This is a genomic window from Photorhabdus tasmaniensis, from assembly GCF_011189505.1.
GTDB lineage: Bacteria > Pseudomonadota > Gammaproteobacteria > Enterobacterales > Enterobacteriaceae > Photorhabdus > Photorhabdus tasmaniensis.
Window position 1 is genome coordinate 115,344 of record NZ_PUJU01000004.1, and the last position, 41,778, is coordinate 157,121.

Here is a 41,778-nt window from a genome sequence, read left to right on the forward strand (position 1 = left end):
TCACAAATAGAAAGAACGTAAGTAAAAACTTTCTCTTTATGCTCCTTAGCAATAATTCTTACCGGATCAACAGGATCAAGCCGTTCACCAGATGTATTGATAAACGCACATCCTCTGAAATCATCACTTTCAAACCATGTTTGTAATACCAGAAAAATATTCAGCAATTTCTCTTCTGGCGTCTTATATTCAGCTATTGATGAAGTAAACCATCCCATCCATCGTTCATCCCGCCGGCGAAGAACTTCTTCAACCAACCCATCTTTGGTACCGAAATAACGATAAATCGTCTTACGTGAAGAACCGGTTGTACGCGTTATCAGATCGATACCTGTCGCCGCAATCCCCCTAGTGTAAATTAATTCATCTACAGCATCCAACATGTTTTCCCTGATGTTTGCCGCTTTCTCACCTTCCATGTTTTTCATGGTAGAACGATCGTTCTCCATAGTCAACCTCTTAACTAAAAAAACAGAATAAATTTGTTATCTTTATGATTTAAAAAATAATTTTAATAATAATCACATTTATCATAAAGAGACCCATTTTCACAAAAGAACTATCTTAAATAGTCTACAGTGCATTATGATACCAAAATTATGATGTAAAAGAATTTACGAAACGGAATTTACGAAACAAATAAGATGTTTTTAGCTATATCTTTAATTATTTTATCAGTAAAATAAAAAAACAATATAATAAATTATTTTATATATTATCTCTTCGGCAAATAAAAAATATTTACAAATAATAATCTTATTTGTAATTTTCATTGCTCATTCATTGCTGTATAAACATAAAATAGAGAAAGAAAAGAATATACTAATAATAGTATTACAGGTGATTTACGTTAAGAGATAATATAAATAAAGGGCGAATATCCGCCCTTTTATCAGCCACCAGCCAATTTAACTGTCATACCTTTGGCTTCAAGCAATTGTTTCAATAAATCCCTTTTATCGCCCTGAATTTCTATTTCGCCATCTTTTACTGAACCACCGCAGCCACATTTTCTCTTCAATTCAGCCGCCAACTTGACCAGTGTCTGATCATCAGCGTCAATTCCGGTAATAACGCAAACGCCCTTTCCTTTACGACCACTGCTTTGGCGCTGGATACGAACAATACCATCCCCTTTCGGACGCTGAGGTTTAGCGGTTTCTTCCTGAATACGGCCCCCATCGGTGGAATAGACCAGACGCGAATTATTATCTTGCATTAATAACTCCTGCAATAGATTGGTTAATCTGACGCAATGCCGCCGCCGGATCTACTGCACGGGTAATCGGACGCCCGATAACCATATAATCCACACCAGCCTGTACCGCCTGTTCCGGCGTCATAATACGACGCTGATCACCGGCTTCACTGCCTGCCGGACGGATCCCCGGCGTTACCAGTCGGAAATCCTGACCACAAGCGTTTTTCAGTTGTATAGCTTCATGCGCAGAACAAACCACACCATCCAATCCACATTCCTGCGTGAGTTTTGCCAACCTTTCCGCCTGTTGCGCTGGCGTAATATCAATACCGATACCTTGCAGATCCGATTGTTCCATGCTAGTTAATACCGTGACAGCAATTAACAACGGCGCAGCATGACCATAAGGCAACAGCGCTTCTTTCGCCGCCGCCATCATTCTGGCACCACCACTAGCATGAACGTTTACCATCCAAACCCCCATCTCAGCCGCAGCCGCTACCGCTCTGGCGGTGGTATTGGGAATATCATGGAATTTCAAATCCAGGAATACGTCAAAGCCACGCTGGTGCAACGACTTAACAAACTGAGGGCCATTAAGGGTAAACATCTCTTTACCCACTTTCAGGCGGCAATCCTGTGGATCAATTTTGTCAGCAAAAGCCAAGGCAGCATCCTGATTGTCGTAATCTAAAGCAACAATTACAGGCGAGCTAATCTGTTTACCGAATGATGTTAAGGTATGCGATGTCATTTTTTAACCTTTTTGACCAACAAAGAAATATTACTGTGATATTGTCACTGACCATCCAACCCACGGATAGGTTTAATCGAATCCCATGAACGACATGATGGACAGTGCCAATAAAGTGAATGAGAAGTAAAGCCGCATTTATGGCAGCGATAATTAGGTTTAGTACGAATTTGTTCACCTACCATGTCCCGCAGCAAAATAATACTTTCTTTCGCCCGGCCTTCTTCCGCTTCTGCCAAATGGTAATCCATCAGGCGATAAAACAAACGCATCGTCGGATGACGTTCTAATTGATGATTGATATAGATTTGCGCGACTTCATGGCCCTGTTTCTGCTCGATAATATCAGCCAGTAAAAGTTCGGCAGTTGCCCCACTATTTTCTTCGACACAACGTTTGAGGAAATTTTCCCATTCATCAATCTGATTCAGATGCTGGTAACATTCCTGGAGAATAGGTAACACCTCACTGACCAACTCTTTATCTTGCTCAAGCACAGATTTCAAAGAACCCGCTGCTTTAGTGTATTCCTGTTGGACCATAAACAGACGTCCCAACATGATAGAAACCCTGGCGCAATTTTTATCTGCCTGGACAGCTTTATTGAGATAGCCAATAGCTTCATCAAGATCATCACCGCTCATTTCCTGCAAAGCCAGTTCGCAATAAAAATGCGCAATTTTTCCCCGTATATCGTGTTTACCGGATTTAACTAATTTTTCAGCGATATCAATGGCTTTTTTCCAATCACTGGTTGCCTGGTAAAGCGTAAGCAGGGATTGAAAGGCATTTTGCCGAAAATCTTTTTCATCCACCAGCTGAACAAACATATTTTCGGCGCGATCATATAAACCCGCAGACATATAATCGCGGCCTAATTGTTGCGTCGCCAGTAAGCGCTGCTCAAATGTCAAAGAAGCGCTTTCCATGAGAGATTGGTGAATACGGATAGCCCGTTCCACTTCTCCCCTGGAACGGAACAGATTCCCCAAAGTCAGATGAGCTTCAAAAGCGGAACTGTCCTCTTTAAGCATCTCAAGAAACAGATCCACCGCTTTATCTTGCTGGTTCGAAAGGAGAAAGTTAACCCCAGCAACATATTCCCGTGACAAGCGATCAGCATTTTGTTGTTTATCCTGTTGAGCACTTCTGCGCCCCATATACCAGCCATAAGCAGCGGCCACAGGAAGCAACAGAAACAACAGCTCTAACATGGGGATTTATTCCTTGCTAAATACAGGCGATGAATGAGTAACCGGAGGTTCAGCCGGTTGCTCCAGTTGTGCTTCGAGTCGCTTAATCTTGCGTTCAGCTCTTCCCAATGACAAACGAGTACGAAGATAGAATAATCCACAGATAACCCAGCCTAACACGAAACCGCTGGCGAACAAGATAGCCAAAAGTGTAGATACGGAATAATTCCCTTTAGCAATCAGATAGTTAAAAGTAACAATTTGATCGTTATTTGCGCCAAGGGTCACAGAGATGACAAAGATCACCAACACCAGTAATAAAATCAGAAAATATTTCACATTTTTTCCTGTTATCTATTGTTGCTTGGATATTATGCCAAATAACAGACATAACGGCCTATTAAATTAGCATTTCCAGTCTGGGCAAAGGAAGCAATTTATCATGATAAATGCTTCTTTCCGCTTTTTTGCGATATCTTCCGACTAACCAAGTGTAAATAAGAAGCAATTACCTATCTAAACCCACCAACTAAAAGCAGCGACCAATATTATCCCCTGCCAGACTGGTATACATTTTAAAAACCCGTCCACAGCTTAACATATTGATGTTATGCCAATTACTTATATACGATTATTTGAGGATTTTTCACAGATAATTGGCTGTAAATATGGCAGAATAGATGCACGTTATAATCAGAGAAAATTTCTTGTACAGTTTCAGCTGATTTCCCAGACCGGTATTATTTTCTTAAATCTATTCTTGTAACGAGTCTGAATCGACATATGAACAATAAGATGCAATTAAAACAGGTGGCTGAGGCTAAATTACCTACTCCATGGGGCGATTTTTTAATGATTGGCTTTGAAGAAATCGCCACAGGTCAAGATCATGTCGCATTGGTATATGGCACTATTTCTGATAATGAACCGGTTCTCTCCAGGATCCATTCAGAATGTCTGACGGGTGATGCCTTGTTCAGTCTACGTTGTGACTGCGGCTTTCAACTTGAAGCGGCTCTGACTCAAATAGCCAAGGAAGGACGGGGGATATTACTTTACCACCGGCAGGAAGGTCGTAATATCGGCCTGCTAAACAAAATTCGTGCTTATTCATTACAGGATAAGGGCGCTGACACGGTAGAAGCTAATCATCAGTTGGGTTTTGCCGCCGATGAACGTGATTTCACCTTATGTGCAGACATGTATAAATTGCTGGGCGTTCATGCTATTCGTCTACTGACAAACAATCCTAAAAAAGTAGAAATTATGACCGAAGCAGGTATTAATATTGTGGAGCGGGTTCCGTTAATTACCGGTCGCAATGCTAAAAATGCTCATTATCTGGATACCAAGGCCAGAAAAATGGGACATTTTCTACCTGATGAGCTTTAATTTCTACTTATTTTAGCTGGCAAAGACGGCACCGATATTGGTGCCATCTTTATGTGATGTAAAAATTATTTCAACATATGACGGATGACATAATGCAAAATACCGCCGTGGTAGAAATAATCCAGTTCAGTTCCAGTATCAATACGACACCGAGCCTCAATGACCACCTTACGCCCATCAGCATAAGTCATTTTTACCGGTACAATCTGACCAGGCTTGAGGTTATTCATCCCGGCAATATCAATCGTTTCATCACCTTTCAGATTGAGCGTTTTACGGTTTACGCCCTGAGGGAATTCCAGTGGTAATACCCCCATACCAATCAGGTTAGAACGGTGAATACGTTCAAATGATTCCGCAATCACCACCCGAACCCCCAATAACCGGGTTCCTTTCGCTGCCCAATCGCGGCTTGAACCAGAACCATATTCTTTGCCGGCAATGACAGCCAATGGTGTTTTTTCTTCCTGATAACGCATGGCCGCATCATAAATCGCTAATGGTGTTTGAGATGGAATATGGCGGGTATATCCGCCTTCTACACCCGCAATCATCTCATTACGAATACGAATATTGGCGAACGTTCCACGCATCATCACTTCATGGTTACCACGCCTTGAGCCATAGGAGTTAAAATCTTTAGGATCAACGCCATGCTCTTGAAGATAACGCCCTGCCGGACTGTCAGCTTTGATATTCCCCGCCGGGGAAATGTGATCTGTGGTGACAGAATCACCCAGAATCGCCAGGATATTCGCACCATGAATATCCGTGATAGCCTCCGGCTCTGCTGTCATCTCACTAAAGAATGGCGGGTGACGGATGTAAGTAGAATCAGGCTGAAAATCATAAGTTGCAGAACTGATGACGTCCAGCGACTGCCAGGTCTCATCACCATCAAAGACTTCGGCGTACTCTTTGTGAAACATGCCAACTTTAACTTTATCAACCGCTTCCGCAATTTCTTTGCGGTCAGGCCATATGTCTTTCAGATAGACATCATTACCTTGCTGATCCTGACCAATAGGATCGTTAGTCAGATCCTTTTTCATGCTGCCGGATAAAGCATATGCCACAACCAATGGGGGTGATGCCAGCCAGTTGGTCTTTATCAAAGGATGGATCCGGCCTTCAAAGTTCCGGTTACCAGACAGGACCGCACCGACGGTAAGATCGGCTTGCTTAATCGCAGTTTCAATAGGTTCAGGCAATGGCCCGGAGTTACCAATGCAAGTTGTGCAGCCGTAACCCACCAGATTGAAGCCAAGTTTCTCCAGATAGGGCATAAAGCCAGCAAGTTTAAGGTAATCCGTCACCACTTTCGAGCCGGGTGCCAGTGAGGTTTTTACCCATGACTGGCATTTAAGCCCTTTCTCAACCGCTTTTTTCGCCAGTAAACCCGCAGCCATCATCACACTGGGGTTGGATGTGTTGGTACAGGAAGTTATCGCAGCAATAACCACCGCCCCCTCTTCTAACTCATAGTTCTTGTTATTCAGATTAACGGAGGCGGAGGCGACTTTTCCTTGTGCTTTATTCATCTCCAGATCAATGGCTGACTGAAATGCCTGCGGTACCCGCTCTAAAGCAACCCGGTCTTGGGGACGTTTCGGCCCGGCGATACTGGCTTCCACCGTAGACATATCCAGTTCCAGACTGTTGGTAAATACCGGCTCATCACCCGGATTTCGCCATAATCCCTGGATCTTACAATAGGTTTCAACCAGAGCAATCTGCTGTTCTGTGCGCCCGGTTAACCGCATATAACTCAGCGTAATCTCATCCACCGGGAAGAAACCACACGTTGCACCATATTCCGGTGACATATTGGCAATGGTTGCCCTGTCTGCCAGCGGCAAGTCAGCTAACCCATTACCATAAAATTCAACAAATTTCCCAACCACACCCTGTTTACGCAGCATCTGTGTCACTGTCAGCACAAGATCTGTCGCAGTAATTCCTTCGCGTAACTTTCCGCTGAGTTTAAAACCCACCACATCAGGGATAAGCATGGAAACAGGTTGTCCCAACATAGCCGCTTCCGCTTCGATACCACCAACTCCCCATCCCAGAACACCAAGGCCATTGATCATCGTGGTGTGAGAATCAGTACCAACCAGGGTATCAGGATAAGCTAACTCTCGCCCGTTATGCGTTTCATGCCAAACCGTTTTACCCAGGTATTCCAGGTTTACCTGATGGCAAATCCCGGTTCCTGGCGGTACAACACGAAAACGGTTAAATGCTTGTTGTCCCCAACGCAAAAACAGGTAACGTTCATAGTTACGTTCCATTTCTAATTGAACATTTTGTTCAAAAGCGTTTTCCGTGCCAAATTTATCCACCATAACGGAATGGTCAATAACCAAATCAACCGGAGACAATGGATTAACCTGTTCAACATTGCCGCCAAGGCGCTGAACGGCGTCCCTCATCGCCGCTAAATCAACAACGGCAGGCACACCCGTAAAATCCTGCATCAATACACGTGCTGGCCGGTAAGCAATTTCCCGATCTGCATGACCGGTATTTTGCCAATCAATAATCGCTTTTAAATCGTCATCAACAACAGAGTTGCCATCAATATTGCGCAGAAGATTTTCCAGAAGAACTTTCATTGATTTGGGCAAGCGGGAAATATCACCTAAATGTTTAGCAACCAGTGGCAAGCTGTAATAATCATACTCTTTACTTGCAGCGGAAAGTGTTGAAACACAAACCTTTTTTAAATCAAACGACATAACTCCTCCTTCTTATTATGCTGGCATCATTCAAAGCCATCTTATGAGCATGACACAAGTTAAACATAACATATAAGCAAATAATTGTTTTTTATTACCACACAATTTGTCAATTCAAAGTATCCATCAGAATTTAAGTAATAAATTTTGATGATTTAGTTGGGTAAACAATCGAATGACAATCAGATAGAATTCGTTTTCCAACAGATCAATTGGATTCGAATTATCAATTAAAAGAATAAGGACAAAATTATGGATATAAGAAACTCAATTATAAATCACCAGGAACATATCGAGAAAATCAATGAAGCCAATAAGTTCTTCCACATTGATGGAGCTTATTTTAATATAGAAAATACAAATACATACAAAGAAAAAGATGGTTTAGTTCAATTCATTATAGCAACACAATTATCTGATCAAAAAGATGTTCAGGAAAAAACGAATAGTTTAAGTCAAACATTAATTGCACTTTCCTCCATCGCGACTAATTATGTCAATAAACATGCAGAAAAGCATGGAGAGAAATACAAGACAGATATGGCATTCTGGACTCAAGTGGTCAACAAACTCCCTTTAATGGGGACCAGCAAAGTTGAATCCAAAAGCTACACAGACTCATTAACGGGTCTAAGTATCTCAAAAAGTTTTCTTCATTTTATCATGAATGTTGTTGTATTCGAAAATACAGATATGCTGGCAAATTTCGCTGACTTTCTTACCAAACAAGGAGAAACGATTCGTTTAGGCATACGGAAAAATAAAGGTTTTTATTCTACTGTCACACTGACAGTTGCCATAGATACCTTGGTTGTCGGAGAAAAGACGGTATATATTCCAAAACTGAAACTCTATCGAATTAATTTCGATAGTAATAATTCAAACTTTTTATCAAGTTGTGCTTCTAATGAGAATGTTAATATTGATTTTGAATACTCATCCTTAATATCGGTCTTAGACTACGAAGCGCTCGAACATCCTGATCTTAAGGCCAGTTTTGATAATTTCATTAATAAACACAGAAAAATGTCAATAGAAGATTCCGATGATTTTTTCAGTGGTGAGTTTGATCCAACCTGATAAATAAAATCCGGGAGATAATGGAAGTCATTATCTCCCTTACTATTTTATTATATGATTGGCAATTTGATATCTTTGAACATGATTTCGATATCTTCATTTGAGCGCAAAGCAACCGCCTGATCAATAACATCACGCGTCAGGTGAGGTGCGAAACGCCACATAAAATCATACATATAGCTGCGCAAGAAACTACTGCGCCGAAAACCTATCTTAGTTGTGCTGTAGCTGAATTTATCTCGCATATCAATGCAAATAAGGTCTTTATCCTGCACCGGATCAACCGCCATGCTGGCAATAACCCCAACCCCCAAACCCAACCGGACATAAGTTTTAATGACATCAGCATCAGTAGCAGTGAACACAATTTTAGGTTTTAGGCCCACTTTATCAAATGCAACATCTAATTCAGAACGACCGGTAAAACCAAAGGTATAAGTGACCAGTTGATATTCTGCCAATTCTTCAATTGAAACATTCTCTTTACCCGCCAGCGGATGATCCTGTGTCACCACTAACGTTCTGTTCCAATGGTAACAAGGCAACATTATCAGATCTTCGTATAAATGCAGCGCTTCAGTGGCAATAGCAAAATCAGCATTACCTTTACTCACCGCTTCCGCAATTTGTGTTGGCGACCCCTGGTGCATATGCAAAGAGACCTGCGGATAACGCTCAATAAATCCTTTAATCACCGGAGGTAATGCATAACGGGCCTGTGTATGGGTAGTAGCGATATATAACGAACCACGATTCGGATAAGTATGTTCACTGGCAACTGACCGGATTGCATCAATTTTAGACAATACTTCACGAGAAATTCGGACAACCTCTTCACCTGCGGGAGTAACATGCGTCAGGTGTTTACCACTGCGGGAAAAAATCTGAATACCTAATTCATCTTCAAGCATTCTGACTTGTTTACTGATCCCTGGCTGAGATGTATACAATCCTTCCGCCGTAGATGAAACATTAAGGTTGTGGTTTACCACCTCCACGATATAACGAAGTTGTTGCAATTTCATATAAGCACCATCCCAAAATAAACGCTGTGAACGATTATGACTTAAAACTTGACCTGATATTGCCGTTTGCTATTTATTATAACTAATAGAAATAATACTGTTATCGCATATAACCACTATAACACGGTTATATATTTATATAACGAATAATTAAAAAATCATAACGAAAGTTATAGCCACATTTTTATGCCGATATTTTAAAATTCTGTTGATAGATGAAAAAAGCCAACCTATAAGGTTGGCTTAATAGAAAAAAATAACTTCATTTTTGAGAAAAAGAGCGTATTGACTCTCTTAAAAATTATTACTGTTTATCTTTCTCAACCCATTTTCCATCAACATAAAACACACTCCACCCCGTTGCCTTGCCGTTTTTCTCTGAAGAAGCATATTGCTGTTTAGTTTTGCGACTAAAACGGATAACAGTTTTATGACCTTCAACATCAGCCACAGGCGCATCAGCCAGATAGCGTAGTTTTTCCGGCAGGCGGTCTTTAAAACGAGCCAGCTCTTCTACCAACGGAGCTCTGGTTTCCTTCGATTTAGGAAAAGTATTCGCGGCTAAAAAGACGCCAGCGGCACCATCACGCAATACAAAATACGCATCAGACTTTGCACAAGGCAGTTCAGGTAACGGAACCGGATCTTCTTTTGGTGGGGCAACTTCTCCGCTACGCAAGATCTTACGGGTATTTTTACAAGTTTCACTGGTACAGCCCATGTATTTACCAAAACGCCCCATTTTCAGGTGCATTTCAGCGCCACATTTATCACACTCAATGACAGGGCCATCATATCCCTTAATACGAAACTCGCCCTCTTCCACTTCATAGCCATCACAAGCAGGATTATTACCACAAACATGTAATTTACGCTGGTTATCAATAAGATAACTGTCCATCGCTGTACCACATTTTTTACAACGACGACGAGCACGTAATGCGTTTGTTTCCGCATCATCCCCTTCCAAAATATTGAGAATTTCATTTTCAGGGATAAGGTTGATCGTCTGCTTACAACGCTCTTTAGGTGATAACGCATAACCGGAACAACCCAGGAAAACGCCAGTGGTTGCCGTGCGGATACCCATAGGACGATGGCATGTCGGACACTCAATGGAGGTAATCACCATCGGATTGGGTCGCATCCCGCCATCTTCCGGGTCTTTATTGGCAATATCAAGCTGTTCACTGAAATCAGTGAAAAACTCATCTAAAACCCCTTTCCATTCAGCTTTATTACTTGCAACTTGATCGAGCTGATCTTCCATTTGCGCGGTAAAATCATAACTCATCAGCCCGTTGAAATTCTCTTCCAGCCGATCAGTGACAATTTCCCCCATTTTCTCTGAATAAAAACGACGGCTCTCCACCCGAACATAGCCACGATCCTGAATCGTGGAAATAATGGAAGCGTAGGTAGACGGGCGACCAATACTGCGTTTTTCCAGTTCTTTAACCAAGGATGCCTCGCTGTAACGTGCTGGCGGTTTGGTAAAGTGCTGGCTTGGGAGCAGTTGTTGCAAATCAAGTTCAGTACCAATGTCAACAACAGGCAAAGTGTGGTCTTCATCACCCTTGCGCAATACAGGCATCACTTTTGTCCAGCCATCAAAACGTAATGTACGGCCCTTGGCGCGCAATTCAAAATCACCCGCCTGTACCGTAAGAGTTGTGGAATCGTATTGTGCCGGTGTCATCTGGCAAGCAACAAACTGACGCCAGATAAGCTGATACAGTTTTTGCGCATCCGCATCCATGTCTTTCAGCTGTTCAGCCATGACATCAACACTGGAAGGACGAATAGCTTCATGCGCTTCCTGTGAATTCTCTTTGCTGCTGTAAGTATTCGCGGTTTTTGGCAGGTATTTATCACCAAAATTATCACCGATATAACCACGAACCATATCCAACGCATCCTGACTCAGGTTGGTTGAGTCAGTACGCATATAGGTAATATACCCAGCCTCATACAAACGCTGGGCCATCATCATGGTCTTTTTAACACCAAAACTTAAACGCGTACTGGCGGCCTGCTGCAATGTGGAGGTGATAAATGGCGCACCCGGTTTACTGGATGTTGGACGATCTTCACGATCAATAACCTTGTAACGGGCTTTTTCCAGTAACGATATAGCGGCCTGAGTTTGCTCACCATTAACCGGCTTAAACGGCTTACCCTGCTTATGAGTCACTTCCATATGCAGTGAAATTTCACCTTTCGCCAGTAAATCAGCGTGTAACTGCCAATATTCTACCGGTACAAACGCTTTAATTTCGCGCTCTCTTTCTACAACAAGGCGTACCGCCACAGATTGCACGCGACCGGCAGAAAGCCCTCTGGCAACCTTTTTCCACAGTAGCGGAGAAACCATATAACCCACAACCCGATCCATAAAACGACGGGCTTGTTGCGCATTTATCCGGTCAATATTCAATTCACCCGGATTATCAAATGCCTGTTTGATGGCATTTTTAGTAATTTCATTAAACACAACCCGGCTAAAACGATCACTGTCACCACCAATCACCTCCCGCAAGTGCCATGCAATGGCTTCTCCTTCACGGTCAAGATCCGTTGCGAGATAAACATGATCTACTTTTTCAGCCAGCGATTTGAGCTCTGCCACGACCTTCTCTTTGCCTGGCAAAATCTGATAATCAGCTTCCCAGCCGCGATATGGGTCAACCCCCATACGGCTGACTAATGCGGCTTTCTCATCTTTTTTGACCTTCTTCTTAGACTTATCGGTAGATGAGCTCGAGCTCTTTTTGCTGGCTGAACCGCTGGTCGGCAAATCACGGATATGACCCACGCTGGATTTCACCACGTAGTCACTCCCCAAATACTTATTGATTGTTTTGGCCTTTGCCGGGGACTCCACTATTACAAGAGCTTTACCCATAATTATCTTTACCTAGTTATCTTTTCAGATGGCGAAATTCACAGCGTCCATATCACGGTATTTAAAACCTCTTTTTATATTGCGATAGATTCGCAATATATCAACTTATTTTTATTCAGATGATCTGTCCGAAGCCAAAACATGTTGAATTACTTAAGGTATTTTAGATACCGCCCATGAGTTATGCAAATGGATGAAGCGAATCGTAAACAAAATCTTCCATCTACATGACGAAAAGTTCACACTTTACCTGATAAAAAATGATGCGCAACAAATTATTTTTGATAAGGGTTGAGAAATGCAAAAGGGAACGACACCGATTAAACGTGAACAATTATTAGAAAAAGCCAACCGTGTTATCCGCCCACATGAGGATTTTATTCAGGGTATGCACGTAGACGATGTAGCACAAAAAGGGAATATATTGGTATTCCGTCGTGCATTTTTTCTGGGTGAAGAAAAAACGAATAGGCAGATAAAAAATCATTTAAAACTATATCTGCCGGGTATATGAAACACTTTGTACTATAAACTTTAAATATTATTTAATCTTCAGGGGAAGATCGGAGAAAAACCCCGCCATCATGACATTAAACCTCTCCGGCACTTCCCAGAATGGCCCATGCCCAAGATTGGTTAAATTATAAACACGACCAGTCCAGAGATTTTTGTAGGTTATTCCATTGATATAGTCAATATTGACAAATAAATCTTCCGCCCCATTGACAATCGCCAGAGGAGTTGGGTTTGTTTCAACCAACAATCGTTGATCCATGACATCTGGTGAAACGGATGCTTCGGACATATATTGCCGGGCTAAACCATCAGTCCGTGCAACTGCGGCTCTAAGAAGGGGTTCACTAAGCGCGTTTTTGCCATACAGCGCCAGAGTATAATCTGTCATTTCCTCTTCAGTCAGCGAAGCCTTACCCGATATTGCCATGAACCGGCTTGGCTTAAATCCAAGGCTGACATTTTCTGCGCCTGGACTAACCGGAGGCGTGCCACAAATCATCAATCCAACAATTCCAGGGAATCGCGAGATCATTTCCAACCCGATATGACCACCCAGCGACCATCCGAAAACAGCCACTTTATTGATGCCTAATTTTTCCAGCACTTCGATAATGCAGAGAGCATAACCCGATATTGAATAAGTCCGGCGAGGATCCACTGCGTTTGATGAAGCACCATGCCCTGGCAAATCAATAGTCAAAATGCGGTATTCATCGCCAAAACATCTCACTTGATGGCGAAAAACGTCTTTACTGCTTGAATTACCATGTATAAAAAGTACAGGTAACCCGTTACCGCCAGTATCAGCAACAGAGATGACAGCATGACTGGTATGAATATCGTACTGCGAAATAGCCATAATACTTTATTTCCTTAGGAATATTATTAATAAATCGCCATTTTTTGGGATATGTATAGTGCGTTTAAATGCGCCGCAGGCGCAGTACAAAAGTGACTTATACTTACTTGGAAATCAGTCAGATAGAACACATAAACGCGAAGCCAGAGTACCAATTATCAGTGTAAAAAATCCTGACTCTCATCACACAGGTGAAGTGGTATGTAAAGCAAATTATGTAACACCTGTAATGTTTTAACAGGGACAAAATATCTGGTTTTTCAGGGGAATAGCATCTTAACGATAAATGGGAAATGAGCGAGGCACGGTTCAATCAGCGTATCCGCCGGGCTGTTAACCGACACGATTATCAAGGCGCCCCTGAGCGTTAAGAAAAAACGCCGTTTTTTGGGTACGCCAAGATTTATTCATTCAAAGCCGGGGTATTTTAATCAAAGCAAAGGCTTTTCTCCTCTCTGCCACCAGCGTAATAGCAGTTTATCAACACTTTCCATTGCGCTGCCAGTGAAACGCTCTACCATGCGTTTACGGTGGATATAACTGACACCAATAACTTCACAATGATCTACTTGAGCAATTAGCAGATCATCACTGACACCCATTTCGTCAATCAATCCCTTTTCTTTCGCCTGTGTGCCATACCAGTATTCACCTGTAGCGACGCTTTCCACATCAAGCAATGGACGATGTGTATGAATAAATTCTTTGAACAATTCGTGAGTCTGATTGAGATCTTCCTGAAATTTTTTCCGGCCCTGCTCTGTATTTTCCCCTAAAAAAGTCAAGGTGCGTTTATATTCACCAGCCGTATGCAGTTCTACATCAATATCATTTTTCTTCAATAATTTATGAATATTGGGGATCTGAGCGACCACCCCAATAGAACCAATAATGGCAAATGGCGCGGCAACAATACGATCAGCAACACAAGCCATCATATAACCACCACTGGCCGCCACTTTATCTACGACGACAGTCAGGCGGACACCTTTCTGACGCAGACGGGCAAGCTGGGAAGCGGCAAGTCCGTAACCATGAACCATTCCACCGGGGCTTTCAAGACGCAGTAAAACTTCATCTTTTGCATCTGCCACTGCCAAAACTGCGCTAATCTCTTCACGTAATGAATCCACTTCATGTGCATCCATACTGCCTTTAAAATCCAGCACATAGAGGCAAGGTTTCTGTAATCCTTTCTGCCCTGTCTTAGCTTCACTCTTCTTCTGCTTGGATTCGAGCTTTTGCTGTTTATTAAACTCTTTGTACCAGATTTTTCTTTCGGCTTCGGTCATGCGGGCCCGCTGCATTTGACGCTGTTTATCCCGGTATGACCCACCGAGATCTATCAGTTTTAGCTCGCCTTTCAGCGAAGATTTCCGCATTCCTACACCAATACCAAATATTGCCAGGCCGATAACAGCTAATACCAGCGTTATCACTTTGGCTAAAAACAACCCGTAAAGAGATAAATACTCCACAAAACCCACCTTTGTCTTCTGATAATTAATAGTTTTCATTCTAACTAAAAATCGATATTAACGCCTGTAATGTTTCACCATCTACTTCCTGAGCAGTCAGCCTTTACAAATTTGACTCAATATATCAATTTCTGTTCTGATAGCCTGAACTGCCTCCAACGGTAACAAATCGCTCTATCAATAACAGGAAATCTGCAAATGTTACATTACCAACCTAAACATGACCTCCTACAGCAACGTATTATTCTGGTTACAGGCGCTGGAGATGGGATTGGTCGTGAAGTGGCGTTGACTTATGCCCGTTATGGAGCGCAAATGATCTTACTTGGCAGAACCACACACAAACTGGAAGCCGTCAAAAAAGAGATAGAACAAGCAGGTGGCACCCCTGTAGCGATTTACACCCTGGATCTCCTCACTATCACAGCCGAAGGGTGTAAAACATTGGCTGACGATTTAACGAAACATTATCCGCATCTGGATGGTGTATTGCATAACGCCGGATTGCTGGGTGCCGTCGCACCAATGGCAGAACAACCGGTTCAGTTATGGCACGATGTTATGCAAGTCAACGTCAATGCGACCTTTATGTTAACTCAAGCATTGCTTCCGTTATTATTGAAATCACCCCACGGATCATTAATCTTTACCAGTTCAAGCGTTGGCCGTGAAGGTCGCAGCGGTTGGGGGGCTTATTCCGCCTCTAAATTTGCAACCGAAGGTATGATGCAGGTTTTAGCAGCAGAATATAAACACAGTTCTCTGCGCGTTAATTGCATCAACCCTGGTGGTACACGCACAAATATGCGTGCCAACGCATTCCCTAACGAAAATTCTGCTAAACTAAAAACACCAGCGGATATTATGCCGCTGTATCTTTATCTCATGGGCAGCGACAGTCTGCGTAAAACAGGCATCAGTTTTGATGCACAACCCGGACGCAAAGCAGGACCAGCCGAATAATGACAATCAATGATAACCAGCACCAAAAAAGGCAACAACGCCTGAAAGAAAAAGTGGATTCCCGTATTGAAGCCGCCCAGTTAGAGCGGGGAATTTTCATTGTTTTTACTGGCAATGGTAAAGGCAAAACCACGGCAGCTTTTGGCACAGTGACCCGTGCGGTAGGTCATGGGTTACGTGCCGGTGTTATCCAGTTTATAAAAGGTCAATGGGCAAACGGCGAGAAAAATCTGCTGGAACAGCATGGAGTGAATTTCCATGTTATGGCAACAGGTTTTACCTGGGAAACCCAAAGCCGGGAAACAGATACCGTAGCCTGCCATCAGGTATGGCACCACGCGTTGGAGATGCTGGCTGATCCTGATTTGGATCTGGTCGTACTGGATGAACTGACTTATATGGTAAGTTACGGCTATCTTCCTCTTGAAGATGTGATTACCGCTCTGAAACACCGGCCAGAACACCAATCCGTTATTATTACCGGCCGCGGTTGCCACCGTGAATTATTGGAAATGGCCGATACCGTTACAGAGATGCGCCCGGTAAAACATGCCTTTGATGCCGGCATTAAAGCACAAAAAGGAATCGACTGGTAAAAAAAGGCCCCGTGATGACACGAGGCCCATAAGAATAGAAATTAGCGGCCTTTTGGTGCAGTTGGACGCCCCGCATTCTGGCGGGAGCTACCCGGACGCTTTCCTGCCGATGGCCGTGATGTCCCCTGAGTATGGCGTTTAACTGCACGGCGGATTTGGTTAGCTTTAAGACGGCGTTGATCACGCTCAACCGCCACTTTGGAAACCATCTCTTCATTCAAACCTACTAATTGGCGCAAATAGTTAGTCTGCTCCAGGCCAAGTTCTGTCCAGCCACCGCGTGGTAAACCTTTTGGCAAGCTAATATCACCATAACGGACACGAATAAGACGGCTCACCTGAACACCCACCGCTTCCCAAAGACGACGAACTTCACGATTGCGTCCTTCTGTCAGCGTGACGTTATACCATTGGTTCATCCCCTCACCGCCTTTAAACGCAACAGTACAGAATGATGCCGGACCATCTTCCAGTTGAATCCCTTTGGTCAGTTGTTTCAGTTTGGCTTCATCAGCTTCGCCAAAAACCCGAACCGCATATTCGCGCTCAACTTCGCGGCTTGGATGCATCAAACGGTTAGCCAACTCACCATCCGTAGTAAACAGCAATAAACCACAGGTATTCACATCCAGACGCCCAACCGCTATCCAGCGGGAACCCAATAGCTTAGGCAGACGATCAAAAACGGTTGGCCGCCCTTCTGGATCATGGCGGGTACACAGTTCACCCTCTGGTTTGTAATAAGCCAGAACACGGCAAACCGCTTTTTCTGATTCTTTAATATTTAATATCCGGCCATCAAGGCGGATTTTTGTGGCGGGCTGAACTTCAATACGATCACCTAAAGTAGCAATCTTACCGTCAACACTGACGCGCCCCTGTTGAATATAACCTTCTACTTCGCGGCGGGAACCGTGGCCGGAACGCGCGAGAATTTTCTGTAACTTTTCAGATTTCTGTGTCTTACCGCTCATTGAGCAACCTCTGCTGTCGCCTTCACAGGCGTCGTGTTATATATCAATCAATACGTCATAATAGAAAAATATTATAACAAACTGATTTTAATAAATTTTTAACGAGAGTGTTAGAGTACAAGTCATACATTCCCGTCCGTAGCCGGGCATTCTACACTAACTTTCTTTAAGAACAATGATTCCATAAATATATCCGTAAGCCTCCCCCAAGAAAATTGAGAGGAGGTATTTGTCCTGCCTGGATTATAAAAACGGCGTCACATTCCCGGCACCTGCACGTATTACAACAGGTGTATCTTCAGTCAAATCAATTACCGTTGTCGGTTGCTGCCCTAAATAACCACCATGAATAATCAGATCAACCAGTTTACCCAAATTATCTTTAATTTCTTCCGGATCAGATTCAGCAAAATCATTCCCCGGTAAAATAAGACTGGTGGACATGAGTGGTTCACCCACTTGTTCCAGAAGCGCCAACGCAATTGGATTGGATGGAACACGTAATCCTATTGTTTTCCGCTTATCATTCATCAAACGACGAGGAACTTCTTTCGTCGCACGCAAAATAAATGTGTAGCTGCCTGGTGTATTATTCTTAATCAGACGAAAAGCCGAATTATCAACATAAGCATAGGTCGATATCTCTGATAAATCCCGGCACATTAAGGTGAAATTATGATTACTATCCAACTGGCGGATACGGCATATTCGGGTCATCGAATCTTTATCTTCCAGATGGCAACCAATCGCATAGCCGGAATCAGTTGGGTAAACCACTACCCCACCTTTTTTGAACACATCCACACTTTGCCCTATTAAGCGTGGTTGCGGATTATCAGGATGAATATAAAAAAACTGGCTCATAAATTGCCTCTTAATTTTATGCAGCCCCTACAGTGACCAGTTGCGCCATATTGGTACCACATCACCGGGTAACCACAATTTACGCCCTAACTCTATCCATGAACAAGGCTGGTGAAAATCAGAACCTAACGATGCCATCAAATCATACTCTCGTGACAATTGACCGAGATGTTTCCGCTCGTTAGGTGCCTGTCGGCACTGTGCAACCTCCATTGCATCACCACCATGTTGCTTAAACCAGATAATCAAACGTTTCAACCATTTGGCAGATAAATCATATCGCCCCGGATGCGCAATCACTGCCTGTCCGCCGGATTGATGAATAGCATCAATAGCTTGTTCAATTGTACACCATTGCGGTGGAACGTATCCGGTTTTTCCCCTTGCCAGATACTTCTTAAATACTTTCGCAATGGTCGGCTCTTTACCGATTTCTATTAAGTAACGAGCAAAATGGCTCCGCGTCACCTGACCACCACCCGCTAACTGACTTGCTCCTGCCCAAGTATCAGGAATACCTGCCTTTGCCAGCCTGCGACCTATTTCAATTCCACGCGCTTTTCTGAGTTCAGCCTGTTTACCCAGCAATTCAATCATTGCAGCTGCCTGAATATCTATATTCAGACCCACAATGTGAATCTCCATACTTTCCCACAGGGTAGATATCTCAACGCCGGGTATTAATTTCAAGGGCAGATGATGATGGCAGATATGTTCATGGGCCAGAAGAATAGCATCTGTCGTATCATGATCAGTCACTGCCAACACATTTACCCCCATGGTTACCGCCCGCTCAACCAATTCTGATGGTGAAAGAGAACCATCCGATGCTGTCGTATGGCTATGAAGATCATAAATTGTCACCAACTCAGTGGTTGAATTTGTCATTATTCCTTTTCCTGCCCGAATAGATTAGAACATACGACCGGGTAGCTTAACGGTAAATGGCTGCGTTTTACAGAAAAGAACGGTATTCAGCCCTAAAATACCGGGCTGAATATTATCATTTTAAGAGGTAAGAAATTTCACACTTTTTTCTATAAAGAATGAAAGTTAATCAGAACTTTTCTTCATTTCACCAATAGATTTCAAATAATGAGGCTTACCCGGATTATAGAGCGGTCCCATGTCGATGGTTTCATCATTAGATTTAGCAACATAGCCCATCCCTTCTCTGGCTGCATTTGCTAATAAGCCACAATCCTGATCGCCTGACCAGGAAAATATACCACCCAGTTTATTCTTGGCTGCATATTCAGCTTTCTGTTTCACCGTGCGCGGCGTATCTAATGAGATAAAGTGCCCTTCTTTTTCACTAAATAAGAAATCGGCATCGGCATTGGTATCCGTCATTAACACAAAACTATTTTTCCCGGTAGCAAGAGTATGTTCAGTATCCAGATAATTATTAACAATATCAAAGAATTCAGGTGATCCTTTTTCCATTGTTCCTAATGCATCGCCATCTTTATTATATTCGCGTGTTGCAAGATTTGCCCCTTTGCCTGCACGGCCATAGTTAGCATAACCTAAATGGATTTTCTCCAATGGTATACCAAGTTCCTGATGTAAATAATTGATAGCAACTTCTGCGGATAAATCGGATTCACTTGATGGATCAGGATCTTTCGGCGAATAAAGATTAGTATGATGCCCGATGTAAGGTGCCCATCCGGTACCGAAATAGTCATAACTCATTAAGAAAATATTATCCAAACCATTCTTAACTAATTCTGCAATATTAGAAGTGGCCAGCTTCGATTTTACGCCACTACAAGCAATGGAGATCTCTTTCCTGTCTTCTCGTCCAAATCTGCTATCCAGAGATGCACGTAGTTCTTTAATTAACAAAGCGTAATACTCTCCATCTTTCGGATCAAAAACATTACCATCTTCACCTGGGCTTCCTGGATATTCCCAGTCAATATCGACACAACTGAACATGGGAAAACGCTCAAAAAAATCAACAACGCTGTCAACAAAAACGCGACGTTTTGTCTCATCAGCCGCCATCACTGAGAAATAACCGGACATACTCCAGCCACCAATACTAAAAGCCAATTCAAGTTTATGACCCGCTAAACGCGCTATTTTCTGTAACTCGCGTAATCCACCTAATAAGCCCGATGCTTTCTTTTGTTGATAATAAGGCAAAAATGTTCCTGGACTGATATCTGTATTCGCGCTTTCTTTAGGTAATCCCACATTACGAGCAGTTCCTAAATCCCCATAGGGATCAAGAGGAACAATATGGCCTTCAGTAATTTTGACATCACTTTGGTCATTCCAACCCTGCCAAACTTCATTGATTTTGTCTTTTTTAACGCCGGTATCACCACAAATACCCAAGAAGCTAAATATTAACTTATCATAGGCAGTGACATTAATCGTGCTTAAATCAAATCCTCTTCCCCGTTCATCCGCCGTCTCATTATGACCATCCAAGCGTGCATCATATTGGCACCAGTCAGTAACATAAGCAGAAAGTTTAGGTCTGGATTTGTCACTTTCATATTCATTATACATTGGACGACAAACACGAGCCGCAGTGTAGGAAAGATTGTTACCTGAACCATCCGGCTTAAAATTAACATCTGGTCGCTGATAAGTTTCCTCTGTAATCGCATCCTGCTGTAAAACCGGTGAAGGGATCTCTTCGGTTGGATTAACACTCCCGTCAGTAGGATTGCCGTGCTGTTTTATTTCTTCTTCTGTCGCTGGACGGATATATTTCCAAGCATTGTGCGGTGTTCCATCGTTGGAAGCAGGATCGGGAATCTGCCAGCGTTCAACCCAATAAGTATTGGTATAAACACCACCATTGAAAATGACATTATAAACTTGCCCACCTGCTTGATTTTTCCATGCAGTTAACGGTTCACCAATAATATCACTGACATCGGACATGGATCTTGATGAAGTATAAGTATATTTGTTTACCATTTATAAACTCCAATGAGATTTATATTTAGCCTCTACATGGGTAGAAGAGGCTAATTTAACTATTAAAGATAACAAGTCAGAATTTTAAATTCAGATGACTGACTTATTTAATGCTCAATTCTCGCCATTATGAATCTAAACTTTCCTTGTTTAATAACGCCTTAACAGCCATACCAAATGATGCCGGCCCTTCTTGCGCGGTATATCGAATATGAAGGATAACATCTGTCAGACTGTCTAAATCCTGCGAGGTATTGGTAAATTGGAAATTCCAGCTCGATCCTACGCCTACCCCTTCAAAAGGTAAGAAACGCTCATCATCGAAATTAAGCGTGAACATTCCACTGTCATTAATACCCGTAGATAAAGCGATTTGTTGGTTAGGCTGTATGCTGCGCACAGTATAAGGGGTTTCCGCCCTAGCCCCTTCTTTCAACATTTTTTCAACGGTTTTGAGATCCGCTTTTGTCGTATAACTGCTCACACCCGACAAACTTAATTTGGCACAAATATCTTCATAAGGCCCAATTAACATCGGCAGCGTGACTGAAACAGATTTAATCCGACGATTAAATAAGCCCGTATAATCCGGAACAAAATGTTTGGTTTCATCCAAATTAAACGTAATTGAATTATGCGATTTCAAGGTTTGAAGTTTTATATCCCACTCCTCACCTAATAATGATTTAAGCGAAATCGTTTTAATAATTTCCAATCTACGTGAATTTTGCTCAACATAAGTACGTTCCATACGTTGCAGAGCCAATTTCAAATTCTCACCGACCAACAACCCCTGATAGAGATCATTCCAACTCCCACCGTCAACAAAATTCTGCTCGCCTAGCCCAAGTTCATACTGCAAAGAGGCTTGAGCAGACAAACACAACGATGAAACAGCATCATAAGCCTGCAAATAGAGACTGGAGATCTGGCTAATCATCCAGGTATATAAACTTTCATTAGTAAAACGGCTGGAGAAATAGGCCAACAATGCCTGAGATTGTTGCTGTTGAGCTTCAACCTGCGCCAAACGCTTACGGGCGGCACTGACCTGCAACTGTTGAATATTGATTTGTTGGTTAATAGAATTAACTTCCCACTCGGCCTGCTTATATTGCAATTCCCACTCTTGCCGGCGGCGGCGATAAGATTCAGAAACACTGAGACTTTCCGCTTTAGTATTGTCAGATTGGTATTTCAGTGTCGCTATCTCAGCAACCGCATTCAAAGCTGCTCCCCAGCGCGAACCACCGACGGCTAATCCATAAATATTGGGGACTAAATCCAGCGCTGCCGCAGCCGTCCTTGATACCTGTGAAGCTAATAGCGCAGAAGATGCCTGAGATTGCAATTCAATAACCTGCTGCTCCGTTGACGAGATATTCTCATCATAAAGACTTTTATAATGCTCATACCGTTCCTGAGCAGATTGTTTACTCACTTGCAGTGCATCAAGGCTGGCCTGGTTAATATTGATATCTTGTTGTTGGAGGTCAACGGCAAAACGGTAGAGATCATTATTCTGCACCATCTGAAATGATTCAAAACTCAGATTGTCTTTACGCTCCAACACGCTTAACAATGTGCTGCCAAATTGTATCAAGGTATCAACACCAGATTTTGCCCGTGCCAACATCGGCTCAAAACGATAATTTGGTACTCTGAAATTCATTCGGCTGGCATTTCTGGCAGTAACAACGCGTTGATAACGTTGATTCATTAATCCTCTGGGAGAAATTTTCGAATCATAAAGATCCATAGAAATTTCTTTTCCATCCAGCGTCAGATTATGCCGTAAATTATAAATCCGGGTTTCTATTCTATCCCACAGTGCCGTTAACTCTTCATTGATAGGTTTCATGAAAAGATCATTATCAAGAGCACGGATGGTTTTATCATGAACCACCGCAGCATAAGGCAAAGGATAACTTATCATCTCCAATTCACGTACGGCACTATTCTTCTTATAGGACGCATCCTCAAGAGTAATCGGCTGCCAGGAACTGGCTAATTGAAGATCAGGGCGGGCACCCAGCAAAGAACTTGCGGTTGCATAGCTCAGTCGTGCCAGCGTTCTCGCCGTAGGCTGTAGCTTCCGATATTCCATATCACCTTGATCGATAACATTTTTAACATAAAAGTTAAAAATAGCCTTACGATAATGAATAGGTTCACTGGCAGAAATTGCATCAGGATCAGTCGGCTCTATCAGGCTCCGCAATCGTTTTGGCTCGTCAATGATCGGACGGCTATTCCAATAACGTGGCTTGTCCTGTGTTAATGCTGGTTCATCACTACTCTCAAAAGGGTTAAAAATAAACTTAATCCAGCGACTGGCTTCTTCATAACGCTGTTCTACATTAAACCGCCAGGACACCATAAATGGCATATGGAAGAACAGTTCCCAGAAATAAATACCATTTGCCCCTTTAAGATCGATAGGTTTTGCATCACTGCCGGTAATCGGCTCTTCATGAATATTCTGAGTTTCCCAGCTCAGAACTTTATCCAGTTTTTGACTCGCCTTGCTAATTAATTCCTTTGCAAAAAGCGTATTTAAACGAATCGCTTGATCAGAATACCAACTTTCTGGTTGCTCTTCTTTTGGGAATTGCAAATACTGAGTTTGTTTAGTCTGTTTAATTTGCACCTTATCACGAACCAGTTTACCTACACTCAGTTTAGTCTTAATTCTACCGGCAATATCATTCCCAGTTTCTGACGGTAGGCTAAAACCGGTGACAACAGTTACATCACCTCTGTCACACCGATTCAATGTCGCACTCAACTTTGGCTCATAATCTTCCGGGGTAAGCACCTTATAATTCAACCAACACCGTTCACCCTTACTGTCCTCCAACCAAATACAATAAAGGATATTTTTACTTCTGCTGAAATCATATTTATACGTTGAACTGGACGTCAAATACATATTCAATGTCCCTTCAACATAAGCAGCGTCCAGCTTAAAATCGTCTATTGTCCCCAGTTGCCCTTCAAATGTTGGGGGTTCGGCGATCGGCCATTTCATATTATTATTCACCGGATAAAGAACCAGTTGTTTATATTCTTCCGGCCCTCCATTCAATTTTTCCCGAAAATAGAACCAGACTAAAGCGGCACCATATGCATCCAAATCAGATAACTTCGAAGTAGATTTAGGTAGATCAGTTGCTTCCATTAACAGATTGTCACAAACGTAAGTGAAAACTTCATCATAATCATACGACGAGCCGTCTTCATTTTTACCATTCAAACGAACAAATGCGACCAACGCTAAACGTTCAGCATCTCCGGTACGATCAAGAACAGCAATCAGCTCTTTCATGGGATAATCAAGTAAATCTTCACGAACTGTCGTACCGGTACTCCAGGTACCATCAAACGCCAAATGGGCCAAATTCAGTTTGGTACGATACTTAATACTATTATCTTTATCTTGCTTTTCTTCCGCAACTTCAAACCAACTAATATACAATCGACCATTCAGAATAATTGGACGAACAATACCGTTACGTGCATTTTCTAAAGGGACATTAATCAGCTTCCACTCACTCCAGGCCGTAGGATATAATTCGTCAGTCTGGCTATTACGCTGCTTCGCATCTAAAGTCCGCCAAAAATAGCGGTAGGGTTGAGTACGTGTCTTCGCAATGAAATAGATCTTATCATCAGCAATATCAATACCATTTTCGTAGCCGGCAATAACCTCTAAATTACTAACCTCTTCAAAGTTATTCAGGTAACCTAATATCGCTTTCTGAGCAACATCATCCGTGAGCTTTCCTTGATTGAGCGCACTCTCAAGTTGGAAAAAGAATTCGGTCTTTGTTAAACGTAATGTGGGATCGACATACACTTCCGGGTAAATAGCAAGTTGCTGATTTGCAGACCAATAGCCATAACGATTAGCAAATTCCTGCCAATTATCCGCATCTTCCTGAGTCATCGATAAACCTGACTCTAAATTCAAGACAATACGGTTAATATATTGTTGTACAGATTGGGTAACATGTGCGACACGAGCTGTTTTTACTTTAGAAGAAACCTGAGTGTCTAATAACAGAAAATCATACAAATCATCAACGTTTTTAATTTTTTCACGCTGGGATTGAAAAGCAGTATCATGGGGAACAATCTGACCAAGATAATAATCCACTAATGCGTCACGCAGGTTTTCCTGTAATTTTGCTTCAATTAAATTAGACATTCTCATCATCTCCTTGCGCTTTTAATGCGGCCATGACAGCTTCACCGATACTTTGGAAAACTTCAAAATCTGAATTAACGACAAGTGCACCAGCATCTAACAAAGGCTCAACGGACAAATTCGTTTTCACAGCAAGTTGCTGCAATCGTCGTACCCAATCTATTTGAGATAGAGTCATTGCACGTTTTTCTTTTAATTTACCTTTCTCACAAGCAAGGAAAATTTCATCAGGATCCCAACCTAAAATTTCAGCCAGTAATTGTGCACATTTATAACTTCCATCACTCTCTTCTTTTTTTGCTAAAGATTCGCTGTTAGCAAATGTAAAATATTCCTGAATCTTGTCTTCACTTTGTTTCGCATTTTCCAGTAAATCCTGATAGCGATTCAGTAGAAAAATTTCATCTAACGATAATGATATTTCCGTTGTTTTATTTATCGTTAGGCCAAACCATTCAGGTTCTGTCAGGCGTAATAACAACAGATTGTTACTTATACTCAATGCGTTAATTAACTGAGTATAAACCAATAAACTATAAGTCAAATCCAAAAACGCCGTTGGAATATCTTCAACTTTTTCTGGCGTGTTATCTAATACCATTTTCAGTACTGAATAAACACTACTGCCCAACCAGCGAAGTTGTAACGGAACAATATCCCTTGATACACCGTATTCGCCCGCAATGGCACTGGACAATAGGCTTTCTTGTGCAATCTTAACTTGTAAAATAATCTGCAAGACAATATTAATTTGATTATCTTCTGGCGTTATATTTTTGTTACTGAGAATATCTTCAATCTTTTTCTTCAATGATTCCTCGTCCGTCTGCCCCCATACCAATGGAATATTTTTCACCAATCCATTATTCTTATCAAAAACACCATCGTTATCTGATAGAATATTCCACCAATCTATATCCTTTATTTCTTGCCGATTAAAATCGGATTCTTTTAAACACACATTATCAGTCAAACCATTAGAAATTCCTCTATAAAAAGTCAGCATTCCATTTGTTGGAACGACGGGAAGCTCGGTTTTCCCCAATAACAGGGAAAGCTTGATTGGTGTCAATTTTGTTTTAGCCAACCAGGAAGTTAAAACTTCCATCTGTGAAATAATATTGAGGATATCATCTTCATCTCCCAAGATCGGTATATTTGCTAAATATCCATTTTTTCCTGTCAAAATATCGGCCAGGATCAATCCATCTTCCGCAGAAAAACCAAATAATCGTGGGATAGTGACCAAACGATAAAGTCTGGACACCACATCGAGATTACAAACTAATTTACCAGAAGAGAGATTTAACCCTTTCTCAACCACAGGCGCAATCACTTGAAACGTGGATAAAGGAATGGCTAACCCTGCACACAATTGTTTGACTGTCTTTGCTCCATTCCCCTGATTTTCCGTATAATTAAATTCACTGCCATCCAGAATTAAAGGCTGATCAAAAAGTTTAGACTGATTAAAAATCTGATCAAAAAATGGAATATTATTACTGATGGAGAATGGCGTAATTTGATATATCCATCCAGCAAACGTTTCTGGTAATACCTTATATTGTATCGCTAAGTGCCGAAATAAACCCAATGCTCTTAATGTATTATCAGTAATAGCCAGATCTGCATTCTTTTGTTCAGCTTTTATTGCTGAAGTAATAAGTAAGTCAAGCTGATGATATGGCAATTCTAACCAACGCTGTAAGCGAATAAAGCGATTCATTCGGTCATAGCGAAAATCAGAAACTGCACTTATCTCGCGCCCATAATCGGTTCTGATAATCCCTAATGCGTCCAGTTGCCCGACATTGATATAAATACCACCATAATGGTAAGGCGCCGGAAAATTTTCTGACGTTTGTCCACGACCAAAGATGGGGTTAGAAAATACCACATTTGGCGAAACTAACGGCCGGAAATCACCGCGACTAAATAGGTGTTCCAGATCTATCACTGTCGATCCTGTTTGTTGACCAAAAGATCGAATCTCTTTTAATTTCACACTGTCATCGGCTGAGAGACCATAATTATCCTGGAAAAATTGCTCAGCTTCTGGCAATAATTCAGATTGTGCCGTCCCTTGTTTAGCAATCGCAAAACGGTAAGTCATTGTCAGGAAATTAACGCCTTCAATATTGACCGATGCGTTATTCGTACTCTCTTTCGGCATTGCTGCATAAACTGTCATTTCACCAAAGAAAGGGCCATTATCCAGATTGCCAATTGCACTATTATCACTCTCTACATAAGTTAACTTTAATTGCCGGCTAAATGGAGGTGAATTATTAAATGGTTCCATTCTCGCTTTTACACGATTATAGGTCAGAACATTTTCACCACGAAGTTTAACTTTGACAGTCTCTTTGGATTTATTTTCGCAGGTAATGACAATCTCATCATAAACTTTATCAGCACCCTCACTCAACGACGTCGGGCCTGTGATATTTTCACCAGAAAGAATAATATAAGCATGTTTTGAAATATCATGTTCAGGTAATACTTCTGTTGTACTGTTACTGAAGTAACTCTTAATAAGTTGCTCACGTGACAAAAAGTTTTGTGAAAACGGACTTTTCTCTTTCAGTAAAGTCATTTGCTCTTTACTCAATTGAATATAAGCAAGCAAAGTTTGATCACGTTTTTCAGTTAAAATATGCCAGGGGAATTGCTGATCCACTTGCTGAATAATCGAGCCCAACTCAGTCTCTTTTTCGGCCAAGCCTTTATTTATCTGTTGAGAAGGCAGGTTATAAGGTAGTATGAATGGAAAACGGGTCTCTCCTAAAACCTGATTAACCGGCTTATCCGCATGGCCTGTTTGATCGATATATTCTCTGGCACTTTTCGACAAAACATCATTCACAACAGATATTGCTGTGATCTCTTTGTAAAGATTATCACTATCAAGTAATAAGTCAGGAATATCTGCGCGCCTTTGCTCCAACCCCACGGCATTATTAGAACCATCTAACTCTATTTGTTTGACAAACTTATAAAGATCAAGCAGGTAATTTACCGGGCTATCAAGAGCCTCAATAGCACCTGGCTGACAGAAGTTATCCCAAGGTTCAGGAAATAAGCTGCTGTAATCAGGTAATTTTTCTTTCTCATCGGCATTATCCTTGCTATAAGTAAAACTCCTTGCCTGACTATTCGCTTGCCTTAATGTTGAACCATCATAATCTCTAAGTTGCCTTTGCCGATAATTTTGCACCAGTTGATTAGCAGCACTAACAGCTTTATCAAAAATCACCTCTGCATGACCAGATAAAGATTCATTATGGCGTTTAATAAAACGCTGCTTTGATACTTCAATAATGTCAAAAATTGAGTGATAACCCAGCCGCTGGAGCGTATTAACCAATGTGACGGTGGAGTTATCTTTTTCCTGTGCTGAATCCAACCGCATATAACTCATCGGCAATATTGGCGATTTTACTTCTGCCACCGCAGCCAATAATGGAGATACTTTTTTTATATCCTGTTTTTCACCAGGAGAATTTTTATATTTATCCATTGTATTATTCCAACCTAATTAATCGGAAACACCTGAATAGAACAGTTATAGAGACTATAACCATGTTAAATAGTGATGTTTTTTAAAAAGCAAATGCAATTTAATTTAACTTACATGCTTCACACTGTTTCTCTTTCGGTTTATCGTAAGAAGGAAGTTCACCTTCGAAATAGAATGGCTCCATTTCAATAACTTTTTTAATTACCTTACGCCCTAATCCCTCATGAGCCGCGTTAGTTAACAAACCATTATCTTGATCACCCGTCCAGATAAATAAACCACCTAGTCCATTTTCTTTAACATAGCGGCCTTTTTCTCTTACTGAACGGGGGGTATCTAATGACATAAATACTTTAAGATTTTCATTATAAATATAATCGGCTTTAGCCACCGGATCATGAAAAACCTTAAAACCATTACGACCTATTTGATTTTCATAATCAACATAGTTATAAATAATATCTGTCCATTCCGTTACGCTGTATTCGAAACTCCCTAGCGTGGATGTTCCATCAGTATATTTACCAACCAGCTGTTCATTATTTTTACTCTCTAACTCCGCAGTTCTGGCATTGCGTGTATAACCAGAATAGCCGATATAAATTGACTTTTTATCAACCTTTAAAGAAAGAAGATAATTAACCGCATCATCGACTGAATATTTAGAATATTGGTCATCTTTATTACGATGAAGATTAGTATGATGAGAAAGCTTATTATCGCCTAACGTGAAGAAATCATAAGTCATTAGGTTAATTTCGTTAACACCGGCAGCAATCAATTCTGGAATATGTGCTGCTTCCATTTTTTCTATATCAGCAGAAGCAGCAATACTAATTCCTTTTAAATTACTGATATTTGCATTTTTCAAATCCTGAATAAGTTTGACAAAATGCTCATAGTCGTCTGGAGCGTTTGGATTGCCCGCTCCGGCAGAGCCGGGATATTCCCAATCAAGATCAATGTGAGTTAGCATAGGGAATCGGGTATATAAATCTTTAACGCCCTCAACAAACCGCTGGCGAAGTGTTTCATCACGACACACTTCATAAAAAGCACCACTCATTGACCAACCGCCAACGCTGACAGAAATTTCTAGATCCGGATTTTCGTCTTTGAGTAAGCGCAAACCACCTAATACACCCTGAGCTTTATCTTGCTGATATAAATCTACAGGATTACCAGCCCATGCAGTGAAGCCACAATTAAGATAGGCTGCAACATCAGCCCAGGGATCAATTGGAATGGGTTTGCCTTCGTGATTCTCGAGAATATCTTGCTCGGCTTCTCCCATCTCCCATCCATTTTTACCCGCTGCGGCTATGATAGTTGTTCTTTTCTCTCCAAGATCACCAATAATACCTACAAAGCTAAAGATAATTCTTTTAAACGGTTTTCCTTTGTCCTTATCACCCTTAAAGCGCATTAAATCGGCACCTCTGCCACCCTTTATTTTAAAAGAATCATCATTTATTGGCGCTAAACGCTCATCATAGATTGACCAATCAGTTAAATAACAGAGGACGCCAAAGTTATCTTTCTCCTCATAAGTATTAAAAACCGTTTTAGCCAGTCTTGTTGGTGTATATGATAATGCGCTATCGGCGGCTTTAGGATCAAAACCATTTAACCGATAAGTTTTTTGCGCCGCCCCCTCTCCAGAATCCTCATGTGGATCAGTCTCATATACTAATTGACTATCTGTTTTTAATTCATTTTTACTCATATTACACTCCACTAACGGTACAATTATTTTTAAACATCAGAGAGTTAAATCATGACGACCTATGCCAGGAATTAAGTAGCGTTCAATCAGTATTCAGATTAAAGCCGTTTATCAAGAATACCTGTAACATATTGGATACAAAGGACTACATAGCTTAACTGTATAAATTCTCAAATTTTAAATAACACAATATATTAGAGGTATGAATACTACTTCTCACAGCAATATTTGTTAAACCTCTTTTTTTCATATACAGATATAAAAATTGATGATCTATTATTGTCATCTGGCTATTGACTCAAGAAAAAACCAGCCAATTACACTTTTTAACCAAGATTTACTCCAGATAAACTCTATTTTTATGAAATAAAATTAACATATGTAATATTATTAAATATGCACATAGCCATATCATAAAATAATAATATTCGTTATTGATAACATAAAAATAATAATTTTATCAAAACTAATACAATTAAATATTTCTTCCATTACCTGATAACCGATTGTCCTTACCCAATCAACCGACAAAAATTTAATAAAATTTTTTCATAAAATTCTTGACACACCAACACCGTTCCAGTTTACTAGTACACAAGAAATAACCATATTATCCCGTATACTATCTATATATTTAATGCAAAAGAGGCACTGAAAATGACTGTATTTATGATGTCTATCCGTTGGTGGCACAACTTCCCATAAAGGGCGGTATGGTCACGCACATAAATTAATAGTGCCAAATTACCAAAACCCGCCAGAACGGCGGGTTTTTTTATATGCATAACTCACAATCAGGACGAAAAAATGACGGATAAACAACCAAAATTCACAGTCATTGAGCAGGAAACAACTTATCAGCCCGATCCGGCACGACTGTTCAACCACCTTTGCCGTGGGCAATCAGCAACGTTGTTGCTGGAATCTGCGGAAATTAACAGTAAAAGAAGCCTGAAAAGTCTGCTGATCATTGATAGTGCTTTGCGTATCTGCGCGAACGGCAATCAGGTCACTTTTGAGGCTTTGTCAGAAAATGGCCGAAATTTATTGCCAGTTTTGATCAAAAAACTTCCCAGCAATGTCCAATCTGAAATGGCACACGATTCTCTTCAATTGATCTTTCCGCCAATCAATCACAATATGATAGATGAAGACAGTCGCCTGAAAGCCATATCTGTATTTGACGCACTACGTGCTCTTCTTTCTCTGGCAGAATTGCCATCACAATACGAACTACCATCGCAAAACAATGCAGAAGCAATATTCGTTGGCGGCCTTTTCTCCTACGACCTGGTCGCCGGGTTTGAGCCGTTACCCACAGTAAAAACCGTTCAACGTTGTCCTGATTTCTGTTTTTATTTGGCAGAAACTTTAATGGTGATCGACCACCAAAATAAAAACGCACGCCTGCAAATCACTCTTTTCAGTGATTCTCCGAAAGAAGAGCGACGTCTTAAACAACGATTGCAAACATTAGCGGAGCTCACCACAGAACCCACTGAGCCAGTGCAACAAATCTCTCTGCCAGCAATGAAAGTTTCATGCAATCAAGATGACAAAACATATGCAGAAATAGTGACACAATTGCAACAATACATCCGCCAGGGCGATATTTTTCAGGTGGTGCCATCACGGCGCTTCTCTCTGCCATGCCCGGCACCGCTTAAAGCTTATCAAAAACTTAAAGACCGCAATCCAAGTCCTTATATGTTCTTCATGCAAGATAAAGACTTCTGTCTGTTCGGTGCCTCCCCTGAAAGCGCACTCAAATATGATGCGTCTAATCGTCAAATTGAGATTTACCCTATCGCCGGCACACGTCCCCGTGGGCGCAATGCTGCCGGAGAGTTGGATGCAGATTTGGACAGCCGAACTGAGCTGGAGATGCGTACAGATCACAAAGAATTAGCTGAACACTTGATGCTGGTTGATTTAGCCCGTAATGATTTGGCCCGTATTTGTGAACCCGGCAGCCGCTATGTCGCTGATCTGACAAAAGTTGATCGTTACTCTTTTGTCATGCATCTGGTTTCCCGCGTGGTCGGGACATTACGCCATGACTTAGATATTTTCCATGCTTATCAAGCTTGTATGAATATGGGAACCCTTACTGGAGCACCGAAAGTACGGGCAATGCAACTTATCGCCCACTATGAAAATGAACGGCGTGGCAGCTACGGTGGCGCTGTCGGTTATTTCACCGGCAACGGTGATATGGATAATTGTATCGTTATCCGCTCGGCTTACGTGGAAGATGGCATAGCGACAATTCAGGCTGGCGCTGGCGTAGTACTGGATTCTGTACCTTTGGCAGAAGCTGAAGAGACCTGCAACAAAGCAAGAGCCGTCATTCGTGCAATCGCTGAAGCACATCAGGCAGAGGAGATTTTCTGATGGCAAATATTCTCCTGCTCGATAACGTGGATTCATTTACCTATAACCTCGTCGATCAATTACGCAATAAGGGTCATCAGGTGGTTATCTATCGCAATACTGTGGCAACTGGAATCATCATGCAGCAACTCAGGGCGCTGCCTTCTCCGTTATTGATGCTTTCACCGGGGCCGGGTAAACCTTATGATGCAGGCTGTATGCCGCAATTACTCCAGAAAATAATCGGCAAAATTCCGGTGATCGGCATCTGCCTTGGGCATCAGGCAATTATTGAAGCCTATGGTGGAGAGATTTCTGCCGCTGATCAAATCCTGCACGGCAAAGCCTCTCTGGCAGAACATGATAATCAGGCTATGTTCGCTGATCTGGATAATCCTTTGCCCGTTGCCCGTTATCACTCTCTGGCGGGTCACAGAATTCCATCTGAATTGACGATTTCAGCCCGTTGCGGCGACACCGTTATGGCGGTTCGCCACGACAAACACAAGGTTTGCGGGTTCCAGTTCCATCCAGAATCTATTCTCACAACACATGGCACCAGATTACTTGAACAAACTCTGGCATGGGCACTGAATTAAAAAGGAGGGATGAAAATGCAATCTATTTTCGACAAATTGTTCAGTGCGCAGATACTGACACAACAAGAAAGCCAACAACTGTTCTCCGCCATAATTCAAGGAGAATTAAGTGAGCCGCAACTCGCTGCGGTCCTTATCAGTATGAAATTGCGCGGTGAGCAGCCACAGGAGATCGCCGGTGCCGCACAGGCGTTGCTGGCAAATGCCCTGCCATTTCCGAGGCCGAATTACACTTTCTGCGATATTGTCGGAACAGGGGGAGATGACACCAACAGTATTAATATTTCAACCGCCAGTGCATTTGTCGCAGCAGCTTGTAATATTAAAGTTGCCAAACATGGTAACCGCAGTGTTTCCAGCCGTTCAGGTTCATCTGATTTGCTGGCGGCATTTGGTATAACGCTTGATGTCAGTGCAGAATGTGCCCGCAACGCCCTGGATGAAATCGGCATCTGTTTTCTGTTTGCGCCGCAGTATCATATTGGGTTCCGCCATGCAATACCTGTACGTCAGCAACTGAAAACCCGGACGCTGTTCAATGTACTCGGTCCTCTGGTTAACCCGGCCCGCCCGCCATTGGCATTAATTGGCGTTTACAGCCCCGAGCTGGTTGAACCCATTGCCCGTACCTTGCAAGTCCTGGGCTATCAACGGGCAGCCGTTGTTCACAGTGGTGGAATGGATGAAGTCGCCCTACATGCACCAACCATCGTGGCAGAACTTAATAATGGAGAAATCTCCCATTATCAATTAAATGCTGAAGATTTTGGTTTACAAAGCCATCCAATATCGGCATTAAAAGGGGGGGCACCGGAGGAAAACCGTGAAATACTCAGCTTATTGTTACAAGGTCGAGGTAAGAAAGCCCATGCTGATGCCGTTGCCGCTAATGTTGCCCTGCTGATGAAAATTCATGGACAGGAAAATTTACGTCATAACACTCAACAAGCTCTTGAAACCATTCACAGTGGTCAAGCTTATAAACGAGTCACCGCACTCGCCGCAAGGAGTTAACGATGCAAACTACCGTTTTACAAAAAATTGTTAATGACAAAGCCGAATATCTGATTAAGCGCAAGCAACAGCAACCGCTGGAAAGCTTTATTAATTCCATTGTTCCCAGCCAGCGTAGTTTCTATCAGGCGCTGAACGGTGAACAGACTATTTTTATTCTGGAGTGTAAAAAGGCATCCCCTTCAAAAGGACTCATTCGTCAGGATTTTGATCCAACCCTGATAGCAAAAACTTATCAGCCCTACGCTGCCGCAATTTCAGTATTAACAGATGAAAAATATTTTCAGGGTAGCTATGACTTTCTCCGTCTGGTGAGTGATACCGTTCATCAGCCAGTATTGTGCAAAGATTTTATTATCGATCCTTATCAGGTTTATCTTGCTCGTTATTATCAGGCAGATGCGATATTACTGATGCTTTCCGTCCTTGATGATCAGCAATATATTATGCTGTCTGAACTCGCGCACAGTTTGAATATGGGAGTACTGACTGAAATAAGTTCAGAAGAAGAACGGATCAGGGCTGTCACACTGAAAGCCAAAATTATTGGTATTAATAACCGTGATCTAAGAGATCTTTCTATAGATTTAAACCGTACCAGACAACTTGCGCCACAGTTACCGGAAGGAACGATTGTTATCAGCGAATCAGGCATCCACCAGCATCAGCAAATTCGTGAACTCAGCCAGTATGCTAATGGCTTTCTGATTGGCAGCGCTTTGATGTCGCAATCCAATCTGGATCTGGCATTACGTCAACTGATTTTGGGGGAAAATAAAGTCTGTGGATTAACCCGCCCACAAGATGCCAAAGTAGCATTACAAGCAGGGGCTGTTTATGGTGGTTTGATATTTGTTGAGCATTCGCTGCGTAGAATTAATATCGAACAGGCTCAACAAATCATCAATGCGGCGGCTCTCAAATATGTCGGCGTATTTCAAAATCAATCCTCTGCATTCATCAGTCATATCGCCCGCACTCTGTCTCTTGCTGCGGTGCAATTACATGGCGCAGAAGGCGACGTTTATATTGAAGAACTACGGAAATTATTGCCTGAAAACTGCCAAATTTGGAAAGCAATTGATATGTCGAAAGATTCATTTCACGCTAAAACTAGAAATATTGATCGGTATCTGCTTGATAACGGCAAAGGTGGAACCGGCAAAAGTTTCGACTGGCAATTACTTGAAAAACAATCACTCGACAATGTAATGTTGGCAGGTGGATTAAATGAAGAAAATTGCCAACAGGCAGCAAAATATGGCTGTTGCGGGCTTGATTTTAACTCTGGTGTTGAAAGCGCACCGGGTATCAAAAGCAGCCATAAATTAAGTAAAGTGTTTCAGCGTCTACGTAGCTACCAATAAATAACGATCCTTTGATTAATGGACAAACAGAATAATGAGTAAACTTAACCCTTATTTTGGTGATTTCGGTGGACAATTTGTGCCACAGATCCTTATTCCAGCCCTTGAACAATTAGAAACAGCATTTATTGATGCTCAACAAGATGCTGAATTCCAGCAAGAATTTCAAGATTTGCTGAAAAACTATGCAGGCAGACCAACGGCATTAACTTTATGTCGTAATTTGACTAAAGGTACTAAAACCCGCCTTTATCTGAAACGAGAAGATCTATTACACGGCGGCGCTCATAAAACCAATCAGGTACTTGGTCAGGCATTACTGGCGAAACGAATGGGCAAAACTGAAATTATTGCAGAAACCGGTGCCGGCCAGCATGGTGTAGCAACAGCCCTCACCTGCGCACTTTTAAATATGAAATGCCGCATTTATATGGGTGCTAAAGATGTGGAACGCCAATCCCCTAATGTCTTCCGTATGCGTCTGATGGGAGCCGAAGTTATTCCGGTCCACAGCGGCTCTGCAACCCTAAAAGATGCTTGCAATGAAGCCCTGCGCGACTGGTCTGGCAGCTATGATAAGGCTCACTATCTGTTAGGTACCGCCGCCGGCCCACATCCCTATCCAACCATGGTTCGGGAATTCCAGCGTATGATTGGTGAAGAAGCCAAAGCCCAGATTCTGGCAAAAGAGGGACGCCTGCCTGATGCAGTGCTAGCCTGCGTTGGCGGGGGTTCCAATGCCATTGGCATGTTTGCCGAGTTTATTCCTGAAACATCAGTACGCCTGATTGGTATTGAACCTGCGGGACACGGTATCGAAACAGGCAAACATGGTGCCCCGTTGAAACATGGCGAATTAGGTATCTATTTTGGCATGAAATCTCCCATGATGCAGACAGATGAAGGCCAGATTGAAGAATCTTATTCTATTTCAGCCGGCCTGGATTTCCCTTCTGTTGGTCCTCAACATGCCTATCTGAACAGTATCGGCCGGGCTGACTATTTTTCCATCACAGATGATGAAGCATTAGCGGCGTTCAAAATGCTTTCCCGTGAGGAAGGCATTATTCCGGCGCTCGAATCCTCTCATGCACTGGCATATGCTTTAAAAATGATCCAGCAAGCGCCGGATAAAGAGCAATTACTGATCGTCAATCTATCCGGTCGCGGTGATAAAGACATATTTACTGTCCATGATATTTTAACATCTAGGGGGGAAATCTGATGGAACGTTACGAGCAGCTATTTAAACAATTAGAAAACCGTAAACAAGGTGCTTTTGTCCCCTTTGTCACACTGGGCGATCCAAACCCGGAATTATCGTTGGAAATTATTGACGCACTGATTGCAGGTGGTGCAGATGCCCTTGAGTTAGGGATCCCTTTTTCTGATCCGCTGGCTGACGGCCCAACAATTCAGAATGCCAATCTGCGTGCTTTCTCCTCAAATGTTACCCCCACTCTCTGTTTTGAATTATTGGCAAAAATTCGGACAAAATATCCGGATATACCCATGGGTCTATTGATGTATGCCAACCTGATTTTTCATAATGGCATAGACGAGTTTTATCGCCGCTGCAAAGATGCAGATGTCGATTCTGTATTAGTTGCAGATGTTCCTGTATCAGAATCCCGACCATTCCGCACCGCAGCAATGAAACAGGGTATTGCTCCTATCTTTATTTGCCCTCCGAATGCGGAAGATGAATTATTGCGTGAAATCGCCTCTTACGGCCGGGGATATACCTATTTATTATCCCGGGCAGGCGTTACCGGCACAGAACGACGCGCTGAACATCCTTTAAATCATTTGATCAATAAGTTGCGGGAATATCATGCTGCACCGCCATTACAGGGATTTGGTATTTCAGAACCTGCACAGATAAAAGAAACGTTAGCAAATGGTGCTGCTGGTGCCATTTCCGGATCCGCCGTAATCAAAATTATTGAAGCAAATCTTTCTCAACCAGACATAATGCTGAAAAAACTCACTGAATTTGTATCAATAATGAAATCTGCCACTCAACTTTAATACAAAAAATGGGGCAAAATCTGCCCCATGCTTTTCATATCAAACAGCTCATACAAAACAAACGCAGTTCTTATCAGAAGTGATAACCGACACCAAACATAAATACCCACGGATCAAGCCGGGTATCAACTTTATGGCTCTGATCGCCTGCTTTGAATTTCACATCAGTTTCAATGTTCACCCACCACACAGACGCGTTTAGCATCCAGTTTTGATCTAACTCATAATCCAAGCCAACATGACCGGCCACACCCCAGGAATCTTTCAGATCCAGACTGTGTAAATTATTACCTTTAACCGCATCATTGCCATTGAATTTTTCATTAAAGAAAGTGGTATAGTTCAAACCAACACCAATATAAGGGCGGAAATGACTTTCTTTAGAGCCAAAATAGTATTGCGCCATTAATGTCGGTGGCAGACTCTTTATTTTGGCAATATTACCTGCACCCGGTAAACTTACCTGATGCTGGAAAGGTGTCCCAGCGAGTAATTCAATACCAATATTATCGGTAATCATATAACCGAAGGTTAAACCCATCTGGGTATTATTATCCGCACTCAGAGAACCTACCCCTAATACATTATCAGAGCCGGTATTAGGCCTTACTGTTGCAGTACCCGTGCGGAAAAGAAAATCACCCGCTTCATGAGCAAAAGCGAACGATGGTGCTAAAGTTGCCGCTGCTAATACAAACGCAGAAAGTTTTTTCATTATTCATCCCATTCCTGTGATTTAAAAGTCAATAAAAATATAGCCATATATTTAAAATCATGATCCAATATAGATCACATCTTTTAAATAATTTAAGAGAAATCGTATATTTGCGACATTATTATTTCAAATTGGAATTATTTTAAATTGACACAAATCAATATTTATCATTAATTATTTTAATGTTTTTTATATTTATATGCTAATTCCAATATTTCATCTAATTATATTTCCATGATGTTTTAACAAGGTTAAATTTATGTTTATTTTTATATTGAAAATATAATATGAAGTACTTTTTCCTTTCATAAACAATCACAGTCAATCACTAATTTATCCGCATAATCTCCTTTCAGCTATCCACATCTGCCCATAACAGAGTACAATTAACCGCTGTGTATTATTGTTTAACCTGATAGGAGCTGTCTTCATGCCAATCACGGCGAATACCCTGTACCGTGACAGTTTTAATTTTTTCAAGAATCAACTGTTAAGTACTCTGACTCTGGCCGTTCTGGCGGCTCTGGTGACTACCCTATTGGGGCACCTGTTTATCCCTGATAGCGAACAGATGAAACTGCTGACAGAAGCAGAATTCACTTTTGCAACTTCGGGTAAAACCGGTATTCAGGATATGGTGTCTCAAATGACCCCAGAGCAACAGTCAATGATCATGCGAGCGGGAATAGGAACTATTTTCTCCAGTATGATTGGCAATGTGTTACTGGTTGGTGGTGTATTGACGTTGGTCACGGCAGTTTCAGCGGGAAATCGTATTTCTTCATTACAGGCTATTGGTTTATCAGCAAGCCAATTACCAAAACTGTTCCTGCTACTACTTATCTGCACTTTGTTGATCCAACTTGGTTTAATGCTGATGCTGGTACCAGGTATTATTTTATCTATCGCACTGGCTTTATCACCCGTGATTATGACCGCTGAACGGTGCGGTATTTTCGCCTCTATGAAAATAAGCTGGAAACTGGCATTTGCCAATATTCGCTTGCTAGTTCCGCCAATTCTGCTATGGCTGACCGCAAAGCTCTTACTGGTGTTTATTATTGATCGTCTGACATTCATTCATAATGAGATGGCGGGAATTATGCTTGGCGTGTTTAATAACCTGATCTCAGCTATTCTGCTAATTTATCTGTTCAGGTTATATATGCTGGTTGCCTCTTCACAACAAAAATGAATATAAAATAGCTGTTCAAACAAACCCCATAGCGATAAAAGCTATGGGGCTGACAGAGAATATAACATGAGCCAGTTTATATCCGGGTACACTTGTGTATAAGCGCGTCATTATTATTTAGGTAAGATCCAAAAAAATTCCCTGTTATATATGGCAGGGAATTTCTGTAAAAAGAGATTGCTAAATTAAGTACAAATTAGCTAATTTCGATTTAGAAGCGGTAACCGACACCAACTACCCAAGTGCCTATCTTAAGATCATCCAATTTTGAATATTCATAAGATGTATCGATAGTCCAATTTGGCATAGGGTTAAACTGTAATCCCAATCCGTAGCTGACAGATGTTTTACTCTTGCTGCCACTCATTGAACCAACATAATCTGAGTACTTAACCTTTCCATGTGCAGCACCAACCATACCGTATACGCTAACATATTCATTAAAACGATATGTAGGACCCGCCATCAGGGAAAAATAGTCCATATCAGATTCAGCTTCTTTTCTACCACCTTGGTAATGATCGTCACCTAAATATGTATGTGTAAGTGAGCTAATAACACCAAAATTATTATCCAGCTCATAGCGATATTTCAGGTTGAAGCCCTTTGGATTATCATCAATCTTTTGACCATCCATCTTTGCATGACTCTGAGCATAGCCACCAGAAATCGTACTTTCACCACTTGCATTTGCTGCAAATGCGAATAAAGATAAACCAACAGCCACCACTGAAGCTACCAATGTTCTTTTCATTGAAAATCCCTAATATTGTATAAAATATAGAAAGAAATAATTACGGAGAGGTATTATTTATCAGTAACCAATAGAAAACAACGAAATTCCATTCATTGTTAATTTCCCGTTTAATAAAGCAAAACACTAAGCATTACCGTCGTATTTCTCTTATTATCTTTTGATGTAATTAGAGTACCATTCGGGCTTACTTTGCATCATTCGTACAGCAAAATAGAGATTGGGCACCACAACTAAATAAGGTTTCATAATTGTGCTACACCCATTTTTTGTCTTCCTGGCTTTTGCTGTGATGAAAACGATACCAAAAAGGCATCAACATAATTCAGTAACTGCCACATAAATTGACAACAATGATTTCGCGTTATTGTCTCATGGAGCGATTGCCATAACCGTTCTATTTTGTTTAGCCACGGTGAATAGACCGGTAAAAACAACAGGGTAAATTTGGGATGTCGTACCAGCCAGTCCTTTACCTTCTGACTTTTATGAATACCGTAGGGAACCACTAAAAACTTTTCACAGCCACAAAATTGAGTAAAATGTAGACACAACACCTCTCTGCAAGGTAGCGCCGTCATGATACCGCCTCGTTCTGCTTTAAAAAAAGACAAGCTGGCATCCGAATATCACCGTCGAAAAATCGATGAATGAGGTGATCCGCTGCTTGTTCTTGATAAGTATGTTGATTTCTCGGCACTGGCTGACACCATAGACCGTGTCGCACCACGTATTATTTCGCCCAAAGGGGGACGCCCGCCATTCCCGACTGAGGTGATGGTTCGCATCA

At 41.8% G+C, this 41,778-nt stretch carries 32 protein-coding genes, 1 pseudogene and 1 other annotated feature (1 of these 34 cut by a window edge); of the genes and pseudogenes, 13 read left to right on the forward strand and 20 right to left on the reverse strand.

Annotation, left to right across the window (positions count from 1 at the left end):
* The 5 genes from C5471_RS02705 to C5471_RS02725 form a co-directional block, all read right to left on the reverse strand.
* A protein-coding gene (locus tag C5471_RS02705) for a TetR/AcrR family transcriptional regulator (RefSeq protein ID WP_133812968.1) crosses the window boundary here: on the reverse strand, nucleotides 1–449 show its 5' portion. Its footprint begins 157 nt before the window's first position; only the first 449 of its 606 coding nucleotides appear in the window; it begins with the start codon at nucleotides 447–449; its stop codon lies off the left edge, out of view.
* Nucleotides 450–892: 443 nt separating this feature from the next.
* A complete protein-coding gene (gene yciH / locus C5471_RS02710; protein WP_133812967.1) occupies nucleotides 893–1,219 on the reverse strand; it encodes a stress response translation initiation inhibitor YciH in 327 nt (108 codons plus the stop codon).
* Complete coding sequence (gene pyrF / locus C5471_RS02715) at nucleotides 1,209–1,955, reverse strand: orotidine-5'-phosphate decarboxylase (protein WP_166295605.1); 747 nt, start codon at nucleotides 1,953–1,955, stop codon at nucleotides 1,209–1,211. The genes yciH and pyrF overlap by 11 nt, the downstream gene beginning before the upstream one ends.
* Before the next feature lie 44 nt (nucleotides 1,956–1,999).
* Nucleotides 2,000–3,169 carry a lipopolysaccharide assembly protein LapB gene (gene lapB, locus C5471_RS02720; protein WP_133812966.1) on the reverse strand — a complete coding sequence of 390 codons (1,170 nt, stop codon included), beginning with the start codon at nucleotides 3,167–3,169 and terminating at the stop codon, nucleotides 2,000–2,002.
* 6 nt (nucleotides 3,170–3,175) lie between these two features.
* On the reverse strand, nucleotides 3,176–3,487 hold the full coding sequence (locus C5471_RS02725) for a lipopolysaccharide assembly protein LapA domain-containing protein (RefSeq protein ID WP_133812965.1): 312 nt from the start codon (nucleotides 3,485–3,487) through the stop codon (nucleotides 3,176–3,178).
* Between the two features lie 456 nt (nucleotides 3,488–3,943).
* Here C5471_RS02725 and ribA point away from each other — a divergent pair, with 456 nt between their 5' ends.
* Nucleotides 3,944–4,540, forward strand: coding sequence for a GTP cyclohydrolase II (ribA, locus tag C5471_RS02730; RefSeq protein WP_133812964.1), 597 nt, complete (start codon nucleotides 3,944–3,946; stop codon nucleotides 4,538–4,540).
* Between the two features lie 65 nt (nucleotides 4,541–4,605).
* Here the strand turns inward: ribA and acnA are convergent, their stop codons facing one another.
* Nucleotides 4,606–7,281: an aconitate hydratase AcnA gene (gene acnA / locus C5471_RS02735; RefSeq protein WP_133812963.1), complete on the reverse strand. Its 2,676-nt coding sequence runs from the start codon at nucleotides 7,279–7,281 to the stop codon at nucleotides 4,606–4,608.
* Nucleotides 7,282–7,533: 252 nt separating this feature from the next.
* On the opposite strand from acnA, the gene C5471_RS02740 reads away from it, so the two are divergent.
* On the forward strand, nucleotides 7,534–8,361 hold the full coding sequence (locus C5471_RS02740) for a hypothetical protein (protein WP_133812962.1): 828 nt from the start codon (nucleotides 7,534–7,536) through the stop codon (nucleotides 8,359–8,361).
* A 50-nt stretch (nucleotides 8,362–8,411) separates the two neighbouring features.
* Here C5471_RS02740 and cysB read toward each other — a convergent pair whose 3' ends face one another.
* Together cysB and topA are read right to left on the reverse strand one after the other, a co-directional pair.
* Nucleotides 8,412–9,386: an HTH-type transcriptional regulator CysB gene (gene cysB, locus C5471_RS02745; RefSeq protein WP_021325452.1), complete on the reverse strand. Its 975-nt coding sequence runs from the start codon at nucleotides 9,384–9,386 to the stop codon at nucleotides 8,412–8,414.
* Between the two features lie 304 nt (nucleotides 9,387–9,690).
* Nucleotides 9,691–12,291, reverse strand: coding sequence for a type I DNA topoisomerase (gene topA / locus C5471_RS02750; protein ID WP_133812961.1), 2,601 nt, complete (start codon nucleotides 12,289–12,291; stop codon nucleotides 9,691–9,693).
* A 298-nt stretch (nucleotides 12,292–12,589) separates the two neighbouring features.
* On the opposite strand from topA, the gene C5471_RS02755 reads away from it, so the two are divergent.
* On the forward strand, nucleotides 12,590–12,805 hold the full coding sequence (locus tag C5471_RS02755; protein ID WP_133812960.1) for a DUF2498 family protein: 216 nt from the start codon (nucleotides 12,590–12,592) through the stop codon (nucleotides 12,803–12,805).
* Between the two features lie 27 nt (nucleotides 12,806–12,832).
* On the opposite strand, the gene C5471_RS02760 is transcribed toward C5471_RS02755, so the two are convergent.
* A complete protein-coding gene (locus C5471_RS02760) occupies nucleotides 12,833–13,666 on the reverse strand; it encodes an alpha/beta fold hydrolase (RefSeq protein WP_166295608.1) in 834 nt (277 codons plus the stop codon).
* Nucleotides 13,667–14,097: 431 nt separating this feature from the next.
* The gene (gene sohB / locus C5471_RS02765) at nucleotides 14,098–15,144 is read right to left on the reverse strand and encodes a protease SohB (RefSeq protein WP_133812959.1); all 1,047 of its coding nucleotides are present in this window, start codon (nucleotides 15,142–15,144) and stop codon (nucleotides 14,098–14,100) included.
* Between the two features lie 198 nt (nucleotides 15,145–15,342).
* Between sohB and C5471_RS02770 the strand changes: the two genes are divergently transcribed.
* Nucleotides 15,343–16,107, forward strand: coding sequence for a YciK family oxidoreductase (locus tag C5471_RS02770; protein WP_133812958.1), 765 nt, complete (start codon nucleotides 15,343–15,345; stop codon nucleotides 16,105–16,107).
* The gene (cobO, locus tag C5471_RS02775; protein WP_166295611.1) at nucleotides 16,107–16,703 is read left to right on the forward strand and encodes a cob(I)yrinic acid a,c-diamide adenosyltransferase; all 597 of its coding nucleotides are present in this window, start codon (nucleotides 16,107–16,109) and stop codon (nucleotides 16,701–16,703) included. The genes C5471_RS02770 and cobO overlap by 1 nt, the downstream gene beginning before the upstream one ends.
* Nucleotides 16,704–16,744: 41 nt before the next feature.
* Here the strand turns inward: cobO and rluB are convergent, their stop codons facing one another.
* The 7 genes from rluB to C5471_RS02810 all read right to left on the reverse strand — a co-directional run bounded on the left by rluB (nucleotide 16,745) and on the right by C5471_RS02810 (nucleotide 30,940).
* Entirely contained in the window at nucleotides 16,745–17,677 is a 933-nt protein-coding gene (gene rluB / locus C5471_RS02780) for a 23S rRNA pseudouridine(2605) synthase RluB (protein ID WP_133812957.1), read from the reverse strand.
* A gap of 243 nt (nucleotides 17,678–17,920) precedes the next feature.
* On the reverse strand, nucleotides 17,921–18,541 hold the full coding sequence (locus tag C5471_RS02785; protein ID WP_133812956.1) for an L-threonylcarbamoyladenylate synthase: 621 nt from the start codon (nucleotides 18,539–18,541) through the stop codon (nucleotides 17,921–17,923).
* Nucleotides 18,542–18,568: 27 nt separating this feature from the next.
* Complete coding sequence (gene rnm / locus C5471_RS02790; RefSeq protein ID WP_133812955.1) at nucleotides 18,569–19,429, reverse strand: RNase RNM; 861 nt, start codon at nucleotides 19,427–19,429, stop codon at nucleotides 18,569–18,571.
* A 165-nt stretch (nucleotides 19,430–19,594) separates the two neighbouring features.
* Nucleotides 19,595–21,484, reverse strand: coding sequence for a glycoside hydrolase family 18 protein (locus C5471_RS02795; protein ID WP_133812954.1), 1,890 nt, complete (start codon nucleotides 21,482–21,484; stop codon nucleotides 19,595–19,597).
* A gap of 127 nt (nucleotides 21,485–21,611) precedes the next feature.
* Nucleotides 21,612–25,694: a Tc toxin subunit A-related protein gene (locus C5471_RS02800; RefSeq protein WP_166295614.1), complete on the reverse strand. Its 4,083-nt coding sequence runs from the start codon at nucleotides 25,692–25,694 to the stop codon at nucleotides 21,612–21,614.
* Nucleotides 25,687–29,214, reverse strand: coding sequence for a Tc toxin subunit A (locus C5471_RS02805; protein ID WP_133812953.1), 3,528 nt, complete (start codon nucleotides 29,212–29,214; stop codon nucleotides 25,687–25,689). Before C5471_RS02805 ends, C5471_RS02800 begins: the two co-directional genes overlap by 8 nt.
* A gap of 100 nt (nucleotides 29,215–29,314) precedes the next feature.
* Nucleotides 29,315–30,940, reverse strand: a complete 1,626-nt coding sequence (locus C5471_RS02810; RefSeq protein WP_133812952.1) for a glycoside hydrolase family 18 protein — start codon at nucleotides 30,938–30,940, stop codon at nucleotides 29,315–29,317.
* Between the two features lie 678 nt (nucleotides 30,941–31,618).
* Nucleotides 31,619–31,719, forward strand: a sequence feature (Trp leader region).
* Between the two features lie 28 nt (nucleotides 31,720–31,747).
* Between C5471_RS02810 and C5471_RS02815 the strand changes: the two genes are divergently transcribed.
* The 6 genes from C5471_RS02815 to trpA are packed head-to-tail and all read left to right on the forward strand — an operon-like array spanning nucleotide 31,748 to nucleotide 38,324.
* Complete coding sequence (locus C5471_RS02815; protein ID WP_133812951.1) at nucleotides 31,748–33,334, forward strand: anthranilate synthase component 1; 1,587 nt, start codon at nucleotides 31,748–31,750, stop codon at nucleotides 33,332–33,334.
* Nucleotides 33,334–33,912 (forward strand): glutamine amidotransferase-related protein, encoded by a 579-nt coding sequence (locus C5471_RS02820; protein ID WP_133812950.1) that lies wholly within the window; start codon nucleotides 33,334–33,336, stop codon nucleotides 33,910–33,912. The genes C5471_RS02815 and C5471_RS02820 overlap by 1 nt, the downstream gene beginning before the upstream one ends.
* Nucleotides 33,913–33,927: 15 nt before the next feature.
* Nucleotides 33,928–34,926 (forward strand): anthranilate phosphoribosyltransferase, encoded by a 999-nt coding sequence (gene trpD, locus C5471_RS02825; RefSeq protein ID WP_133812949.1) that lies wholly within the window; start codon nucleotides 33,928–33,930, stop codon nucleotides 34,924–34,926.
* A 2-nt stretch (nucleotides 34,927–34,928) separates the two neighbouring features.
* Nucleotides 34,929–36,293, forward strand: coding sequence for a bifunctional indole-3-glycerol-phosphate synthase TrpC/phosphoribosylanthranilate isomerase TrpF (trpCF, locus tag C5471_RS02830; protein WP_133812948.1), 1,365 nt, complete (start codon nucleotides 34,929–34,931; stop codon nucleotides 36,291–36,293).
* Between the two features lie 34 nt (nucleotides 36,294–36,327).
* Nucleotides 36,328–37,518, forward strand: a complete 1,191-nt coding sequence (gene trpB / locus C5471_RS02835) for a tryptophan synthase subunit beta (protein ID WP_133812947.1) — start codon at nucleotides 36,328–36,330, stop codon at nucleotides 37,516–37,518.
* Complete coding sequence (trpA, locus tag C5471_RS02840) at nucleotides 37,518–38,324, forward strand: tryptophan synthase subunit alpha (RefSeq protein ID WP_133812946.1); 807 nt, start codon at nucleotides 37,518–37,520, stop codon at nucleotides 38,322–38,324. Before trpB ends, trpA begins: the two co-directional genes overlap by 1 nt.
* Nucleotides 38,325–38,397: 73 nt before the next feature.
* Here the strand turns inward: trpA and ompW are convergent, their stop codons facing one another.
* Complete coding sequence (gene ompW / locus C5471_RS02845) at nucleotides 38,398–39,039, reverse strand: outer membrane protein OmpW (RefSeq protein WP_133812945.1); 642 nt, start codon at nucleotides 39,037–39,039, stop codon at nucleotides 38,398–38,400.
* A gap of 430 nt (nucleotides 39,040–39,469) precedes the next feature.
* Between ompW and C5471_RS02850 the strand changes: the two genes are divergently transcribed.
* Nucleotides 39,470–40,234 (forward strand): YciC family protein, encoded by a 765-nt coding sequence (locus C5471_RS02850; protein ID WP_133812944.1) that lies wholly within the window; start codon nucleotides 39,470–39,472, stop codon nucleotides 40,232–40,234.
* Nucleotides 40,235–40,445: 211 nt separating this feature from the next.
* Here C5471_RS02850 and C5471_RS02855 read toward each other — a convergent pair whose 3' ends face one another.
* Together C5471_RS02855 and C5471_RS02860 are read right to left on the reverse strand one after the other, a co-directional pair.
* Nucleotides 40,446–40,988: an Ail/Lom family outer membrane beta-barrel protein gene (locus C5471_RS02855; protein ID WP_133812943.1), complete on the reverse strand. Its 543-nt coding sequence runs from the start codon at nucleotides 40,986–40,988 to the stop codon at nucleotides 40,446–40,448.
* Between the two features lie 245 nt (nucleotides 40,989–41,233).
* A pseudogene (locus tag C5471_RS02860) lies at nucleotides 41,234–41,488 on the reverse strand (transposase); the annotation flags it as partial.
* Between the two features lie 211 nt (nucleotides 41,489–41,699).
* On the opposite strand from C5471_RS02860, the gene C5471_RS25485 reads away from it, so the two are divergent.
* On the forward strand, nucleotides 41,700–41,778 hold a 79-nt coding region (locus C5471_RS25485; RefSeq protein ID WP_479687630.1), incomplete at its 3' end, for a hypothetical protein.

What these genes read in the sequence shown, in the direction of transcription:
- pyrF (WP_166295605.1), bottom strand. Translation starts at nt 1,955, where the DNA reads ATGACATCGCATACCTTAACATCATTCGGTAAACAGATTAGCTCGCCT.
- C5471_RS02855 (WP_133812943.1), bottom strand. Translation starts at nt 40,988, where the DNA reads ATGAAAAGAACATTGGTAGCTTCAGTGGTGGCTGTTGGTTTATCTTTA.
- acnA (WP_133812963.1), bottom strand. Translation starts at nt 7,281, where the DNA reads ATGTCGTTTGATTTAAAAAAGGTTTGTGTTTCAACACTTTCCGCTGCA.
- rnm (WP_133812955.1), bottom strand. Translation starts at nt 19,429, where the DNA reads ATGACAAATTCAACCACTGAGTTGGTGACAATTTATGATCTTCATAGC.
- C5471_RS02815 (WP_133812951.1), top strand. Translation starts at nt 31,748, where the DNA reads ATGACGGATAAACAACCAAAATTCACAGTCATTGAGCAGGAAACAACT.
- C5471_RS02795 (WP_133812954.1), bottom strand. Translation starts at nt 21,484, where the DNA reads ATGGTAAACAAATATACTTATACTTCATCAAGATCCATGTCCGATGTC.
- rluB (WP_133812957.1), bottom strand. Translation starts at nt 17,677, where the DNA reads ATGAGCGGTAAGACACAGAAATCTGAAAAGTTACAGAAAATTCTCGCG.
- C5471_RS02800 (WP_166295614.1), bottom strand. Translation starts at nt 25,694, where the DNA reads ATGTCTAATTTAATTGAAGCAAAATTACAGGAAAACCTGCGTGACGCA.
- C5471_RS02785 (WP_133812956.1), bottom strand. Translation starts at nt 18,541, where the DNA reads ATGAGCCAGTTTTTTTATATTCATCCTGATAATCCGCAACCACGCTTA.
- cobO (WP_166295611.1), top strand. Translation starts at nt 16,107, where the DNA reads ATGACAATCAATGATAACCAGCACCAAAAAAGGCAACAACGCCTGAAA.
- trpD (WP_133812949.1), top strand. Translation starts at nt 33,928, where the DNA reads ATGCAATCTATTTTCGACAAATTGTTCAGTGCGCAGATACTGACACAA.
- ompW (WP_133812945.1), bottom strand. Translation starts at nt 39,039, where the DNA reads ATGAAAAAACTTTCTGCGTTTGTATTAGCAGCGGCAACTTTAGCACCA.
- C5471_RS02805 (WP_133812953.1), bottom strand. Translation starts at nt 29,214, where the DNA reads ATGGATAAATATAAAAATTCTCCTGGTGAAAAACAGGATATAAAAAAA.
- C5471_RS02760 (WP_166295608.1), bottom strand. Translation starts at nt 13,666, where the DNA reads ATGGCTATTTCGCAGTACGATATTCATACCAGTCATGCTGTCATCTCT.
- C5471_RS02740 (WP_133812962.1), top strand. Translation starts at nt 7,534, where the DNA reads ATGGATATAAGAAACTCAATTATAAATCACCAGGAACATATCGAGAAA.
- ribA (WP_133812964.1), top strand. Translation starts at nt 3,944, where the DNA reads ATGCAATTAAAACAGGTGGCTGAGGCTAAATTACCTACTCCATGGGGC.
- trpCF (WP_133812948.1), top strand. Translation starts at nt 34,929, where the DNA reads ATGCAAACTACCGTTTTACAAAAAATTGTTAATGACAAAGCCGAATAT.
- C5471_RS02755 (WP_133812960.1), top strand. Translation starts at nt 12,590, where the DNA reads ATGCAAAAGGGAACGACACCGATTAAACGTGAACAATTATTAGAAAAA.
- trpB (WP_133812947.1), top strand. Translation starts at nt 36,328, where the DNA reads ATGAGTAAACTTAACCCTTATTTTGGTGATTTCGGTGGACAATTTGTG.
- lapB (WP_133812966.1), bottom strand. Translation starts at nt 3,169, where the DNA reads ATGTTAGAGCTGTTGTTTCTGTTGCTTCCTGTGGCCGCTGCTTATGGC.
- C5471_RS02770 (WP_133812958.1), top strand. Translation starts at nt 15,343, where the DNA reads ATGTTACATTACCAACCTAAACATGACCTCCTACAGCAACGTATTATT.
- C5471_RS02850 (WP_133812944.1), top strand. Translation starts at nt 39,470, where the DNA reads ATGCCAATCACGGCGAATACCCTGTACCGTGACAGTTTTAATTTTTTC.
- cysB (WP_021325452.1), bottom strand. Translation starts at nt 9,386, where the DNA reads ATGAAATTGCAACAACTTCGTTATATCGTGGAGGTGGTAAACCACAAC.
- trpA (WP_133812946.1), top strand. Translation starts at nt 37,518, where the DNA reads ATGGAACGTTACGAGCAGCTATTTAAACAATTAGAAAACCGTAAACAA.
- C5471_RS02820 (WP_133812950.1), top strand. Translation starts at nt 33,334, where the DNA reads ATGGCAAATATTCTCCTGCTCGATAACGTGGATTCATTTACCTATAAC.
- topA (WP_133812961.1), bottom strand. Translation starts at nt 12,291, where the DNA reads ATGGGTAAAGCTCTTGTAATAGTGGAGTCCCCGGCAAAGGCCAAAACA.
- yciH (WP_133812967.1), bottom strand. Translation starts at nt 1,219, where the DNA reads ATGCAAGATAATAATTCGCGTCTGGTCTATTCCACCGATGGGGGCCGT.
- C5471_RS02810 (WP_133812952.1), bottom strand. Translation starts at nt 30,940, where the DNA reads ATGAGTAAAAATGAATTAAAAACAGATAGTCAATTAGTATATGAGACT.